The organism is Helicobacter sp. 13S00477-4, assembly GCF_002272785.1.
Classification (GTDB): Bacteria; Campylobacterota; Campylobacteria; order Campylobacterales; family Helicobacteraceae; genus Helicobacter_J.
This window is the reverse complement of record NZ_MLAS01000015.1, coordinates 1-41,821: the sequence shown is the minus strand read 5'-3', so window position 1 is coordinate 41,821 and position 41,821 is coordinate 1. Positions and strand designations below refer to the sequence as shown.

Annotated in this window: 40 protein-coding genes and 4 tRNA genes; 20 read left to right on the top strand and 24 right to left on the bottom strand. The window is 31.0% G+C overall.

What is annotated here, in order from left to right; translation table 11 throughout:
- Window positions 1-1,076 precede the first annotated feature (1,076 nt).
- The 4 genes from BKH44_RS07585 (at window position 1,077) to BKH44_RS07570 (ending at window position 5,434) form a co-directional block, all read left to right on the top strand.
- Window positions 1,077-2,495 (top strand): amino acid permease, encoded by a 1,419-nt coding sequence (locus tag BKH44_RS07585; RefSeq protein WP_095271979.1) that lies wholly within the window; start codon window positions 1,077-1,079, stop codon window positions 2,493-2,495.
- Window positions 2,496-2,514: 19 nt separating this feature from the next.
- A complete protein-coding gene (gene rocF, locus BKH44_RS07580; protein WP_095271977.1) occupies window positions 2,515-3,450 on the top strand; it encodes an arginase in 936 nt (311 codons plus the stop codon).
- Complete coding sequence (locus BKH44_RS07575) at window positions 3,447-3,935, top strand: DNA-deoxyinosine glycosylase (RefSeq protein WP_095271974.1); 489 nt, start codon at window positions 3,447-3,449, stop codon at window positions 3,933-3,935. Before rocF ends, BKH44_RS07575 begins: the two co-directional genes overlap by 4 nt.
- Window positions 3,936-4,012: 77 nt before the next feature.
- A complete protein-coding gene (locus BKH44_RS07570) occupies window positions 4,013-5,434 on the top strand; it encodes a Do family serine endopeptidase (protein ID WP_095271972.1) in 1,422 nt (473 codons plus the stop codon).
- Window positions 5,435-5,459: 25 nt separating this feature from the next.
- Here the strand turns inward: BKH44_RS07570 and BKH44_RS07565 are convergent, their stop codons facing one another.
- Together BKH44_RS07565 and lolA are read right to left on the bottom strand one after the other, a co-directional pair.
- Complete coding sequence (locus BKH44_RS07565) at window positions 5,460-6,629, bottom strand: MFS transporter (RefSeq protein ID WP_095271969.1); 1,170 nt, start codon at window positions 6,627-6,629, stop codon at window positions 5,460-5,462.
- A gap of 53 nt (window positions 6,630-6,682) precedes the next feature.
- Window positions 6,683-7,207 (bottom strand): LolA-like outer membrane lipoprotein chaperone, encoded by a 525-nt coding sequence (lolA, locus tag BKH44_RS07560; protein ID WP_095271966.1) that lies wholly within the window; start codon window positions 7,205-7,207, stop codon window positions 6,683-6,685.
- Between the two features lie 110 nt (window positions 7,208-7,317).
- Between lolA and secA the strand changes: the two genes are divergently transcribed.
- The 3 genes from secA (at window position 7,318) to BKH44_RS07545 (ending at window position 11,539) form a co-directional block, all read left to right on the top strand.
- Window positions 7,318-9,894, top strand: a complete 2,577-nt coding sequence (secA, locus tag BKH44_RS07555; RefSeq protein WP_095271963.1) for a preprotein translocase subunit SecA — start codon at window positions 7,318-7,320, stop codon at window positions 9,892-9,894.
- On the top strand, window positions 9,887-11,122 hold the full coding sequence (locus BKH44_RS07550; RefSeq protein ID WP_095271987.1) for an ABC transporter permease: 1,236 nt from the start codon (window positions 9,887-9,889) through the stop codon (window positions 11,120-11,122). The genes secA and BKH44_RS07550 overlap by 8 nt, the downstream gene beginning before the upstream one ends.
- 168 nt (window positions 11,123-11,290) lie before the next feature.
- Window positions 11,291-11,539 (top strand): RNA-binding protein, encoded by a 249-nt coding sequence (locus tag BKH44_RS07545; protein ID WP_180674146.1) that lies wholly within the window; start codon window positions 11,291-11,293, stop codon window positions 11,537-11,539.
- A gap of 17 nt (window positions 11,540-11,556) precedes the next feature.
- Here BKH44_RS07545 and thiE read toward each other — a convergent pair whose 3' ends face one another.
- The 13 genes from thiE to BKH44_RS07485 form a co-directional block, all read right to left on the bottom strand.
- Window positions 11,557-12,165 carry a thiamine phosphate synthase gene (thiE, locus tag BKH44_RS07540; RefSeq protein WP_095271961.1) on the bottom strand — a complete coding sequence of 203 codons (609 nt, stop codon included), beginning with the start codon at window positions 12,163-12,165 and terminating at the stop codon, window positions 11,557-11,559.
- Complete coding sequence (hemC, locus tag BKH44_RS07535; RefSeq protein ID WP_095271958.1) at window positions 12,158-13,093, bottom strand: hydroxymethylbilane synthase; 936 nt, start codon at window positions 13,091-13,093, stop codon at window positions 12,158-12,160. The genes thiE and hemC overlap by 8 nt, the downstream gene beginning before the upstream one ends.
- A 14-nt stretch (window positions 13,094-13,107) precedes the next feature.
- Window positions 13,108-13,515: an FxsA family protein gene (locus tag BKH44_RS07530; protein ID WP_095271955.1), complete on the bottom strand. Its 408-nt coding sequence runs from the start codon at window positions 13,513-13,515 to the stop codon at window positions 13,108-13,110.
- Window position 13,516: 1 nt separating this feature from the next.
- Window positions 13,517-15,265, bottom strand: a complete 1,749-nt coding sequence (locus tag BKH44_RS07525) for a proline--tRNA ligase (RefSeq protein ID WP_095271952.1) — start codon at window positions 15,263-15,265, stop codon at window positions 13,517-13,519.
- A gap of 21 nt (window positions 15,266-15,286) precedes the next feature.
- Window positions 15,287-16,618, bottom strand: a complete 1,332-nt coding sequence (gene hemA, locus BKH44_RS07520; protein WP_095271950.1) for a glutamyl-tRNA reductase — start codon at window positions 16,616-16,618, stop codon at window positions 15,287-15,289.
- A complete protein-coding gene (locus BKH44_RS07515; protein WP_095271947.1) occupies window positions 16,618-17,511 on the bottom strand; it encodes a polyprenyl synthetase family protein in 894 nt (297 codons plus the stop codon). The genes hemA and BKH44_RS07515 overlap by 1 nt, the downstream gene beginning before the upstream one ends.
- Before the next feature lie 14 nt (window positions 17,512-17,525).
- Window positions 17,526-17,915: a hypothetical protein gene (locus BKH44_RS07510; protein WP_257842622.1), complete on the bottom strand. Its 390-nt coding sequence runs from the start codon at window positions 17,913-17,915 to the stop codon at window positions 17,526-17,528.
- A complete protein-coding gene (locus BKH44_RS07505) occupies window positions 17,908-18,195 on the bottom strand; it encodes a DUF2018 family protein (RefSeq protein WP_095271944.1) in 288 nt (95 codons plus the stop codon). Before BKH44_RS07505 ends, BKH44_RS07510 begins: the two co-directional genes overlap by 8 nt.
- Window positions 18,195-19,493 carry a histidinol dehydrogenase gene (gene hisD / locus BKH44_RS07500; protein ID WP_095271942.1) on the bottom strand — a complete coding sequence of 433 codons (1,299 nt, stop codon included), beginning with the start codon at window positions 19,491-19,493 and terminating at the stop codon, window positions 18,195-18,197. The genes BKH44_RS07505 and hisD overlap by 1 nt, the downstream gene beginning before the upstream one ends.
- Before the next feature lie 144 nt (window positions 19,494-19,637).
- Window positions 19,638-20,072: a Dps family protein gene (locus BKH44_RS07495; protein WP_095271939.1), complete on the bottom strand. Its 435-nt coding sequence runs from the start codon at window positions 20,070-20,072 to the stop codon at window positions 19,638-19,640.
- Window positions 20,073-20,150: 78 nt separating this feature from the next.
- The gene (locus BKH44_RS07490; RefSeq protein ID WP_257842624.1) at window positions 20,151-21,197 is read right to left on the bottom strand and encodes an ATP-binding protein; all 1,047 of its coding nucleotides are present in this window, start codon (window positions 21,195-21,197) and stop codon (window positions 20,151-20,153) included.
- 16 nt (window positions 21,198-21,213) lie between these two features.
- Window positions 21,214-21,498 (bottom strand): hypothetical protein, encoded by a 285-nt coding sequence (locus tag BKH44_RS08990; RefSeq protein WP_257842623.1) that lies wholly within the window; start codon window positions 21,496-21,498, stop codon window positions 21,214-21,216.
- A gap of 20 nt (window positions 21,499-21,518) precedes the next feature.
- On the bottom strand, window positions 21,519-22,565 hold the full coding sequence (locus tag BKH44_RS07485) for a flagellar basal body P-ring protein FlgI (RefSeq protein ID WP_095271934.1): 1,047 nt from the start codon (window positions 22,563-22,565) through the stop codon (window positions 21,519-21,521).
- A gap of 157 nt (window positions 22,566-22,722) precedes the next feature.
- Here BKH44_RS07485 and BKH44_RS07480 point away from each other — a divergent pair.
- Window positions 22,723-22,800 (top strand) — tRNA-Pro (locus BKH44_RS07480).
- Between the two features lie 79 nt (window positions 22,801-22,879).
- Window positions 22,880-23,395: a peptide-methionine (S)-S-oxide reductase MsrA gene (msrA, locus tag BKH44_RS07475; protein ID WP_095271933.1), complete on the top strand. Its 516-nt coding sequence runs from the start codon at window positions 22,880-22,882 to the stop codon at window positions 23,393-23,395.
- A 402-nt stretch (window positions 23,396-23,797) separates the two neighbouring features.
- Here msrA and BKH44_RS07470 read toward each other — a convergent pair.
- The 7 genes from BKH44_RS07470 to BKH44_RS07440 form a co-directional block, all read right to left on the bottom strand.
- Window positions 23,798-23,873, bottom strand: a tRNA-Ala gene (locus BKH44_RS07470).
- Window positions 23,874-23,922: 49 nt separating this feature from the next.
- Window positions 23,923-24,621 (bottom strand): 1-acylglycerol-3-phosphate O-acyltransferase, encoded by a 699-nt coding sequence (locus BKH44_RS07465; protein WP_095271930.1) that lies wholly within the window; start codon window positions 24,619-24,621, stop codon window positions 23,923-23,925.
- Window positions 24,608-25,711 (bottom strand): SH3 domain-containing protein, encoded by a 1,104-nt coding sequence (locus tag BKH44_RS07460; RefSeq protein WP_095271927.1) that lies wholly within the window; start codon window positions 25,709-25,711, stop codon window positions 24,608-24,610. Before BKH44_RS07460 ends, BKH44_RS07465 begins: the two co-directional genes overlap by 14 nt.
- A gap of 14 nt (window positions 25,712-25,725) precedes the next feature.
- The gene (purQ, locus tag BKH44_RS07455; RefSeq protein ID WP_095271925.1) at window positions 25,726-26,376 is read right to left on the bottom strand and encodes a phosphoribosylformylglycinamidine synthase subunit PurQ; all 651 of its coding nucleotides are present in this window, start codon (window positions 26,374-26,376) and stop codon (window positions 25,726-25,728) included.
- Window positions 26,377-26,382: 6 nt separating this feature from the next.
- A complete protein-coding gene (gene purS, locus BKH44_RS07450) occupies window positions 26,383-26,628 on the bottom strand; it encodes a phosphoribosylformylglycinamidine synthase subunit PurS (protein WP_095271922.1) in 246 nt (81 codons plus the stop codon).
- 14 nt (window positions 26,629-26,642) lie between these two features.
- Entirely contained in the window at window positions 26,643-27,353 is a 711-nt protein-coding gene (gene purC / locus BKH44_RS07445; protein ID WP_095271920.1) for a phosphoribosylaminoimidazolesuccinocarboxamide synthase, read from the bottom strand.
- Complete coding sequence (locus BKH44_RS07440; protein WP_095271917.1) at window positions 27,350-28,678, bottom strand: S41 family peptidase; 1,329 nt, start codon at window positions 28,676-28,678, stop codon at window positions 27,350-27,352. The genes purC and BKH44_RS07440 overlap by 4 nt, the downstream gene beginning before the upstream one ends.
- A 210-nt stretch (window positions 28,679-28,888) precedes the next feature.
- Here BKH44_RS07440 and BKH44_RS07435 point away from each other — a divergent pair, with 210 nt between their 5' ends.
- From BKH44_RS07435 to BKH44_RS07410, 6 genes are all read left to right on the top strand, one after another.
- Window positions 28,889-31,462, top strand: a complete 2,574-nt coding sequence (locus tag BKH44_RS07435; protein WP_095271916.1) for an AAA family ATPase — start codon at window positions 28,889-28,891, stop codon at window positions 31,460-31,462.
- A 23-nt stretch (window positions 31,463-31,485) separates the two neighbouring features.
- On the top strand, window positions 31,486-32,106 hold the full coding sequence (locus tag BKH44_RS07430; protein WP_095271913.1) for a trimeric intracellular cation channel family protein: 621 nt from the start codon (window positions 31,486-31,488) through the stop codon (window positions 32,104-32,106).
- Window positions 32,107-32,118: 12 nt separating this feature from the next.
- Entirely contained in the window at window positions 32,119-32,952 is an 834-nt protein-coding gene (locus tag BKH44_RS07425) for a 3'-5' exonuclease (protein WP_095271911.1), read from the top strand.
- Entirely contained in the window at window positions 32,942-33,187 is a 246-nt protein-coding gene (locus BKH44_RS07420; RefSeq protein WP_095271908.1) for a hypothetical protein, read from the top strand. Before BKH44_RS07425 ends, BKH44_RS07420 begins: the two co-directional genes overlap by 11 nt.
- Window positions 33,188-33,271: 84 nt before the next feature.
- The gene (gene sodB / locus BKH44_RS07415; RefSeq protein ID WP_095271905.1) at window positions 33,272-33,910 is read left to right on the top strand and encodes a superoxide dismutase [Fe]; all 639 of its coding nucleotides are present in this window, start codon (window positions 33,272-33,274) and stop codon (window positions 33,908-33,910) included.
- Between the two features lie 131 nt (window positions 33,911-34,041).
- Window positions 34,042-35,238 carry an MFS transporter gene (locus BKH44_RS07410; protein ID WP_095271903.1) on the top strand — a complete coding sequence of 399 codons (1,197 nt, stop codon included), beginning with the start codon at window positions 34,042-34,044 and terminating at the stop codon, window positions 35,236-35,238.
- Here BKH44_RS07410 and BKH44_RS07405 read toward each other — a convergent pair.
- Window positions 35,235-38,426 (bottom strand): N-6 DNA methylase, encoded by a 3,192-nt coding sequence (locus BKH44_RS07405; protein ID WP_095271900.1) that lies wholly within the window; start codon window positions 38,424-38,426, stop codon window positions 35,235-35,237. The genes BKH44_RS07410 and BKH44_RS07405 overlap by 4 nt on opposite strands.
- A 203-nt stretch (window positions 38,427-38,629) precedes the next feature.
- Here BKH44_RS07405 and BKH44_RS07400 point away from each other — a divergent pair, with 203 nt between their 5' ends.
- Both BKH44_RS07400 and cmoA read left to right on the top strand, forming a co-directional pair.
- A complete protein-coding gene (locus tag BKH44_RS07400; RefSeq protein ID WP_095271898.1) occupies window positions 38,630-39,412 on the top strand; it encodes a thiazole synthase in 783 nt (260 codons plus the stop codon).
- Window positions 39,412-40,125, top strand: coding sequence for a carboxy-S-adenosyl-L-methionine synthase CmoA (gene cmoA, locus BKH44_RS07395; RefSeq protein ID WP_095271895.1), 714 nt, complete (start codon window positions 39,412-39,414; stop codon window positions 40,123-40,125). Before BKH44_RS07400 ends, cmoA begins: the two co-directional genes overlap by 1 nt.
- Here cmoA and BKH44_RS07390 read toward each other — a convergent pair.
- Window positions 40,122-41,153 carry a bifunctional 3,4-dihydroxy-2-butanone 4-phosphate synthase/GTP cyclohydrolase II gene (locus BKH44_RS07390; RefSeq protein WP_095271892.1) on the bottom strand — a complete coding sequence of 344 codons (1,032 nt, stop codon included), beginning with the start codon at window positions 41,151-41,153 and terminating at the stop codon, window positions 40,122-40,124. The two genes, cmoA and BKH44_RS07390, sit on opposite strands and share 4 nt — an antisense overlap.
- 103 nt (window positions 41,154-41,256) lie before the next feature.
- Between BKH44_RS07390 and BKH44_RS07385 the strand changes: the two genes are divergently transcribed.
- The 3 genes from BKH44_RS07385 to BKH44_RS07375 form a co-directional block, all read left to right on the top strand.
- Window positions 41,257-41,331 (top strand) — tRNA-Gln (locus BKH44_RS07385).
- A 27-nt stretch (window positions 41,332-41,358) separates the two neighbouring features.
- Window positions 41,359-41,435: transfer RNA gene (locus tag BKH44_RS07380), tRNA-Met, on the top strand.
- Window positions 41,436-41,616: 181 nt separating this feature from the next.
- Window positions 41,617-41,821: DUF1561 family protein (locus tag BKH44_RS07375; RefSeq protein WP_143428325.1), on the top strand; the 205-nt coding region annotated here is incomplete at its 3' end.

Genomic DNA, 41,821 nt, shown 5'->3' with positions numbered 1-41,821 from the left:
AATGGCAAGCAAGTGATCACATATTTGTCAATGCTTCTGTTGGAACCAAACTCAGTGGGATAGCAAGGTATGGGAGTATCAATCTAGGATTCAAATGGAGGTTTTAAAACCTTCAAGGTTTTTGGATAGTGAGATAGTATAAGTTTAGTTCATTGAAAGATTGCAAATGATTGAAGGTTTTCCTTTCCTCACAAAAAATATAGACCAGCACAAATTATATTTTATATTTGAAGAGGGAGGGGATTTGAATTTGATTTGATTGGATTATTTGATTTGAATATCTATTACCCCGTTATACCTACCAAAAAGCATCATTTAATATTTTTTTGCTTGAGATCCTATGTTATTAATTAAAGGGAGGGGTAAAAAATAAATAGATTTGGATATAACAATGGAGAAGTTTAAAATGGCCTATATGGTTAATTTTATATCTCTTTAAATAAAGATGGAGAAGAAAAATCATTTTATCCTGATTTTATTTTTTGGTTACAAAAAGAAAATAAGCAAACAATACTTTTTATTGACCCTAAAGGAGATAGATTTAGTAGTGCTTATGATCATAAAATTGATGGATATAAAAAAGTTTTTTTAAATGAAATATTTAATGTTGGAAAAACTGAAATTGATGTTAAATTAGCCTTAATGAGGATAACCAATACAACGGTTGGGGATGGATATGAAGATTATTGGTATTCAAAAGATGATTTAATAGGTATCTTTAATGATATAACACAAAGAAAAAGGCTATAGTCTATGAAAATTTATATATAGTGTAAAATTAGTTTAAAACGTCATATAAAACATAAGTGATTTGAAGCTTAAAATCCAAGTGACTATATCTACTTTGTTTTAATATGCGGTTTTAGAACTTCTCTTGTGAAAATACTCCTTGTATTCTTAAAAAACTAATCCAATTAACTCCTTTTTTTGTATTTTTAAAATGGATTGCAAAATTTTATCAATTCAAAATTGTTACTATTTGTAATTTTTATTGAATAAATTTGTCCTAAAAATATATGAATCTGTATCAAAAATATTTTTTTCGGTTTTAATTGTAGCTATATAGGAGTATGACAATGGAAAATAAAAAAATAGATATTGATAATAAAAAAGAACATCTTGTTAGGGATATAAAATTGCGTCATCTTTTAATGATAGCATTTGGAGGTGCTATTGGGACTGGACTTTTTGTAGGTACAGGAGGGAATATCCATCAAGCTGGTCCACTAGGCACTCTTATTGCCTATGCTGTTGGCTCAATTGTTATTTATAGTATAATGCTTTCTTTGGGAGAGCTGGCTAGCTATTTTCCAAATACAGGGAGTTTTGGTGATTATTCTTATCGTTTTATTGGTCATGCAACTGGTTATATGATTTTTTGGCTTTATTGGCTAGGTTGGGTCATTACAGCAGGAGTAGAGTATATTGCTGTAGGGTTTTTGATGCAATATTGGTTCCCGGATATTCCTATATATTGGTGGGTCATTGCTTGTGCTTTTTTAGTGTTTTTACTAAATTCTTTTTCAGTAAAAATTTTTGCTGAAGGCGAGTTTTTATTGAGTTTTATCAAGACTGCTGCAGTGATTATATTTTTGATTATAGGTTTCATTGCCATTGCTTATCATTTTTATATTGAGGGGTTTGAAGCGATTTTTAAAAATTTTTATTTTGAAAAAGGTGGATTATTCCCTAATGGTATTTTTGCAGTTTTTGGTACTATTTTGGCTGTAATGTTTGCATTTACAGGTACGGAGATTATTGGTGTGGCAGTGGGAGAGACAAAAAATCCAAAACAAGTAATGCCTAAAGCAATTAAAGCCACTTTATTGCGATTGATAGTATTTTTTCTAGGTTCTGTTTTTATCATCTCTGTTTTTTTACCTATGAATGATTCTACTATCACTCAAAGTCCTTTTGTAAGTGTACTTGAAAGGATAAAATTACCTTTTTTTGAAAATGGCATCCCATACGCAGCTTCTATAATGAATTTTATCATTGTTTCAGCATTAATATCCACAGCAAATTCAGGACTCTATGGTGCTTCCAGGATGATTTATGGATTATCTGAAAAAAAAATGTATTTTGCATTGTTTTCCAAACTAAATAAAAAAGGCACCCCAATTTATGCACTATATTTTTCAATGGTTTTTTCTTTAGTGGCTCTTTTTACAAGTATTTATGCACCATCTAAGGTTATTGAAACACTTATATCAGTTATCAGTTTTACTGTTGTTATCGTTTGGGTGAGTATATTGATTTCTCAATATATTTTTCGTAAACATTATCTCAAAGATGGGGGAAAACTACAAGATTTGCCTTATAAAACACCTTTCACACCTTTGACTCAAATCATTGGCATATTAGGTTGTTTGATAGGAGTTGTGGGTGCATATTTTGATCCAGAACAGCGATTAGGTATATGGGCAACTATTGTATATATATTATTATGTTATATTATTTATTTTTTAACTAAAGATAAATTTAAAAAAAATTAAGTTTGATAGAAAGGTCATCATGTCATTGCAGTTAATAGGTGTATTTTCAGATATTGGTGCTTCAAAAAGGGGTTCTTCTAAAGGCGTAGACTTGCTAATGGAGCATTTTAGAAAAAATCATAATGATTTGAAACAGACAAGAATCATTAATCAAGCATTGCTTCAAAATCTTCAAAATTCACCAAAATATGCTAAAAATATCAAGGCAATTTGTGAATTTTTTGAAAATAAATTGATCCCAGAGGCAAAAAAAGTTATTGAAAGCGGAGAATTTCCTTTAATTTTTAGTGGTGATCATTCCAATGCTCTGGGTATTCTACAAGCTTTTGAAGAAATATATTATGAGGAACCGATTGCAGTCATTTGGATAGATGCACATTCAGATTTACACACTCCATATGATAGCAATTCTGGAAATATTCATGGTATGCCTGTAGGAGGGATTTTAAACATTGCTAAAAGTGGAGAAAATTGCTTAGAAGAAAGTGAAAAAAGTGAATGGGAAAAGCTTTGTACTTTGAGTACACAAAGGAATATAAAACCTCAAAATATCACATATATAGGTGTGAGGAGTTTGGAAAAATCTGAAAAAGACATGATTGAAAAGTTTAAAATTCCTCTTTACTCTGTCAGACAAGTTCGTCAAAATATCCAAAACGTCATCAATGAAGTTATCACTTCATTGGAAAAAACTCATCGCGTGTATTTGAGTGTTGATGTAGATGTGATGGATGGAAAAATTTTTACTTCTACTGGTGTCAGGGAAAATAACGGACTTTATCCATTTGAGCTTCAAGAGTGTATAGAGTTATTGATAAGAGGCTTAGAAAAGAAACTTATAGCTATAGAATTTACAGAATTCAATCCTGTCTTGGATGACTCAAAAACTGAGGATTTTCAAGTGCTTTTAAAGATCATTTCAAAGACTATTGAAGAATTAGAGCAAATCCATTGAAACATTCTTGGCTAAAACATCCTTTTGCACCAATTTATGATAAAAATTCTGAAATCTTGATTTTAGGTACTTTTCCTTCACAGGCTTCTCGTAAAGGGTTTTATTATGAACATCCACAAAATCGTTTTTGGAAAATCATTTCATCTTTTTTCCCTAATACTCTTTTAAAAGATAAAAATTCAAAAATAAAAGTTTTATTACAAAATCATATTGCTCTGTGGGACGTGATTGAAAGCTGCGAGATTGTAGGTTCAAGTGATGCTAGTATTAAAAATATTATTCCAAATAATATTGCTAAAATCCTTCAAAATGCTCCTATAAAAAATATTTTCACTAATGGAAAAAAAGCAGCAGATTTATATATGAAATTTTGTTATTCAAGTATTTTAAAAGATGTAATTATTTTACCTTCTACGAGTCCTGCGAATGCAAAATATAATCTAGATACTTTGAAAAAAGAATGGAAAATTATTTGTTTGGATTGATAAAAAAATTTTAGTTTTAGAAATATTTATGATTCTGATTTAAAATTTTTCTTAATTTAAAAATTTAGGAGTTATTTATGAAATACAAAGTTGTGATTAGTGCTGTTTTGGCAGGAACTTTAACTTTAAGTGCTTTTGGTATTCAAGATATGCCTAGTGTCAATAAACGCGTGGGACCAGATGTATCTGCAAATTCAGTTTATTCTTATAATGCCTCCATCAAGGAAGCAACTCAAGCAGTTGTAAATATTTCTACACAAAAAAAGATAAAAAATCAACTTGTTAACAATCCAATGTTTAATGATCCTTTTTTTCAACAATTCTTTGGTGATTTATACAATCAAGTTCCAAAAGACAGAATAGAAAGATCTTTAGGTAGTGGAGTTATAATTTCTCCAGATGGTTATATCGTGACTAATAATCATGTCATTGATGGTGCTGACAAAATCACAGTTACCTTACCTGGAAGCACACAAGAATACTCTGCTACATTGGTAGGTACAGATTCTGATAGTGATTTGGCTGTGATCCGTATCAATAAACAAAATTTACCTTTTATTAAGTTTGCTAATAGTTCAGATTTGCTTGTGGGGGATATTGTATTTGCTATAGGGAATCCTTTTGGAGTTGGAGAGACATTGACTCAAGGTATTGTTTCAGCATTAAATAAAGGAATAGGGCTTAATAATTATGAAAACTTTATCCAAACAGATGCCTCTATAAATCCGGGAAATTCCGGAGGAGCACTTATTGATAGTCGCGGGGCATTGGTAGGTATTAATACTGCTATTATCTCAAGAACTGGTGGGAATAATGGTATTGGTTTTGCGATACCTTCTAATATGGTCAAAACCGTAGCAACCCAATTAATCAAAAATGGCAAAATTGAAAGAGGATACCTAGGCATAGGTATTCAAGATGTTACTAATGACTTGAGGGATACTTATCAAGACAAACAAGGTGCCGTTGTTATCAGTATTGAAAAAGATTCTCCTGCAAAAAAAGCAGGATTGATGGTATGGGATTTGATCACTGAAGTTGATGGTAAAAAAATAAAAAATGCCACAGAACTTAAAAATCTTATTGGTTCTTTTAGTCCCAATCAAAAAATCACATTAAAATATATACGTGATAAAAAAGAAAATACAGTTATGATTGCTCTAGGTGAAAGGAAAAATTCAAATAAAAAAGAAGTTACTGTCCCTAAAGATAATACACAAGGTCAACTCAGTGGACTTAAAGTCGAAACATTGACTCCTCAAATCAGACAAAGGTATAAAATCCCCGAAAATATAAATGGGGTAATTGTAACTTCAGTAGCAGATAATTCGCCTGCAGAACAAGTTGGTTTTGTTCAAGGAGATATTATTTCTCAAATTGAAGATATTTCTATTAAAAGCACAGCAGATTTTACTAAAGCTCTAGATAAATATAAAGGTAAAATGAAAAGGATTTTAGTCTTTGGTAATAATGGTATTAAAACAATTGTAACAAAATAAGTTTTGTTACAATTGTTTTTTTGACTTAGATTGTTTGTGAGTTGCTTGCTTTATATGCAAAAAATATCAATAATATTGTAAGTGCTATGAATACTATCAATGGCACTTTCCATGATCCAAAGATATCATAAATGAAACCTAAAAAAATAGGACCTGTCGCAGCTATCAAATACCCTAAGGATTGAGACATTCCAGATAAACGAGCTACTTTTTGGGGTAAAGAAACTTTGGTAGAAATAAACAACAAAGCAATTCCAAATAATCCACCCATTGGAAATGCAAGGAGAAAAGTAGCTATGAACATCATTAAAATACTACTTTCTCCATAAAGGATGCCAAAAGCAAGCCCATACATCAAGCACAAACATGTACTAAAAAAGTGTTTATATTTATTGCGAACCCTAGAGATAACTAAAGGTCCAAATAAAGCAATAGGCATTGAGCAAATTTGATAAAGCAATGTCATATTTGACGCAAAGTGTAGATCAAAACCTTTATCAATGAGTATAGATGGAAACCAAGCAATTACACTGTAAAAAATTAATGATTGTGTCCCCATAAATAAAGTAATCCACCAAGCAGTTGAGTATTTATAAATAGGTTTATCATCTTTGATTGTTATTTTATTATTTTGATATTTTCTTCTACCTTTTAAATGTGGGTACCAAAATATTAGGGCAATGAATGCAATGAATGCCCAGATAGCAAGAGTATTTTTCCACCCTAATCCTAAAGATATGGCTATAGGCACAGAAATACCTGCGCCTATAGCTGCCGATATGACCAATATCAATGAATACAGACTCATTACCTTGCCAAAATTTTTTGGAAATTTTGTTTTAATGATACTAGGGAGCAAGACATTAGCAATAGCAATCCCTATCCCCATCATTAAAGTTCCCAAAAAAAGACCAATTTCTCCAAAATAAGAACGTATTACCTCACCAAAGGTTATAAGTATAAGCCCATAAAACATCATTTGAACGTATTTGAATCGAGCAACTAAAGGAGAAAAAACAGCAAATGCAAATAAAGGCAAGGTAGTAATGAGACCCGCTAGAGCATTTGAAAAATGATATTGTTCTTTGATGAGTTCAATAATTGGTCCTACACCAGTGATTGGACCACGTAAATTGAGTGTGATTAAAATGATTCCTATGAAAACAAAGCGATTAATTTTTGTTTTATTTTGCATAATCAAATCTCCAAATTAAAGCTTCTATTATATCAAAATCTATTTTTTATATTTTATTGTTGAATGATATCAATACCCTCTTTAGGAATAAAAATAAAATCTTTATCATTAATATTTGAATTTATCAAAACTTTTTTAAACTCAATATAAATTTTATTTTCAAGTTCATCTATAAATTCAAGTGAATAAGGTTTACCATTTTTTAATGTCAAAAAATAAGAATTATGACCAATATCAGATCGATATCTGCCATCTTTTTGTAAAGTGGCTTTTTTGAGTATTGAGAGAAAATCAGTTTTTTGTTTTAAATGTGAAATAGTTGCTTGATAAAGGCTAGGCTCATAAATCACAACATCCTCACCCCTGATAAAAATCTCTTTCTTTAATGGTTTTAAATAAGTCCATTTTACAAGGTTTGGAGCTTTTGCTTCAATATTACCACTATAAGAAACTTTTCTACCCTCTTGACTCTCAATAATTTGAGAAAAATCAGAACGAAAACTTTGAATATTTTGACCCCAGCTATATAATAAATTTATATATAATAAAAAAATGACCCAAAACTTAAATACACTCATTATGTTGCTACCTTAGAATATCATTCATACTTATGTTTAAAGCAATTTTATCGTAACTATGTTAGAATTCACACTGAGTAAAAATTAATTGAAAAAATGAAGGCAATGGAATGTTACAGACACTGATAGGAAAAATTATAGGCACGAGAAATGACAAACTCATCAAAAAATATTATAAACGTGTTCAAGCCATTAATGCATTAGAGTCAAAATATCAAAAAATGGATGATGATGCTCTCAAAACAGAATTTTCTAAATTTAAATCTATGGTTTTAAATAAAGAAAAAATCCTTGATGAAGTATTAGAAGATAGCTTTGCTATTACAAGGGAAGCTTCTAAGAGGATTTTAAATATGCGTCATTTTGATGTGCAACTTATCGGTGGTATGGTTCTAAATGAAGGCAAAATTGCTGAAATGAAAACAGGTGAAGGGAAAACCTTAGTGGCAACATTAGCAGTTGCTTTGAATGCTATGATGGGTAAAAGTGTCCATGTTGTTACTGTTAATGATTATCTTGCCAATCGAGATGCTGAAGAAATGCAACCTTTATATAATTTTTTGGGTTATAGTATTGGGGTTATCACTTCAGAAATTAAAGATGATTCACATAGATTAAAGACTTATAACAATGATATTATTTATGGCACAAATAATGAATTTGGTTTTGATTATCTTAGGGATAACATGAAATATTCTTTAGGACAAAAAGTTCAAAAAGAGCATTTCTTTGCTATCATTGATGAAGTAGATTCTATTTTGATCGATGAAGCAAGAACCCCCCTGATTATCTCTGGTCCAGTGAATCGAAAAATGCAAAATTATGAATTAGCAGATAAAGTTGCTAGTAAGCTCATACCTCAAGAAGATTTTAGTATTGATGAAAAAAATCGTGTCATCCTTATCAATGAAAATGGTATCAAGAAAGCAGAAGAATTCTTTAAGGTTGATAATTTATATAGTATTGAAAATGCTCCACTTTCTCATCACCTCGATCAAGCCCTCAAAGCAAACTATCTTTTTGTAAAAGATAAAGATTATGTGGTTCAAGAAGGTGAAGTAGTGATTGTTGATGAGTTTACAGGTCGATTGAGTGAAGGTCGACGTTTTAGTGAAGGATTGCACCAAGCTTTAGAGGCAAAAGAAGGTGTGAAGATAAAAGAAGAAAGTCAAACATTAGCTGATATTACTTTTCAAAATTATTTTAGACTCTATCAAAAACTTTCAGGTATGACAGGTACAGCACAAACTGAAGCAAGTGAATTCCTCCAAATATATAATTTAGAAGTTGTTTCTATCCCTACCAATGTTCCTATTCAAAGGAAAGATCTTAATGATCTTATTTATAAAAGTGAAATAGAAAAATTTGAAGCTGTTATCAATAAAATCAAAGAACTTTATAATAAGGGGCAACCAGTTTTAGTAGGAACTGCTAGTATTGAAAAAAGTGAGGTTTTACATCATTTATTACAAAAGCAACGTATTCCTCACACTGTTTTGAATGCAAAACAGCATACCAAAGAAGCAGAAATCATAAAAGATGCTGGAAAAAAAGGGGCTGTTACTATTGCCACAAATATGGCAGGAAGAGGTGTAGATATCAAGCTCGAACAAGAAATCAAAGATATTGGCGGTCTATATATCATAGGCACAGAGAGACATGAAAGCCGTAGGATAGATAATCAACTACGTGGCAGAAGTGGTAGACAGGGGGATCCTGGCACGAGCCAATTTTATTTAAGTTTAGAAGATCCTCTCCTTAGGATTTTTGGTAGTGATAAAATAAAAGGCGTGATGGAGCGATTGGGGTTAAAAAATGGTGAACATATTGAATCTGGTTTGGTCACTCGATCAGTAGAGAATGCACAAAAAAAAGTAGAAAATTTGCATTTTGAATCACGTAAGCATCTATTAGAATATGATGATGTTGCTAATGAGCAGAGAAAAACGGTTTATAAATTTAGGAATGAGCTTTTAGATTCTAATTATAATATTCACAATCGTATTGTTGAAAATCGCCAATATATGCTCAATCAAAGTATTTTGGGGGCTAGAATGTTTGAGGGGATAGAAAATATTGATATGCAAGGCATCAAATCAATCATTAAAGAAGATTTTGGAGTAGAACTTGATGATAGCTTATTTGATAATACCAATGAAGGCAATATTCAAAATATGATTTTAGAGCAAATCACAAAGATATATGAAGAAAAAATGTCTTCTTTGGAATCGGAGCAACGCAATGAGATTGAAAGAATTATATATCTACAAGTGCTTGACAATAAGTGGAGAGAACATCTCTATACAATGGATACATTAAAAACAGGTATAGGTCTTAGAGGTTATAATCAAAAAGATCCCTTAGTAGAATACAAGAAGGAAAGCTATAATCTATTTTTGGAATTGATAGAATCCATAAAAATAGAGGCTTTAAAAACCCTTCATTTTATCCAATTTCAAGCAGAAAATGTCAACGAAGAAGTCCAAGATTCTACACAAAAAATCTTAGAACAACTTGAAGAATCACAAGAGGATCTTGATTATAATACTGATGAGATAGAGTTTGATTTAAACCCTAAAAAAATATCTCGTAATGATTTATGCCCTTGTGGTAGTGGCAAAAAGTATAAAATATGCCATGGAAAAAGTGGTCCAAAAAAAGGATTATTGGCAAAAAACAATGTTTAAAAAATCAACCCTTGTATTATTCCTTATTAGGAGATATTTGCGATTTGATAAAAATCAACCTTTTATTTCTATCACTGCTATCCTTGCTTTTTTAGGTGTGGGTGTAGGCGTTATGGTCTTGATTGTGGCGATGGCGATAATGAATGGAATGAGCAAAGAATTTGAAAAAAAACTTTTTGTCATGAATTACCCTATAACACTATTTGCTACAAGCAACAAAGGTATTTCTGAAAATATCCTTCAATCACTTGAAGAAAGATTCCCAAATTTACTTTTCAGTCCTTACCTGCGTATCCAATCAGTAGCTAGAGCTAATGGTATTATGAGTGCAGGGATTGTTTTTGGTGTAAATATTGAAAAAGAAGCAAAAATTAATGAAGTTTTTGCAAAAGCACTTGAAGGGGTTGATATTGAAGATTTTTATCAAGATAAATTTTCTTTGATTGTTGGTGAAGGACTTGAGGAGTCATTAATGCTCCAAAAAGACTCCAAGCTTAGCTTATTTTTTACAAAACTTGAGCCCACAGGACTTACATTTTCTCCTACAATGAAGCGATTTGATGTGAAGGGCTTTTTTGATTCAGGTCTCAAGGCATATGATACAAGTTATATTTATACAAATCTTTCTGCTATCGCAGCTATAAAAAATATAGCACCAGGCATTTATGATGGAATCCATATTTTTTCAAAAGATCCCATGAATGATATTAACAAAATCAAACAAGCTCTCTTGGAAATACCTAATTTTGGAATAGAAGCTGAGGGTTGGTGGCAACAAAATGGTAATTTTTTTGCAGCAATGGCTTTAGAAAAAAGGGTTTTATTCATTATATTGATGTTGATTATACTGATGGCTTCATTGAATATTATCAGTTCTTCATTGATGGTGATAATGAATAGACGTAAAGAAATCGCACTACTTTTGAGCTTAGGAGCCACAGCAGTAGAAATTAAAAAAACATTTTTTTGGCTAGGAAATTTTATTGGTATAGGAGGGATTTTATTAGGCATAATCCTTGCAATGTTAGTTTTATATATCTTATCAACATTCCCAGTCATATCTTTGCCTGTAGATGTTTATGGGATATCTCGTTTGCCTATTGACTTATCCTTGTTGGATTTTTTTTCTACGATCATTGGGGCAATCATTATTGTTTGTATTTCTTCTTATTATCCAGCTAAAAAAGCTTCAAAAATTAACATTTTATCTGTTTTAAGGAATGAATGACTAGCATTTCAATCTTTTTTAAGCTTAAATACTCTAGTATAATAACCTTTAGTATGTATGTTTGAGTTCTTATTAGTTTTTCCACATTTCTGATTCCTCTGCCTACACATTAAAGAGTAAGTGTTTGTTGAGGTTTCACCTCTGATTTTTAGTATAATGGAGAATAGTTTGAAAAGTATTTATGTAGGAAATCTAGCCTATAGTGCGAGTGAAGAGGATATTAAACAGCTTTTTAGTAAATATGGTAATGTAGCTTCTGTTAAGCTTATCAATGATAGAGAAACTGGCAGAGCAAAAGGTTTTGGATTTGTAGAAATGGATGATGCACAAGCACTCCAAGCTATTAGTTCTCTTGATAATACAGACTTTATGGGTAGAATGATTCGAGTTAACGAAGCCAATCCCAAAGGAAGATAATTTTACAGGTAAGGTTTTTAACCTTGCCAATTCTTTTTTAATAATTTCATATTTTCTGCAATATTACCTTTCCAAATCCCACTAACAATAGCAATCATATCAGCTTCTTTTAATTGAATGATATTTTGATGATTAATCCCTCCAATTGCACAAATAGGTATTTTTATAACCTGTTTAGCTTGTATGAGTAATTTTAAAGATGCTTTTTTTGCTTGAGGTTTTGTTTGAGATTGGAAAAAAGCTCCAAAAGCAACATAATCAGCTCCTTCATTTTGAGCTTTTATAGCTAATTTCAAACTGTCATAGCAAGATACCCCCACCTTTCCTTCAAAATACTTTTTAACCTCTTTTAAGCAACCATCATCAGCACCAATATGTAGACCTTCAGGATTGACCCTAAAAGCCAAATCAACTCTGTCATTAATGATAAAAACTATATTATTTTGGTTGCAAAAATCTTTGATTTCTGTACACAACTGAAAAATCTCATTATCTCTATGATGCTTATCACGCAATTGAAAAATCTTCATCCCACTTTTGCTAGCAACTTCTAACATTTCAAAAATTTTATCATAAGGGGTAAGATTTTCATCGCTGATGCCATAAATACCTTTAAATTTATTCAAATACCATTCTTTCTGCTTGGACTAATAATTCTTTAGCATTTTTTTGGACAAAACGATGGGCTAAGATTTCTGCCAATTCTTCTGCTTTATGGATTTGACCTTCAATTTTATCTTTTAAAATTTTCGTTCCATCTGGTAGCCCTATGATTGCATTGAGTAAAATTTTATCATTCAATATTTCTGCATTTATACCAATAGGTACTTGACAGCCACCTTCTAAAATCTTTACAAAAGTCCTTTCAGCATTACAACAAATATTTGTTGGCTCATCATTTAATTTTTGGAGTGTGACAAACATTTGATTATCTTTCCTCATCTCTATCCCTAATGCACCCTGACCCATTGCAGGAATCATCATTTCTATCGGTAAGGGTGTGATATATTTGACTTGTTCTATATCAATACCCAAACGATTTACACCTGCTTTTGCTAAAATAATCGCATCAAAATCATTATTTTGCAAGCGTTTTAGCCGTGTTTGCACATTGCCTCTCAAACTTTGAGTATCTAAATCAGGTCGAAATGCTTTTATTTGCATTGAACGTCTCAATGAAGTTGTGCCAATCCTAGCTCCATTTGGCAGACTATCTATTTTTGAGAAATTTTGACTCAAAAAACAATCCCTAACATCTTCACGTTTTGTGATGCAAGCAAGTCCTAATCCATCTACAAAATCAACAGGCACATCTTTAAGAGAATGAACTGCTAAATCAATACTCCCATCAAGTAGTAATTCTTCAAGCTCTTTAGTGAACAATCCCTTCCCTCCAATTTTTGTTAATGGCACATCTAAAATCTTATCACCTTTGGTTTTGACAATTTTTAGCTCACTTAAGATATTCAACTCATTTTCTAATCTTTTTTGAATATATTCAGCTTGCCAAAGTGCTAAAATGCTACCTCTTGTGCCTATAATAAGCTTTTTCATTCTTTATTTTTGCCTCAAGTTTTTTCTTCAGGGATGATTTCTACATCAATAATTTTATCATTATTTGAATCATATTGAGATTTTTCTTTATGTTTAGGGAAATTCAACATTAACAATCCAATGCATTCTAAAATGATTCCAACAACATCACTTAAAATACCGGGAAATATCAAAAAAATAGCCCCAATCAAACAAATAAAATTCGCACTCAAAAATGCCATAGGACTCAAATTTTTTTGGAATAATTTCGAAAAATCATTTGAAATTTTCAGTGGAATCCTTACCAATATTAATATTCCTAGAAATGCACTACCAATCATTTCTAAAAGAACCCAACCTATGCCAAACAAATCAATACAATACAAAACCAAAAATATTTCTAATATAAAATAGAAAATTCCAATCATATATAAAAAAGGCATATCAATCTCTTTTTAAAATTTCAATTATATTTTCAAGCAAATTTTCAGATGGCACTTCAAATTTTTGTAAGCCTTCCCTTCTGATTATTTCAACTTTATTATTTTCAAGTGCTTTTCCAATAATCAAAGCATACCTAAAACCAATCAGTTCAAAATCAGCCATTTTAGCCCCAAACCTCAAATCCCTATCATCAAGTAAAACATCAACACAGGCTAAAAGTAATTCTTCATAGATTTTATATGCAAAAGATATTTGTTGCTCATCTTTTGTATTTGAAATGATAATGCTAATATCAAAAGGAGAAATTGTTTTTGTCCATACACAACCTTTTTCATCACTTTTTTGCTCTAAAATAGCAGGCAACAAACGACTCACTCCAATCCCATAGCAACCCATTTCAAAAGCAACACTTTTGCCATCTTTATCAAGAAAAGTAGCACCTAAGTCTTGTGAGTACCTCTTGCCTAGTTTGAAAATATGTCCAACTTCAATTCCTTTTTTATGATCCAAGCTGCCATTACAAAAACAACACTTATCTTTTATCTTGACTTTGGTTATATCTTCATAACATAATCCTTCAAAAGTGCTTAAATCCACACCAATAAAGTGATAATCTTCTTCATTGGCACCACAAATTAAATCCCCCTCATCTTTTAAATCTATATCAAAAATAATATAGTTAGCATTTGTAAGATTTTTTAAAGCATATGGACCAATAAAACCAGGCTTCAAACCAACTTCCAACAATTCACTCTTTTGAGCTTCAATCAGTTCTAATGCTTGAGCACCTCTTTTATTTAAAGCATTCAAAGCTTTTGTTTCTTCAAGCTCATCATCTCCTCTTAAGAAGAAATAAACTAATTCAGGAATTTTTTTGCTCTCAATATCAAAGATTATTTTTTTAACCACAGCTTTGAGGGTAAAAAAACTATCCACTTTGAAAAAATCAGCTAATTTTTCAATACTATTGATACATGGAGTATGGAATTTTGCAAAATTAGCTTTGGGGGCAATATAATTAGGAGTTCGTTTATTACGTTTTGCTGCTTCTATATTGGCTGCATAGTCACATTTTTGGCAAACCACAATGACATCTTCACCACATTCTGCCAAAACCATAAATTCCTTGCTTCCACTGCCACCAATAGCACCACTATCAGCATCTACAACCCTAAAATTTAATCCAAGATTATAAAATATTTTTCTATAAGCTTTTTCCATCAAATCAAATTCTTCTTGTAAACTTTCTTCATCTGTATGGAAACTATAAGCATCTTTCATTATAAATTCTCTGCCTCTAATTAATCCAAATCTAGGCCTAATCTCATCACGAAATTTTGTATGTATTTGATAAAAATTTACAGGTAATTGTTTGTAACTTTTTATATAAGCTTTAGCAATTTCTGTAATATTTTCTTCATGAGTGGGACCTAAAACAAACTCATTTTCTTTTCTATCTTTGAGTCTCAAAAGCTCTTTGCCATATTTTTCATATCGCCCACTTTTTTTCCATAACTCTGCAGGAGTAACAAACCCCATTATTATTTCTTGAGCACCACAGTAGTTCATTTCTTGTCTGATAATTTTTGTGATTTTGTCCAAAACTTTTTTACCCAAAGGCAAAAAATTATAAATCCCACTTCCGATTTGATGGATATACCCTGCACGGATTAAAAATTGATGGCTTTTCAGGATAGCATCTTTTGGATTTTCTTTGATAGTAGGGATAAAAATTTTAGAAAATAACATTTGAATCCTTTTTGATTTTAATTAATGTAAAATTGTGTCATATTCACATTTGTATCGATTTATCAATACTACCTCATCATTAATGTCAAAAATAGTTTTAAGAGCTTCAATGATAGGATCGGCTTCTTCTTTGTCTGAAATTTTTTTGAGATTGATAGTAGGTTGGTGTAAAAATACATTGAATGCACTATGTAAAATTTTTGCAACATTTTCTTCATATTCTTTAGGCAAAAATCCTTTTTTTATAGAGCGTTCTAATTCTTTTAAAGAAGCATTTTTAGCCAGTTCGCGAAGCTTTTTTATGAGAGGGTCTATCCCTAGACTTTGGAGCCATTTAGAAAAATCTAATGTATGTTGACCTACAATTTCATAAGCTTTAATTGTATTTTTTTTTCTGCTTTCAAGATTTTCATCAGCCACTTGTTGTAAATCATCAACATCAAACAAATGGATTTTATCTATTTGAGGGTTTTGGATATTTCTAGGCACAGAAAGATCAAACCAAAAACGTTTAAAATCCACATCCTCTACCATAGAATCCAAAATAATAAATTGAGTCGCAGAAGTCGCACAAAACAATAATGGATATTGATTGATGAGCGTAGGTAATTCAGAGAAATTTTTTACTTCTATTTTATCGTTATATTCACTATTTAATTCTTCGGCTAAAACAAGAGCTTTTTGTTTATTGCGATTGAGCAATAAAATACGATAACCATAATGGAGCAAATGTTTGCTCGTCAAACTCCCCATTTCGCCTACACCTATTACAACTGCAATTTTATCTTTTATGCCATTTTTTTCTAACAAGGAATTAGCTTCTTTTGCTGCTAGAGAAGCTACCGATATAGAATTATTTGAAATTTGAGTAGAATTCCTTACTGCAGCTGCACATCGAAAGGCAAAATGGATAAGACGAGTAAGATTTTTGCCACACAATTGATTGTCAAAGCAAAATTTATAAGCACTTTTAAGTTGTCCAGCAATCTGAGTTTCTCCTACTACAATACTATCTAAACTACTAGCTACACAAAAAACATGATGGATGGCTTCTTGATTGGTATAAATATCAGCATTTTTTTGAAGTTCTTCAAAATCAATAGATTTTTTTTTAGATAATTTTGTTATCACAAATTTTTTTGTGTCTTCAAATTCAGGAGTATAAATATAAATTTCTACACGATTACAAGTTGAGAGCAAAACAACTTCTTGAATATTTTTATTTTCAATTTTTAAGTTTTGTAAAAAAGATTTTATTTCTTGAGTTGTACTGAAAGCAATTTTTTCTCTTATATCAATTTGAGTACTTTTATGCGAAAAGCTAATCGCTAAAAACCCTGCTAACTGCTCCATTAAAACTCCCTATATATCATTTTATCAACTATTTCTTCAAGCAAATGATTTTTTTGGTCTTTAATCGAAGCAATAGCTAAATCACCATATCTTATTGCTTGGTCAATCACTGAATGTATGATATTGTATTTATTGAAATGTTCTTTTAACCATTCATCAATTTTTGGACTATCTTGTCGGAAATAAGAAACTAAGATTTTCTTTTGATTTTCAGGGAGATTTTCATATAAAAAGATATATGGCAACGTTGTTTTTCCTTCTTTAAAATCTCTCATTGAAGGTTTTCCTAAAGTTTCCCTATCCCCTTTGACATCCAAAACATCATCAATGATTTGAAATGCAATCCCTAAATTGATCCCATAGTTTTTATATTTCACATCATCAAGTCCAGCTAAAATAGCACCACATTCTGCACTTGCACCAATCAAAGAGGCTGTTTTATCCCTGAGCATTTGAAAATATTTTTCTTGACTAGGATTGAAATTTTCAGATAGATATACATCATCAATTTCACCTCTTGAAAGCTCAATAACTGCATTTGAAATACTTTGTGCAATTCTTTGATCCATTTTTGTGAGTTCAAAAAATGCTTTAGAATAAAGAACATCACCAAGCATAATAGCATTTTTATTTCCAAATGATGCGTTTAAAGAAGGTTTGCCTCGACGAATTTCAGATTCATCAATCACATCATCGTGTAATAAAGAAGCACTTTGTATCATTTCAATGATGGCACATAGTTCAATAACTTTAGGATGATGAGGACATATAGCTAAGATAAGTTTACTTCGAAGCATTTTTCCAGATATGATTTGTGAAAAAAGTTGTTCTATATTTATATTGGCAATTTCTTGCATAAAATTTTGTATTTTTTTTTCTATTTGTCCTAACATTATATCTTATCTCCCTATTTTGATAAAAAATTAGCTTCCCCAGAAATACCTATCCATAATGAAGCTGTATTTGCTTTTTGATCAAAATCTTTGAATGAAATATATAAAAATGAAGTTTTGTCTGATCCATTATTTACAAATAATGGAAGTTTGAAAGTATCCCTTTGGTAATCTTTATATAAGATAAATTGATAAGGGAATTTATCATAATTCAAAAGCACTACAAGACCATTATTTTTATACAATGTCCACCTTAAAATAAGGGGCTTTTTTAAATTTTCTTCATAAGCAAAACCCTTATAAACCTCATCTTTTTTTAGAATGATATTTTTATCAAAGTTCCAAATAGGTTCTTTACAAAAGCCAAGCACTGCAAAAAAAACTAAAAAAAATATTTTACTCATTTTCACTTAAAATCTTAGCCATTGATTCAATAGCAATGTTGTTTTTATGATGCTTTACTTTTTCTTGAAAATCAGACTCCTCTTGTATCCTCATATACATTTCTTTGAGTTTTCCTTCAAGTTGGAATTCTTCAAACATCAGCTCATAAATAGCTTGTAATTCAAGTAATCTTTCAAGCTCCATGCTTGCGAGGTTACGGCTTGCATTGAAAATAACATCCTTCCATTTTTCAATAGGACTACCTTCTAATACTTCAAGATTATCAAATTCTTCCCACATTATTGCTCCTTTATTCTAGCTAAAATCGCTTTTTGATGTGCTCCAAGTCCTTCTAAATGAGCCAATTTAGCACAATCCTCACCAAACTCCAAGATAGCTTGTCTTGAAAAACTAATGATAGAGCTTTTTTTCATAAAATGCTCTGTGCTTAAAGGAGAAAAAAACCTTGCTCCACCACCTGTAGGCAAAGTATGATTAGGACCTGCAAGATAGTCTCCTATAGGCTCAGGGGTATTTTCTCCAAAAAAGATTGCACCTGCGTGTTTGATTTTACTCAAAAGCTCAAAAGGGTTTTTGGTGAGTATTTCCAAATGTTCTGGTGCAAGCTGATTACTTAAATCTATACATTCATCCAAATCCTTTGCTATGATAATCATAGCACGATTTTCAATGCTTTTTCTTGCGATATTTTCGCGTTCTAAAATAGGGAGTATTTCATAAAGATTTTTAGTTACTTCTGTTGCTAATGCAGTGCTTGGAGTGATTAGGATTGAACTTGCCATTTCATCATGTTCTGCTTGAGAAAGTAAATCATGGGCTATATATTTAGCATTTTGATCTTTATGAGCGATGATGGCAATTTCACTTGGACCTGCAATCATATCAATAGAAACTTCGCCAAAAACAATTTTTTTTGCGGCTGCAACATATATATTTCCTGGGCCTGTGATGACATCTACTTTTTTTATCCCATCAATTCCATAAGCCATAAGCCCAATCGCACTCGCTCCACCAACTTTATACATCTCTTGAATTTTGCAAATATAAGCTGTAGCAAGTAAAATTTCATTGGGTTGATTATTTGGCGTGGGGGTACAAATTAGGATTTCTTTTACTCCAGCGACTATTGCAGGTATTGCATTCATCAACAAAGAACTTGGATAAGCTGCCTTTCCACCCGGAATATAGAGTCCTGCTCTATCTACAGGGGTTACTTTTTGACCTGTCATGCTTCCATTTTCTTCTAAATCCAACCAAGTTTTTGGTTTTTGTTTTGAATGAAAGGCATATATCCTTTCATAAGCTGTATGCAATGCTTTTTGTGTGCTTTTATCTAGTTTTTCATATGCTTTTTTGCATTCTTTAGGATCAATGGAGATATCTTGGATGTTTTTAGGATTCCAGCTATCAAATTTATTGATATGTTCAATCACTGCTTGAATACCTGTATTTAAAATCTCATCAAGCAAACATTGTGCTTTTTGAGTTGCTACTTTCATATCAAGTTTGCCACGATTTAGCAAAAGTTTGAATTGTTGTTCAAAATCTAAATCATCAGTATTCAATATCCTTATCATCGCATACCCTATCAAGCTTCATTGGAATTATTATAACACAATAAAAATGATAATAGAGGAAAAAAAGGGGGGGGGGGGTATTTCTTAAACTTTAAAAAATCAATTCTAGGAATTAAGAAATAAAATGGGACAAAGTCCCAGAAATTAACTCAAATGTGCTTTGAGCATCCAAATAGATTTTTGCAATTTTGCTGTATTTTCATCAGCATAAGCAGCTGTTACTTTATCATTATCTTTATCTGCATGTTCAGATAGCTTTTTGAACTCTTTTTCAAGATATTCATAATCTTTTAAAATGTCTTTAAAAACTTCATTGGATTTAAAATTTGTTTTGGTTTCTTCTTTTACTTTGGCAGTTTTTATAGCTTCACTTAGCGTTACTACAGGTTTTTCGCCCAGTTGAACAATCCTTTCAGCAATATCATCAAACATATCAGCAAACTCTTCATAGATTTTTTCAGTGGCTTTATGTGTATGATAGAAATCTGAACCTTTTACATTCCAATGAAAATTATGCACTTTCATAAAAAGCACAATAGAATCAGCTTGGAGTTGTTTTAGTAGCTCAATAGTTTTCATTTAGATTCCTTATTTGGAAAAATTTTATCATTTAAGATAATTATTTTATAATATATTACAATGGTAAATAAATTGGTTTCATAAGCAATTTGGAATCTTGATTTGAAAAACTTTATCTTGATTTTCTAAGAGTTCAATACTGCCCCCATGAGCCTCTGTGATTTGTAATGATAGTGCAAGTCCTAAGCCATTTCCTTTGAGTTTAGTTGTTTCAAAAGGTTCAAAAAGTAGTTTCTTATTTTCCACAGCTTTGCCATTGTCTGTAATATTAAAAATAATACACCCATCAATGATTTTTGCCTCAAGTTTGATTGTACCGCTCAAAATATCTGCATCTTCAATCGCATCAATGGCATTGTAAATAAAATTTTGCAATACAATACCCATCAGATTGAAATCAAAGAATGCCTCCTTTTCCTCAAGGTCAAATAAAAATTCTATTTGTTTAGAATAAGTGTATTGCTCAATAGCTTCTTCAATATCACCCTGTAGTTCGGATAATCGATGTAATGTTTTATGAATATTTACCCCTTTAGAAAACAATAAAGTCGCACTTATAATCCGTTCGACTCGCCATAAGGCTTTTTGTATTTCCAGAATAATGGGCTTAGAAGAATTTTCAACTTTTTTGATTAAAGTAGAAGTTAGAAGAGAGATCGATCCAATAGGATTTCGAATCTCATGAGCTAAATGGGCAGAAACTCTCCCCATAGCTGCTAAACGTTCTTGTCTTTTTTGGATACTGATATCTGTAGCAGTTATGACTTGTTTGTTTTGAATTCTATTGCTTTGAAATAAATAAGTTTTCTGTTCATATTCAATTTCTCCACTAAAATCTTGTTTTTGTGCTTCTTGGAAAGTCGCTTGGATTTCATTGGCTAGAGTATTTTTATAAAAAAAACTCTCATCATCGTTCCTAACCCAGATCGCTTGGGGTAAAATCTCAATAACCCATTCATATAATGCCTTATAGTCTTTGAATTCTTTTTCAATCTTATATGTTTGGAGGATGAATTCATTTAGAAGTCCAAGTAACTCGCTCTTGTCATGAGAACTGATTTTTTCAAGTACATCTTTTCCTATAACTTTATCTTGGCTTTCTTTATCTTCTTGAAGTTTGATTATATTTTTATTTTGTGATTCATCTTTTGCCAAGTTGTTGCTCTTTGAGGAAATTGAACAATAATTCGCTGTAGCCAAAACTTCCACTGAGTTGTTTTGAAAGGCTTTCTTTATACATCGATTGATAGATTTCACCTCCAGCTTGCTTTGGATAAAGGGGGTCATCAAGTTTTAAAGAAGTATCTAAAAGGAATTTTAATACTAAAGACTCAAAAGCATCAGTTTGTTCTTTCAAAACCTTATCATCGCCTTTTAAATCTTGGTTTTTTAATACCTTATCTACATTATAATTATTATAAAGCATCCCTGCATCAATCTTGTTCATTATATAACCTCAATTTCAGCACTTATAGCACCACTTTTTTTCATTGCTTCAAGGATAGAAATCATACTTTTTGGACTCGCTCCCATTTTTTGAAGGGCTTTTACTACACTTGAGATAGTTGTAAACTTACCATTTGAACTCAAAATATTTTCTTGAGGATCAAAACTGTTATTGGTGTCAATCTTTTGAGCTTTTTTATCATCTAAAGGTTCTTTGGTGATTTTAATAGTAATATCTCCACTTGTAACCACTACAGGATGAACAATTATGCCAATGCCTGCTACAATAGTTCCAGATTTTTCATCTATGATGATTTTATCTCGATTGGAATAATCAATATTGACCTCTTGAACTAATGCCAAAAACTCTATCATACTCAGATTAGCAGGACGAATGATTTTTATCGTCCTTGGATCAATAGCAATAGCAATATCTGAGCCAAAGATTTTATTAAGGGTATTTTGAATCTTAATAGCATTTTGAAAATTTGTCTTTTTTAGACTCAAAGTCATCCCATTTTTGTCATAAAGATCATAACTGATCTCACGTTCTATAGTCGCACCATTCACTACAGTACCAGAAAGTATATTTTGTGAGCTTCCCAAAGCCACTGCACCTTGTGCGATGGCATAGATATTTCCATCGACTGCTGTCAATGGAGTCATCACTAAAGTACCCCCTTCAATAGATTTTGCATCTCCTATAGAAGAGATTTGAATATCTATTTTATCTCCTTGTCTTGCAAATGGAGGTAAAGAAGCCGTAATCATGACTGCAGCAACATTTTTTGATTTGATATCATCAGGAGAGATTTTTACATTCACACTTTCAAGCATATTTGCAATGGATTGCATTGTAAATTTTGAGCTTGTCTTATCTCCTGTACCATTTAGCCCTATGATCAATCCATATCCTATAAGTTGATTGTCCCTTACGCCTACAATATTAGCAATATCGCCAATTTTTTCTGCATAAAGATTCACATTAAAAAAACATAAAAAAACCAAACCAATAGCAAAATAGCTTAAATGCTTCCAAAGCTGCATTCATTCTCTCCTTAGAATCCTAAACTTTAAGATAAAATAAAGCAAAAAATATTCCATATATTATTATGTTTTAATGTGAAAATTTTCAATTCCCTTCTCTAATTTCGCATTGGATTTTAGAAATTTTTAATGATATAATACGCATTCTCTTTGTTTACGGAGTATGGCGCAGCCTGATTAGCGTGCACCCTTGGGGTGGGTGAGGTCGTGGGTTTGAATCCCGCTACTCCGACCATCTTTTTACCACTTATATTAAGATTTAATTAAAAACATAACTGTATTATCATTTTTTAAAATATTGCACAAGGAAAGCAATGCTAAAAACTATTTATCTTGCTGGAGGCTGTTTTTGGGGTTTACAAGGATATTTTGACCTTATTGAAGGTGTGTGTAAAAGTGAGGTAGGCTATGCCCAATCAAATATCCCTAATCCAAGCTATGAGCTTGTCTGTACAGGCATGAGCAATGCTGTTGAGACTGTTAGAATTGTTTATAACGATCAAAAGCTAGATTTAGAGGAGATATTGCAAAGGTTTTTTTCTGTCATTGATCCGACCTTACTTAACAGGCAAGGGAATGATATCGGCAGTCAATATCGAACAGGCATATATACCCAAAATAATGATACTTTAGAAAAGATCTATCGTTTTATCCAAAGGATTCAATATTATTATGATAAACCTATTCAAACTGAAGTCAAAGAACTCAAAAACTATTATCCTGCAGAGCCATATCATCAAAAATACTTGCAAAAAAACCCTCAAGGTTATTGTCATATTGATATATCCTTAGCATTCAAACCACTCAATGAATTGAAAACAAAGGATTGAAAATAGAATTGAGTTAAGTAATTACAAACATTCACACAAAAGATGAAAAACAAGCAAAAGAATACCTGCATTTAGAGGTTTTAGTCAAAAGGCAAGCACAATAATCTTGAGAATGCAGAAAAATAAATTTTGAATTAAAATCTAAATACCTTAATGATTAAAGCAGGAATATTATTAAATTTTATCCTTTTGATAGGCATAATGTAATTTTCTTTTTTTACAAAAAAATCCATTTTGGTAACCATTTTTTAAAGACTGCAATAGGTTATGATAGGTATATCATATGTAACCATATGCAATTTGATTAAACTATATTTAAGAATAAAATACCTGAATGAGGAAATTTGAAGATAAAAATATGTATCAATATGTAGTGAAATGTATATGAAAAGAAAGTTTTTGTGGTGGAGTGTAGGGGGTTCGAACCCCTGACCTCAACGCTGCCAGCGTCGCGCTCTCCCAACTGAGCTAACACCCCTAGTATAATGATTATCAGATTATTTTACTGTAAAAAATATAAAATAAAACTAAGAATTCATATCCCTATAATGCTGAAGATAGACTTCTTGCATTTTTATTTCTAATTCTTTATACCAATCACTCCCAATTTTTGGATTAAAAGCATCTAAAATCACTATCCTTGCAGTATTTGATGTAGATTCAATTGGTTTAGTGTTATATACTTTACGTGTATTGACAAGGACAATAGGCTGCACTTTGAGATTAAATTTTTCTGCCAAAAGCTTTGCACCCGATTTAAAAGGTAAAAATTTTTCTTTTCCAAAACTCCTTGTCCCTTCAGGAAAAATAATCAAAGGTCTTTTTTGTTCAATCTTCTCTTTTGCACTTTTTAATAGAAATGCTAAACCTTTTTTATCTTCTCTATCAATAAGTATCATTTCTGGACCCTTAAGAGCATAGCCATAAAATGGGATTTCTCCGAGTTCTTTTTTTGCTACCCAACAAATATTTTGGGGATGCAAGCCTTCTAAAGAGATAATATCAGCAACACTTTGGTGATTCATAATGATCAAAGTAGCACTTTGGTCAAATTCACCAATTTTTTCAAGATTAAAACCACAAAATGGAAAAAATAGTCCACAATATTTTCTATAACGTCTAGCATTTTGATTTTTTTTATCAAAAAAAATCAAACATACAATTGCAGCCAACCCTATAGCTATCACAAGTGTAGCGTAGATGCCTTTGATTTTATTTAATATCATTTTTTTCCACCCATCCTACCCGTTCATCAGGGGTAACAATTTTATAATAATTTTGATGCTGTCCAATTATTTCAACTTCAACATTTGTTTTGCTCATTTCAAGAATTGTAGAATTATAAGTGGGCAAAATACGGATTGGTTTATCTGCAAGCAAAACACCACTAGAAGAGAAAAAAATCTTCCATGATAAATAAATAATAAGGACTCCAAACACAACTAAAAATATCTTTTTTTTATGGAAAATAAAATAAAATATCAAAGATAAGACAATTAAAATAATCAAAATAATATTAGAAAAAACTAAAAAATTATTTTTTGGTCTAATATCATCTTGAGTACTAACCGTATCATCAACTGCTTTAATAGGTATTGTAATATCTTTAAAACGATTTTCTTTCAAAGAAAAATATTCAAATGAGATATTTTGAACATTTTTTGGCAAAATACAATAATAAATTCCATCAGAATTCTCTCCACCAAAATGAGTACTTTCAAATCCTTGTTTAAAATCCTCAGGGATTTTTAAATCTTCTAAATTTGAATTCTTGGCTTCAACCTCAAAAACCAAAATATTGTTCAAATTATCGTAAGTCTTAGCTTTATACCCTAATATATTGAACGAATCAGCTACGACACCCACATACTTTTGATTCTGATGTAAATCAATCACATTCAAGCTAATAGCAGGTGCGATTGAAAAATCTGTGTAATCACCATCACTTGAAACAGCCATTACTTTCAAAGGAGGTATAGAAGCATTGATTGCTTTGATTTTATATTCATATATAGCCTGATAAGACCCATCACTAGAAAGATTCCATTTTGTATTAGGATTTTTTAAAACCAATTTAGCACTATCAATCCCTCCAACAAATTCTGTACCAACAAACCTAGCATTAGAAAATAATAACAAACTATAAACAATGCGGATAGTTTCACCCACATAGACAGAATGATTTGTATCCTCTCCTGTACTTGATATTTTTACATAAATAATTTTAGCTCGATTGCTTTGATTGTCATCTTCAGCACCCAAAAAATTAGATAATAAAAATACAAAACAAACAAAAGTACATAAAAACCTATTCATTATTGATTTCCCTTTTATAATAATGAACGCAACATTGCCAATCCATCACATCCTCCTAAAATAGATTCAACTGCACGTTCTGGATGCGGCATCAACCCAAAAATATTTTTTTCTTTATTGCATATTCCTGCAATAGAATTTACAGAACCATTAGGGTTATCAACATACTCAAATAAAATTTGATGATTTTCTCTCAAAGACTCTAAAGTTTCTTTATCTGTATAATAGCTTCCATCAGCATGGGCTATTGGAAGTGAAATGATTTGGTTTGAACTATATTCAGACAAAAAACGATTATTTGTATTGATGATTTTTATTTTCTGTTTTTTTGATATAAAAGATAGATTATTGTTCCTTTTTAATACACCTGGTAGAAGCTTGGCTTCGCTCAAGATTTGGAATCCATTACAAATCCCTAAAACTAATCCTCCATTTTGGGCATATAAAATTGTATTTTTCATTACTGGAGCAAATCTAGCAATCGCCCCACTCCTAAGATAATCGCCATAGCTAAAACCTCCAGGAATAATCACAAGCGAAGTATCATAAGGCAATGCAACTTCTTTATGAGAGACAATAGCTGTTTGTGCACCCAAAAGATTTTTATAAACATATTCCATATCTTTTTCGCAATTCGTGCCTGGAAACTGGAGTATCGCTACCATAAATATTTAGACTTTTTCTAATTCAATAAAGTAATCTTCTATGACTGTATTTGCCAAAAGTTCTTGTGCCATCTTCTGTGCTTCTAAAAAAGCTTTTTCTTTGTCATCACATTCAAGTTCAAGTGTGATTTTTTTGCTCAATCTTAAATGTTTTACATCTAAAAAACCTAGAGCTTTAAGTGCCTGCTCAATAGCCTTTGCTTGCGGATCTAATACACCTTCTTTAAGACTTACATTTATATCAACAATCATTTCAGTCCTCCTAATTAAGTAATTATGCGTCTGAGTACTTCCTCGTAAGCAAACTTTACATCACCTAAATCTTGCCTAAATCTATCCTTATCAAGTTTTTCATTAGTATTTTTATCCCAAAATCTACAACTATCAGGACTGACTTCATCAGCAAGGATTATATTACCTTTAGTATCTTTACCAAATTCAAGCTTAAAATCAATAAGCTTGAGATCTTTGGAATCAAAAAAATCTTTTAAAATCAAATTAATCTTTTTAGCTTGTGATTTTAAAAATTCCAATTCTTCTTGGCTATTAGTGATGCCAAGGATTCTACAATGCTCATCGTTGATAAGTGGATCACCCAAAGCATCATCTTTATAATAAAATTCAACAAGACAAAAAGGCAAAACACTCCCTTCTTTTATGCCCAAACGTTTACTCAAAGAACCTGTTGCAACATTCCTTGCTACAACTTCAATTGGGATAATCTTAACTTCTTTACACAAAATGTTTTGCTCATCAAGTCTCTGAATATAATGGGTTGAAATACCATTTTTTTCAAGCAATTCAAATAAAAATGAACTGATTTTACAATTCAGCTCACCTTTCCCAATTTCTTTACCTTTTTTTTGGGCATTAAAAGCAGTTAAATCATCTTTAAACTCAGCAATCAAAACAGATGTTTCTTCAGTACTATAAAGCTTTTTGCCTTTCCCTTCATAAAGCATTTTTATTTTTTTCATCCTTGAACCTTATTTTTCACATTTGATTTAATAATATTCCAAGCTTTAAGTGCGTCTATAGCAGATTTTAGTTGAATATCATTATTGATATCTTTTTGAGAAATAATTTTTTGTTCTTGAGGTTTTTTGTCATCTGATTTTTTATCAACTTTATCAACTTTTTGAAGCTCATTTTCTAAATGATTCCTCAAATCAGCCTCTTTAATTTCAAATCCACTATCATTATGAGGGACAGCACCAGGATGAACAATAATATCAGGCTTTATACCTACTGCTTGAATAGTCCTACCACTTGGAAGATAATATTTTGCAGTAGTGAGCTTAATAGCTTCAGTTTTATCAATAGGCAATACAACTTGCACACTACCTTTTCCAAATGTATCTTCACCTAAAATCAATGCTCTATCATGATCTTGCAAAGCACCTGAAACAATCTCACTTGCACTTGCAGTCCCTCCATTCACAAGCACTACTATAGGAAGAGAAGAATAAGGAGCCTTACCATCAGCTTTGTATTCAATATTCTCTTCTTTTATTTTCCCTCTTTGAGAAACAATCACTCCATTTTTAATGAATAAATCTGATAAATCAACAGCTTGATTGAGCAATCCACCAGGGTTATTCCTTAAATCTAAAATAATCCCTTTAAGATTACCTGCTTTTTTCAATTCAGATACAACACTATCTGTTACATTCTTATCAAAAGAATTTACTCTAACATAAAGGTATTTTGTACCTTCTATTTTCCTTGCGTGCACAGATTTTACTTTAATGATATCACGGACAATATTGAATTCAAGAGGTTTAGCTTCACCCTTCCTGACTATTGTCAATTTTACTGAAGTTTTAGGTTTACCTCTCATAATATTGACAGCATCATCAATGCTCATATTCAAAGTACTTTCATCATTGATTTTTAAGATCACATCTCCACTCTTAAGTCCTTCTTTTTCTGCAGGGGTATCATCCAAAGGAGCAACAATAGTCAAAGCACCATCTTTCATACCAATAGTAATACCTAATCCACCAAATTCTCCATCAGTTTGAGCTTTTAGATCTTTGAATTTTTTTTCTGTCAAATACGCAGAATGAGCATCTAAATTTGATAAAAGACCTTCAATGGCTTTATCAACAATATCATTAATACTCACATCATCAACATAATAAGCTTCAATAGTATTGATAACCTTCGTCAGCTTGTTATAAGCCTCTATTCTCTGTTGTTGTGTTGCTTTGCTATTTTCTTCTTTTGCATAAAGCCCATTGAAAAGAAGAGATACACTTAAAATTGAGAACATAATACCTGAAATAAAATACTTATTCATCTTGCCTTACCTAACAACTTAATTTTAATCCCTTAGTTTATCTAAAAATTTTGTTGTTTTAGTTAAATAATGGGCTATCTTATTTACAACAAAAAAGTTTTAGTTTTATTCAATAAGAAAACTTGACATTATTAGACTAAATTTATATAATGCTTTAGCATATAACTTAAATGCATGATGTTTTCTTTCAAACCATATAAGGAGTCAATCATGAATCTATTTGAAAAAATGACCAATCAACTCAAAGAAACACTTGATCAAGCTGCTTCTCTAGCCTTACACACCAAGAATCAAGAAGTAGATATTATCCATCTTATTTGGGCAATGCTAGCAAACACACAATCTATCCTCAATCAAGCCTTAAATAAAATGAATACTGACAAAATTGCTATTGAACTTGAGACTAAGAGTCTTGCAGAAAAATTACCAAAAAGTTCAAACATATCCAAAGAAAATATCACTTTGAGCAAAAATTTGCAAGAAAGCATTTATGAAGCTGAGGGATTAAGTACAAAAAATGGAGATCAATATATCGCTGTTGATATGTTTATCCTCGCCAATATAAAATCTGATATCTTTAAAAAGATTTTTGGAAAATATTTAGACTTGACAGAACTCAAAAAAACTCTTGAAAGTATCAGAGGGACAACAAAAATTCAAAATCAAAATGATGATTCTAATTTAGAATCTCTTGAAAAATTTGGCATTGATCTAACCAAAAAAGCTTTGGAAAACACTCTTGATCCTGTCATTGGCAGAGATGAAGAAATCTCAAGAATGATGCAAATTCTAATCAGGAAAACTAAAAATAATCCAATACTTTTAGGAGAACCAGGAGTAGGAAAAACTGCAGCTGTAGAGGGATTGGCTCAAAGGATTATAAAAAAAGAGGTTCCTACTTCATTGCAAAATAAACGCGTCATTGCCCTTGATATGAGCGCATTGGTTGCAGGAGCTAAATACAGAGGAGAATTTGAAGAAAGGCTTAAAAAAGTTATTGAAGAGGTTAAAAAAGCAGGGAATATCATCCTTTTTATTGATGAAATCCATACAATTGTAGGTGCTGGAGCATCTGAAGGCAGTATGGATGCAGCTAATATCCTTAAGCCAGCTTTAGCACGTGGTGAATTACATACGATTGGAGCGACTACACTAAAAGAATATCGTAAATACTTTGAAAAAGATGCTGCTTTAACACGAAGATTTCAGCCTATAAATTTGAATGAGCCTTCTGTAAATGAAGCATTACAAATTTTACGTGGGTTAAAAGAAAAGCTTGAAGCTCATCATAATGTTAATATAACTGATTCAGCCCTAGTTGCTGCAGCAAAACTTAGTAATCGCTATATTACAGATAGATTTTTACCTGATAAGGCTATTGATTTGATAGATGAAGGTGCAGCAGAACTCAAAATGCAAATAGAATCTGAACCTATTGAGTTAGCTAAAATCAAAAGACAAATTCAAAGTCTTGAAGTAGAAAAACAAGCCCTTAATATGGAAAAAAAAGAAAGCAATACAACTAGACTTGGAGAAATAGAAAAAGAACTCAGTAATGCAAATGAAGAAAAAACTCGTTTGGAAGCACAATTTGAGAATGAAAAAAATGTCTTCAAACAAATCGCACAAATCAAAACCGATATTGACAACCTCAAAAGAGAATCAGAACTCGCAAAACGCAATGGGGACTATAACAAAGCTGCTGAAATTGATTATAGTAAAATCCCTCAAAACGAAACCAAAGAAAAAGAATTGAATGAAAAATGGAACAAAATGCAAGATGCAGGCACTTTGTTAAAAAATGCCGTGACAGAAGAAAGTATTGCAGGTATTATTAGCCGCTGGACACAAATACCTATCAAAAAAATGCTCCAAAGTGAAAAAGAAAGAATCTTAGCCGTAGAAGATGAACTCAGGAAATCCGTTGTCGGACAAGACAAAGCCTTAAAAGCAATTTCACGCACGATAAAAAGAAATAAAGCTGGGTTAAGTGAAAATAACAAACCTATTGGGAGTTTTTTATTTTTAGGTCCTACAGGGATTGGCAAAACCCAAAGTGCGAAATCTTTGGCTCAATTCCTTTTTGATAGTGACAAAAACCTCATCCGTATTGATATGAGTGAATATATGGAAAAACACACTGCTAGTCGACTCGTAGGAGCTCCGCCAGGATATGTTGGGTATGAGGAAGGAGGTCAACTCACTGAAGCTGTTCGTAGGAAACCTTATTCTGTAGTGTTGTTTGATGAAATTGAAAAAGCACATCCAGATGTTTTTAACATTTTGCTCCAAGTGCTTGATGATGGACGACTCACTGACAACAAAGGAATAACGATTGATTTTAGAAACACTATCATCATCCTAACTAGCAATATTGCTAGTGATAAAATCATAGAACTCAAAGATGAAAAACAAATACAAAAAGCCGTCAATGAGGAATTGAAAAAATATTTTAAACCTGAATTTTTAAATCGCCTAGACGATATTATAATCTTCAATCCTCTAGATTTAAAAGGCATTGCAGAGATTGTCGATATTATGTTTGCACACATATCTAAAAAAGTCTCAGAAAAAGGCATAAAGCTCCAACTGACTCAAAAAGCAAAAGAATTCATTGCAAAAGTTGGATTTGATCCTGTTTATGGAGCTAGACCATTAAAACGAGCTCTTTATGAAGAAATTGAAGATAGGCTTGCGGAGCTTATTTTAGAAGATAAACTTAAAGAAGGCAATAATGTTACTTTTGATGTCTCAAATGAGGTTATCACTCCTTTGATTAGCTAAAAATTTTATTCAATGAGGCATTTATGGTATTGACTATACTCTACATCATTGGCATCACTGCTGAAGGGATGAGTGGTGCACTTGCTGCTGGTAGACATAAAATGGATTTATTTGGAGTTATGTTTATTGCTCTAGTAAGTGCTATCGGGGGAGGTTCTATACGGGATATACTTTTTGGACATTACCCACTCACTTGGGTAGCCAACCCTTATTATATCCTCATCATTTGTGCAGCAGCTATTTTAACAACCAAAATTGCCTCTTTAATCACCAAACTAGAATCTTTATTTTTATTTTTAGATTCTTTAGGGCTAGTTCTTTTTAGTATTATTGGAGCAGAGATAGCTTCAAAAATGGGTTATGGATTTATCCTTATTGTCTGTAGTGCTGTTATTACAGGGGTTTTTGGTGGAATTTTAAGGGATATTTTTTGCAATCGTATCCCTTTGATATTCCAAAAAGAACTCTATGCAGGTGTATCAATGATGACAGCAAGCCTATATTACATCTTGATAAAATATGCTCATATTGAGATTTTTGCAGCCAGCTTGATTACCTTGATTTGTGGTATAAGCTTGAGACTTTTAGCAATTTATTATAAAATTGGCTTACCTATTTTTAATTATGAAGACAAAAAACACTAAAATGAGGAACAAATGATTTGTGTATTCGATATAGAAACTGTCCCAGATATTGAATTATTGATAAAAAATTACCCTGAATTAAAAGAAAAATCTCCATTAGATATATGCCAAAAAGCAATGGAAGATCAAAGAGAAAAAAACGGAAGTGATTTTCTACCAATTCATTTACATAAAATAATTTCGATTGCTAGCGTTATTCTTGATGATTATGGACATTTTATAAAAGTTGGGAGTTTTGGCAAAACAACAAAAATTGATGGCAAAAATAATATTGAAGAAAATCTTATTTTAGATTTTTTGAAATTTGTCAATAAATCACAACCCAAACTAGTGAGTTTCAATGGTAGGGGGTTTGATCTACCTACTATAATGCTACGGGCTATGCGTTACAATCTATCAGCAAATGCTTATTACGAGCAAGACAACCCTACATTTAACAAAAGCAAGTGGGAAAATTATCGCCAAAGATTTTCTGAACGTTTCCATACAGATTTGCTTGATAGTTTAGGACATTTTGGGATGGTGCGTCAATTAAAACTAGACTCTATTTGTTCAATGCTAAATATTCCGGGCAAATATGATATGAGTGGGGATTTGGTTTATAAAATCTACTATGATGAAAAAATGGATTCAGATACAAAAATGACAAAAATTGACGAATATTGCCAAAGTGATGTACTCAATACTTATTGGGTTTATTTAAAATACGAGCTACTAAAAGGAGAGCTCTTATTGCAAGATTATTTCAACATTCTAGATGAATTCAAAGATAAAATCCCACAAAACAAAAGTTATACTGATGTATTTATCCAAGCAATAAAACAAGAGTGTATGAATGCAAAATGAAGAATATATGATAAATGATTACGGTGAAATCATCACTAAAGACAGCCTAATTGAAGAAATTCAATCCTTGCTCAATCATCTAAAATCCTCCCAAACAACAATCTTAAATCCCAATATAATGAAATCTTTAGACATAACAAACTTAAATACAATCCGTGATAATCTTCTAAAAAAATCCGGAAATGAAATTGAAAATAATTTAGAATGGCTACACTCTTTAAAAAATAAACACTGATTTATCAAAAAACAAATTAAAATGATTATAATAAAAATCTGATTTACAACCAGAATTACAACCAAATAAACTAGGGAGACTATTATGTTTGAATTAAGAAAACTACCTTATACAAAAGAAAGTATGGGCGACTTTTTAAGCCCAATTACATTTGATTTCCATTATGGGAAACATCACCAAACCTATATCAACAATCTCAATAATATGATAGGCAATACAGAGTTTGAGAAGAGTGATTTATTTGATATTGTCACTAGATCAAATGGGGGTATATTTAATAATGCTGCACAAGTGTATAATCACGATTTTTACTGGGATTGCATCGCTCCAACTAGCTCAGAGCTAAGCTCAGAGCTAAAAGATACTCTCTGCAATGATTTTGGTTCATTGGAGTCTTTTAAAGAAGCTTATCTAAAGTCTGCAACAGGACTATTTGGATCTGGATGGTGCTGGCTTGCATACAACACTTCCATACAAAAACTTGAAATCATCCAAACAACGAACGCTAATACACCGATTACAGAAGGAAAAATCCCTATATTAGTTGTTGATGTCTGGGAACATGCTTATTATATTGATCATAAGAATGCAAGAGCTGTTTATTTAGAAAAGTTCTACGAACATATCAATTGGAAATTTGTTTCTGAAGCTTTTGAGTGGGCTAAAAAAGAAGGGATGAATTCTGTAAGATTCTATATGAATGATATACACAAAAAAGCCTGATTGTTTAATTTCTGATTTTTTCTGTTATAATTCCGCATATTAATAGTTCATAGCTAATGCGGGATTATTATGCTTTTTTCAAATAATTGCATATACAACATTTTTTTAAATCACTTAGGATAAAATACACAATGAATATACAATCCTCTAATCCAAAAGCCAAAAACATTGATAGTCCTCTTTTTAAGGCAGCTCTCTTTTCTATCTCTGCAACCACTGTTTTGGGCAGCACTATCATTGCCCCTTCATTACCTGCACTTGAATCGCATTTTTCAGATGCAAAAAATATTGAGCTATTATCAAAACTTATTTTAACTTTGCCAGCACTTTTTATCATGATATTTTCACCTATCAGTGGTTTTATGTTGGAGAAATTTGGCAGATTAAAATTGATTTATCCTGCTATTATTATTTGGAGTTTAGCAGGAGTCAGTGGATTTTTTTTAGATAATCTTTATTTACTATTAGCCTCCCGTGCAGTATTTGGAACAGCTACAGCGTTTTTGATGACAGGAGTGGGGGTACTTCTAGGTGACTATTACACAGGAGTAAAAAGAGAGAAAGTACTTAGTATGCAAGGCTTTTTTATGGCTTTTGGAGGGACAATTTTTTTAATTTTAGGAGGCTATTTGTCCAATTTAGATTGGCGATATCCTTTTCTAGCATATTTGCTTGGTTTTTTGATTTTATTTTTAGCTTTGGCAATGCTTTTTGAACCAAAACACCATTTAGATACAACAAATCACATACAGAAGAGTAAAAAAGCTAATATCATAAAATTTATCCCTGTTTATCTACTCGCCTTTTTCTCAATGGCAATGTTTTATGTAGCACCTACCCAACTTCCTTTTTTTATTACCCACACACTAGGAATGGAAAGCTCTTATGTTGGTGTTTCTATGGCAGTTGCATCTATATCTATGGCTATATTTTCATTATTTTATAATCGCTTGAGGAATTACCTCAATATTTTTAAAATCTATTTTATAGGTTTATTTTTAATTGCAATATCTTTCACTATTATTGCAGTATTTCACAATTACATAGCTGTTTTAATCACATTTATTTTGATGGGTGCAGGTCTTGGATTTATCATAGTCAATAACAGTTCTTGGCTTTTTATGCTTGCAAAAGATTTTGAAAGAGCTAAAGCTTATGGATTTTTGACTGCCTTTCTTTTTACAGGACAGTTCATCTCACCTTTGATCAGTCAGCCAATTGTAAATGCTTTTGGGATGATTGGAATGTTTTATATCTTTGGAGGGATGCTCTATATTGTAGCTTTGATCTTTTTATTTACAAAAATGAAACAAAATAACCCAAATTAATGATTAAAAATAGAATTATTATTTACAATGCTATTGATTTTATCTTCAATTCCAATTATTTCATCTCTATTTTTTGAATTATGTGCTAATAATGATAATAATGCTAACTCTTGATGCTTTATATCTTTCTTATCAAACTCTTTTATAGGAACCTGATTAACCATTTCAATTGAAATGCCCCATTTGCTTTTACTCGATTTTAAAGAAAATAAAGCCTGTGTTTTTTTAGAATTAAGCAATGCACAAATATAATGAGCTTCTTTTTCATTATCTATTGATATATAACCAATTGTATTATCTGGAATAAAAAGTTTTTTTCCAATTAATCTATCATTTATATCAGAAACTACTGAAAAATTTGGTTGATAACTCATGCAACACCAAACTATTTTATATTTTCTAAAAGTATATTCTCCAATACCAAATAATGAATAAAATGGCTTGTCTCCACCATAAAACCATTTAGATTTTCTTGTTCTAAGTTCATTCCTAAAGAAATTTAAAAAGCTATAAGTTTTAGGTACACTTATCCTCAAATCACTTTCATTATTTTCTCCTGCCTTGAATTGAGGAATAATCATGTACTGATATGAATCAATACCCCATTTTTTTATATCTTTAGGCTTAATGAGTGGATATACGGATTCCTTTTCTATAATCTTTGAAAGTATCTTAATTTTCTTTTTTCCCTTATCTCCTAAGTTTTTAATTCTTACTAATTCAGTATTAATTTCATCAAGTATTTCAATAATAAAAAGGCTATTTAAATCATTAACTACACCATGTCTTGCTTTGTAAAAATTTTTAGCCTTTGAGATTTTTGGCAAAGATTCTCCATAAGGTATAGTTATCCATGGTGCCGTAGAAGAACTTGTTGTTGGGTCAGGATAAGCAAACATTTTAGTTATGCTACAATTTTTTTTAACAAAATCTCCATTATCAGTTTGTTTGAATCTATTTTTTATCTCCTTATTCCAAATATTATATTCAACTGGATATAGATTTTTTTTATTCTTTTCTAAGACGACAACTGATGTTTCTTGTCCTTGTCCAAATGGATTTAATTTCAACATATCATGTATTTTTACACATCTTACAGGTATAGTTTCTTGTATTTTTTCAATAGCAAACCTCCTGAATTGTTCTCCAGCTATTGACTTAAATAAAGTTTGTTTCAAAATAAAAGTTAATCGACCATTTTTTACTAAATATTTATCCATAGCAATATATGTAAATAAAATAGAAATATCATCATGTGCATGCCCAAGTCCAGCCTTCATCCCCTTGTGAGAAAATAATTTATATATTTTTAAATATAAAACACTTAATTTTTTTCTATAATCTTTTGATAAAAAATCCCATTTAATCCATGGTGGATTACCCACAACATGAGTAAAATTACTATGCAGTAAAGGTGCGAATGAATTTAAAATGATCTTAGCCCAAATTTGATTTTTATTTAATTTATGTAACTCAAAAATTTTATTATAAAAAAATTTTATTTGATTTTCTTCAAATTTATCTAAAAAAATATTTTCTTTCTTTAATAAAATATTAAAATCTTCGAAAGGATAAAAGTGGAAAATAGTCTCTTCAACAAGTCTTAATATTTTATTTAAATAGTTTTTATCTAATAATGATTTAGGAATCGAAAATTCACCTTCAACTGTTGATATTTTATAAGAACTATTTTGAATTTTACCACTGCCTTCTGTAGTTGGGGTTATGATTGAGTCTGCTAGATAAATTGGTATTGTTATAATTTGAGCATCTTTCTTTATATATGGACTTATTGCTATTAAATAATTTGTTCTTGCTGTTAAAATAGCTACAGGATTTACATCAAAACCAATAACTCTTTGACTTATATATTTAATAGTTTCCTCATCTGTTAAATTTTTATCTGCCAAATAATATTTAATAATATTAATAAATTCAACAATAAAAGCACCAGAACCACAAGCCGGATCTAAAGCTTTTGATTGAAAATCGCCATTAAACTCACTTTCTTGAATCGAAATCTGTGCCAACCAATCAGGAGTATAATACTCTCCAAGATCATGCCTGATTTTTTGTGGGACAATATCTTCATATAATCCCTTTAATAAGTCTCTGGATTGTTTTTCTTCAGTAAAAAAACTCATAGGTTCATATTCATTTATAAGGCTTAATATACTTTTTATTGATTCAATCATTTCATCATTAAGACATTCAAGATACCACGAAAAAAAACCACCTTCAATATAATTATCAATATTAGAAATATCTCTAAAAAAATGTCCATCTTCAATATACAAAAGAGATGTCTTTAGATCGTCTGAGTTTTTTATATATCTAATTGGTGTTTCAGGGGCAATCTTTAAATTAGCACAAGCAATTTCACTAGCGAATAACTTAACAATAAATGCATAATATGTATAAATTACAAATAAAAACTTATCAATTTGAAAATCTTCAAAATTTATATTTGAATTTGATTTAAATATATCCTTAATAATCTCAGATAATGACAATTCATCTAAAATTCCTCCATATACGTATCTAAATGTTTTATCCCACTCATTAAAAAGCATTTTAATTCTTTTATTTTGAGTTGATAAAATATTTTTATACATTATAGTAACAAAAGAAAGTGGAATATTTTTATCTAAACAAAAATCATTTTTTAATGAAGTGCAAGAAACTTGTTTTTTTGATGAACCACTGATATATAAAATCCATTCGTAAAGACTTTCTTGCGTAAAGCTTTCTTTATTGTATGACCAATTACCTTTAATGTAATCATATTTATAAAAAATAATTGTTTTCCCATCAAATAAAATTCCTATATACCTACGCTTCGCATCAAAAGAAATTTTTTTTAAATACTTATCTGATAATTGACTTAATGCCTTATTCAATTCTTTTTGGGTATCCAATAATCCATATTTTTTATATTCTATTATCACATTCCCATATAAAGCATCCACTCTACCAGCAATTTTCGTAAAACCAACTTCTTGAGATTCATATTCAACAGTATTGGTTAAATTAATTCCATAATTTTTTAAATACTCTAATATCCTTCTTTCTACTTCTATTTTTAATTTTTCTTCACTTGAATTTTTTGAACATTCTATCCCATACAATACATCATCATAGAATTTTTTAAAATCATTTCTGATCGATGATATATTAAAATTAATCATTTTTCCTAAATTCCTTTTTATTTTTTATATATTACTGAGTGGATATTTTAATACATTGAATAATACTTTTAATCTCTTTTATTTCAAATAAATATTGATCCATTTGACTAATTTTAACCCTTTTACATTTACTAAAATTCGCTCAAAAAATCTAATCAACTTTGATATAATGCAAAAATTAAAGTATTGCAAAAGGTATTAAAATGCCAAAAGATGAACTAAAAATAGGTAATAAAATATTTCAATCAAGGTTGATTGTAGGGAGTGGCAAATACAAAGATTTTACAACAACAAAAGAAGCTACTTTGGTTTCAGGCTCACAAATCATAACCGTTGCTGTGAGGAGAGTCAATATCACCAATCCTAATGAAGAAAATCTTTTAGATTATTTTAAAGATACTTCAATTAAATTTTTACCCAATTCTGCAGGCTGTGTAAATGCTGATGAAGCCATCACCCTTTTCCGCCTAGTGAAGGAAGCTGTAGGTATTGATTTTATCAAGCTTGAAATCATAGGTGATACACAAAAAACACTTTATCCAGATGTAATTGAAACACTTAAAGCCTGTGAAATCCTATCAAAAGAAGGTTTTTGTATCCTTGCTTATACTAATGATGACCCCATTATTGCAAAAAAACTTGAGGAAGTTGGAGCCGCTGCTATAATGCCTTTAGCTGCTCCAATAGGAAGTGGTCTTGGAATCCAAAATCGATATAATATCACTTTCATCAAAGAAGCTGTGAGTATTCCCGTAATAGTGGATGCAGGGGTTGGATGTGCTTCAGATGCAGCTATTGCTATGGAATTAGGTGCAGATGCTGTACTGACCAATACTGCCATCGCAATGGCACAGAACCCTGTAATGATGGCAGAAGCAATGAAATATGCTGTCATTGCTGGGAGAAAAAGCTTTTTGAGTGGTAGGATTGAAAAGAAAAAATATGCAAGTCCGAGCTCTCCAACATTTGGATTAGCAAAGCTCTAATGAAAGATAAACTGTTTTCAATCCCTCCTGTAAAGCAATTTGAATTTGATGAAGGTGTTGCAAGTGTCTTTGATGATATGGCTATACGTTCAATTCCCTATTATTCAGAAGTACTCAGATTAAATGTAGATTTTAGTCTGAATGCACTCAAGTCAAATACTTATGTATATGATTTAGGTTGCTCGACTGGAAACTTTCTGCTTGAGCTAAGCAATAAATTTGAAGATGAATCTATCCAATTAAAAGGCATTGATAATTCAACTGCAATGATAGAAAGAGCAAGATTAAAAGCCAAAGCTTATGGTAAAAAAATTGATTTTATTCATCAAAATTTTTTAGAATACCAAATCCAAAATGCCTGCGTCATAACAGCAAACTATACAATACAGTTCATCAGACCCATACAAAGAAATCTTTTGATTAAAAAAATTTTTGAAGGACTATGTGATGGTGGGATATTTATCATGAGTGAAAAAATCACAACTAATGATAAAGTACTTGATAAACAAATGATAGACCGCTATCATCTCTATAAAAAAGAACAAGGATATACCCAAAATGAAATCACCACAAAACGTGAAGCACTCGAAAATGTTTTGATACCTTACAGCTTAGAAGAAAATTTTGAAATGCTTAAAAATGCAGGGTTTAAATCTGTTGAAATCCTCTTTAAATGGATAAATTTCACCACCTTGATTGCAAGAAAAAATTAGACTTCAATATATTCACACAACCTCAAATCAAATCCACCTAAGGCATTATATTCTCGTGTATTATCTGAAGTAATAAGCCTAAAATCCTTTATATTGAAGAATTTCAATATCTGTGCACCAATGCCAAAACTTTTAATCACATCGGTGTTACGAGTATTATCATTGATAAAAATAAGATAACCACCTTCATGTTTTATCCTATCAATAGAACGTAGCAAAAAATTATAACCTGATTCATCACTAAGTAATTCATAATCACTTTTAATTGTATGAAATTTAACAATAGGCATTGAACTACCATTACAATCAAATCTAAAAGCAAAATGCTCTCGTTTTAGATGATCTTGAAAAGTGATTTTTTCACATTCAAAACCTAGAAAATCAACTTTTTCTTCTGAAAGGATTTGTAAGAGTTTTTCATTTTGCAAACGATAACTGATCAAATCAGAAACATATAAGGTTTTAAGATTGTATTTTTGGGCAAATTCACTAAGAAATTTATCTCCTCTTTTAGCCATTGAACCATCTTGTTTCATGATCTCACATATAACACTAATAGGCTTAAGTCCAGCAATTTTACAAATATCAACACTCGCTTCAGTATGACCAGTCCTGACTAAAACTCCTCCATCCTTTGCAATCAAAGGAAAAATATGCCCTGGTCGGACAAAATCCTCTCCAGTCGTATTTTCATCACACATCAATTGGATAGTAAGATCGCGTTCAAATGCAGAAATACCTGTTTTAGCTTCTTTTGCATCAATTGAAACAGTAAAAGCAGTTTCATGATTGGAACTATTGTGATTGACCATTGGAGGTAGATCAAGCTTTTGAGCAATCTGCTTGGTGATAGAAACACAAATCAAGCCCCTTGCTTCTTGAGCCATAAAATTAATCTTTTCAGGGGTAGAAAAAATCCCAGCCATCACAAGATCTCCTTCATTTTCCCTATCTTCATCATCCATAATAATAATCATTTCACCATTTTTAATAGCATTGAGAGCTTCTTTAACGCGTTGAATATACATAAATAAATCCTTAACTAAAAAAGTATGATTATACCTTAAGTTTGTTTTTATTGACAATAATCAATAAAACCATTATAATTGCACCCCTGTATATTTTAAGTATTGGGGTATCGCCAAGTGGTAAGGCAGCTGGTTTTGGTCCAGCCATTCAGAGGTTCGAATCCTTTTACCCCAGCCACTTTTTAATACAAAAAAATCTAAATGTCGCGGGATAGAGCAGTCTGGTAGCTCGTTGGGCTCATAACCCAAAGGTCGGTGGTTCAAATCCCCCTCCCGCAACCAAAAAACAACCTCATTTCAAAATTCAATATCTTAATTTCATTCTATATATTAGCTATACTCTCCAAAAGCAATAAAATTTATCAAGTTATAAAAATTTTCAGTATTTTTTAAGGTCACTCTTATTATCATAAATAATAATTTTTATTATTAAAAATCTAAATCCACACCTAAGGAGATATAAATGAATTCAAAATTACTTTCATTGCTTCCTCTAATCATATTTGGGCTCTTTAACACTTTATCTGCAGACTCTGTACCTCAAAAACTTACCGACAAGCCCATAGACAAATCAATCCATATCAAAACTCACGATAAAGGTAATTATTGTTATGCTCCAGTATTCACTAAAGGAGAAGCTTATATTTATATTGATGATTGTTCTTCAA

Bases quoted from the DNA above. Each gene is read 5' to 3' on its own strand.
- BKH44_RS07585 (WP_095271979.1), top strand. From the start codon at position 1,077: ATGGAAAATAAAAAAATAGATATTGATAATAAAAAAGAACATCTTGTT.
- rocF (WP_095271977.1), top strand. From the start codon at position 2,515: ATGTCATTGCAGTTAATAGGTGTATTTTCAGATATTGGTGCTTCAAAA.
- BKH44_RS07570 (WP_095271972.1), top strand. From the start codon at position 4,013: ATGAAATACAAAGTTGTGATTAGTGCTGTTTTGGCAGGAACTTTAACT.
- BKH44_RS07565 (WP_095271969.1), bottom strand. From the start codon at position 6,629: ATGCAAAATAAAACAAAAATTAATCGCTTTGTTTTCATAGGAATCATT.
- lolA (WP_095271966.1), bottom strand. From the start codon at position 7,207: ATGAGTGTATTTAAGTTTTGGGTCATTTTTTTATTATATATAAATTTA.
- secA (WP_095271963.1), top strand. From the start codon at position 7,318: ATGTTACAGACACTGATAGGAAAAATTATAGGCACGAGAAATGACAAA.
- BKH44_RS07550 (WP_095271987.1), top strand. From the start codon at position 9,887: ATGTTTAAAAAATCAACCCTTGTATTATTCCTTATTAGGAGATATTTG.
- hemC (WP_095271958.1), bottom strand. From the start codon at position 13,093: ATGAAAAAGCTTATTATAGGCACAAGAGGTAGCATTTTAGCACTTTGG.
- BKH44_RS07530 (WP_095271955.1), bottom strand. From the start codon at position 13,515: ATGCCTTTTTTATATATGATTGGAATTTTCTATTTTATATTAGAAATA.
- BKH44_RS07525 (WP_095271952.1), bottom strand. From the start codon at position 15,265: ATGTTATTTTCTAAAATTTTTATCCCTACTATCAAAGAAAATCCAAAA.
- hemA (WP_095271950.1), bottom strand. From the start codon at position 16,618: ATGGAGCAGTTAGCAGGGTTTTTAGCGATTAGCTTTTCGCATAAAAGT.
- BKH44_RS07515 (WP_095271947.1), bottom strand. From the start codon at position 17,511: ATGTTAGGACAAATAGAAAAAAAAATACAAAATTTTATGCAAGAAATT.
- BKH44_RS07510 (WP_257842622.1), bottom strand. From the start codon at position 17,915: ATGAGTAAAATATTTTTTTTAGTTTTTTTTGCAGTGCTTGGCTTTTGT.
- BKH44_RS07505 (WP_095271944.1), bottom strand. From the start codon at position 18,195: ATGTGGGAAGAATTTGATAATCTTGAAGTATTAGAAGGTAGTCCTATT.
- hisD (WP_095271942.1), bottom strand. From the start codon at position 19,493: ATGATAAGGATATTGAATACTGATGATTTAGATTTTGAACAACAATTC.
- BKH44_RS07495 (WP_095271939.1), bottom strand. From the start codon at position 20,072: ATGAAAACTATTGAGCTACTAAAACAACTCCAAGCTGATTCTATTGTG.
- BKH44_RS08990 (WP_257842623.1), bottom strand. From the start codon at position 21,498: ATGCTTTATAATAATTATAATGTAGATAAGGTATTAAAAAACCAAGAT.
- BKH44_RS07485 (WP_095271934.1), bottom strand. From the start codon at position 22,565: ATGCAGCTTTGGAAGCATTTAAGCTATTTTGCTATTGGTTTGGTTTTT.
- msrA (WP_095271933.1), top strand. From the start codon at position 22,880: ATGCTAAAAACTATTTATCTTGCTGGAGGCTGTTTTTGGGGTTTACAA.
- BKH44_RS07465 (WP_095271930.1), bottom strand. From the start codon at position 24,621: ATGATATTAAATAAAATCAAAGGCATCTACGCTACACTTGTGATAGCT.
- BKH44_RS07460 (WP_095271927.1), bottom strand. From the start codon at position 25,711: ATGAATAGGTTTTTATGTACTTTTGTTTGTTTTGTATTTTTATTATCT.
- purQ (WP_095271925.1), bottom strand. From the start codon at position 26,376: ATGGTAGCGATACTCCAGTTTCCAGGCACGAATTGCGAAAAAGATATG.
- purS (WP_095271922.1), bottom strand. From the start codon at position 26,628: ATGATTGTTGATATAAATGTAAGTCTTAAAGAAGGTGTATTAGATCCG.
- purC (WP_095271920.1), bottom strand. From the start codon at position 27,353: ATGAAAAAAATAAAAATGCTTTATGAAGGGAAAGGCAAAAAGCTTTAT.
- BKH44_RS07440 (WP_095271917.1), bottom strand. From the start codon at position 28,678: ATGAATAAGTATTTTATTTCAGGTATTATGTTCTCAATTTTAAGTGTA.
- BKH44_RS07435 (WP_095271916.1), top strand. From the start codon at position 28,889: ATGAATCTATTTGAAAAAATGACCAATCAACTCAAAGAAACACTTGAT.
- BKH44_RS07430 (WP_095271913.1), top strand. From the start codon at position 31,486: ATGGTATTGACTATACTCTACATCATTGGCATCACTGCTGAAGGGATG.
- BKH44_RS07425 (WP_095271911.1), top strand. From the start codon at position 32,119: ATGATTTGTGTATTCGATATAGAAACTGTCCCAGATATTGAATTATTG.
- BKH44_RS07420 (WP_095271908.1), top strand. From the start codon at position 32,942: ATGCAAAATGAAGAATATATGATAAATGATTACGGTGAAATCATCACT.
- sodB (WP_095271905.1), top strand. From the start codon at position 33,272: ATGTTTGAATTAAGAAAACTACCTTATACAAAAGAAAGTATGGGCGAC.
- BKH44_RS07410 (WP_095271903.1), top strand. From the start codon at position 34,042: ATGAATATACAATCCTCTAATCCAAAAGCCAAAAACATTGATAGTCCT.
- BKH44_RS07405 (WP_095271900.1), bottom strand. From the start codon at position 38,426: ATGATTAATTTTAATATATCATCGATCAGAAATGATTTTAAAAAATTC.
- BKH44_RS07400 (WP_095271898.1), top strand. From the start codon at position 38,630: ATGCCAAAAGATGAACTAAAAATAGGTAATAAAATATTTCAATCAAGG.
- cmoA (WP_095271895.1), top strand. From the start codon at position 39,412: ATGAAAGATAAACTGTTTTCAATCCCTCCTGTAAAGCAATTTGAATTT.
- BKH44_RS07390 (WP_095271892.1), bottom strand. From the start codon at position 41,153: ATGTATATTCAACGCGTTAAAGAAGCTCTCAATGCTATTAAAAATGGT.